This window comes from Paenarthrobacter sp. YAF11_1 (genome assembly GCF_052113445.1).
Classification (GTDB): Bacteria; Actinomycetota; Actinomycetes; order Actinomycetales; family Micrococcaceae; genus Arthrobacter.
On sequence record NZ_JBFRDF010000008.1, the window covers coordinates 112,899 to 166,733 of the forward strand.

The window sequence follows — 53,835 nt, forward strand, 5'->3', positions numbered from 1 at the left end:
TTGGCGATCATTGTTGCCTGGCGGACCAGGAACTCCGTTCGACGCCGCGGGACGAACACTCCGGGTCCCACGGCCATGCGCGTCCCGCAAAACTCTGTCCAGCCCACGATGTGCTCCAGAGGCTGTCCGCTGACCCTCTGTTCCACCATGCGGTTGAGCTCGTCCGGATGATTGGCGGCGTCCAGGAGGAGGCGGGCCTCGTCCTCGGCGAAAACGCAGCCCGCCGCACGAAGAGTGGTGGCGATGTCGGATCCCCGGGTCATGGTGGCCATGGTAGCCGAGGAGGAATGCTGGCGGGTTGGACAGTGAATTGGAAGCAGCTGCAGGTGAGGGGTTCACAAATCTGCCGGGACTTGGTTAGGGTATGAGGCATGGGAACACTGATTTTTGAGTAGACCGGCCTCTGCCCGTAGCGGCACAGCCCGAGTTTCACCTGACAAAAATCCACGCCTGTTGAGGCCCTGCCTCCATGCCGTTCCCGTTCTCGACGCCTTTTTCCCGAACCGCAACGACATGGGATACGTGTCTCTTCAGGACTCAGACTTAAGGAGTCCACGAATGACTGCCAACCCTTCCGAAAACAACACCCCTGAGACCCCGACACCGGAGAGCCCAGCCCAAACGCCAGCGCCCGGCGGCATCAAGTCCAAGCTGACCGACGCCCAGAAGGCCATGCTGGCCAGCAAATCCGGGGGCGGCGCACCGGCCGGCTGGCAGAGCACCGGCAAGGGGCACAAGCCCACCTCCGCCAGCGGCAAGCAGGCAAAGACCGAGAAAAAAGTCCGCTGGTAACACCTGCGGACAGGCACACTGGAAAGGAAGAACCATGACTGCGAATCACGATTCCGAACGCATCAATCCTGAGGTTGCAAGCCACTTGGTGGAGTCCATGGACATGGCCCCGATGCCGGAGCCGACCACCATCGCCGTTGCGCTTGGCGGTGACCAGAGCAGGCAGTGGCCTGACGGTAACGGTAAACGTCGCCACCCGAAGGAGCGCGACCAAGCCCACGGCCGTAGCGGCCAGGGGGCAGCTGTGACGGCGATCCACAGGACCAGCCGCCCGCAGATGCCGCACTCCTCCTAATCGCGTCACCCGAACCGCACCACCCTGCGTAGCCAGCCCAACTGGGGGACAGTAAACGCCCTATTGAACCCTCAATAGAGCGTTTACTGTCCCTCAGTTGGGCTGGCTTACGTCCTCAGGGGACTTGTCCGGGCGCCACCCGCGCCACACGGGATGACGTAAACGGCCGGGCCCCGTCCATTCTCCGAAGGTCACCTCAGCTACCAGATCAGGGCTGACCCACGTGGCTCCCGCTGCATCTTCACGGGGGATGTCTGCGAACGGGGAAACCGCCGCTACCCGGGGCGTCAGGTTGTCCATGATGTCCCGCAGTTGCCAGTCCTTGAATCCGCTGCCGACCCTGCCCACATAGTGCAGTTTGTCGCCGTCCGGGATGCCCAACAACAGGGAACCGAACGTCCCGCTTCGAGCCCCCGCACCGGGACGCCAACCACCCACCACCACTTCCTGGCTTTGCTCGAGTTTGAGCTTGAGCCAGGACCTGCTGCGGCGTCCGATCACGTAACGGCTGTCGGCTTTCTTCGCCATCACGCCCTCCAGGCCCAGCTCGGCGGCGCTGGTCATCAGGTCCTCAACGTCATGGTCCAGCACTGCTGAAAGGTGAAGCGGGCAGCCTTTGGGCAAGCGCTCCGCAAACCCCGAGAGTCTTTCCCGACGCTCTCGGAAAGGCAGACCGCTCAGGTCCGTGCCGTCGTCGTACAGAAGGTCGAACAGCATGAGCTGCACCGGGACCGCTGCCCGTGCCCGTTGGATGTCGGCGGTTTTGACCAGGTTCATCCGGAGTTGCAGCCGGCCAAAATCAGGCCGCGATCCTTTGCCGAGCGCCACAATTTCGCCGTCAGCCACGAAGTCGCCGTCGGGCCAGCAGGCGCGGTCCGTCAGTTCCGGGTACGTGGCAGTGAGGTCATTTCCATTACGGCTCATGAGGCGGATCCTGCCCTCGGTGCCGGTGATGATCGCCCGGATTCCATCCCATTTGAGCTCATACAGCCAGTCGTCGCCGTGGAGGTCAGCGGTGGTGCCCGAGGTAGCCAGCATGGGGGTGTAAGTCGGCATGGGTTGCGGGGCCGCCGTGGATGGAGGGGGCTGCGCCGGCCCGGACCGGGGTGCCGTGGCTTTGGCTGCAGATGCTCCGCCCCGCCGCCCTCCGGGCTGCTCCTTCATCAAATGAATCAGCCAGTTCTGACCCGTATTGATGAGTGCGAACCGTTTGGTCCCGCCAAGCCCGCCGCCCGGCTCGCCTGTGAGGGTGGCGATCACTTCCTTGCCGTCGCGCCACTTCTCGCAAGTGAATTCGCCGCGGTCCCAGATGCTGACCGTCCCCGCGCCGTACTCGCCCTTGGGGATGACGCCCGCGAAGTTGGCGTAGTCCATGGGATGGTCTTCGGTGTGCACGGCCAGGTTGTTCCGGTCCGGAGTTTCCGGCACACCGCGGGGGAGCGCCCATGAAACCAGGACACCGTCGCGTTCCAGTCGGAAATCCAGATGGTAGCGGCGGGCGTGATGCTCCTGGATGACAAAGATGGCGCCCGGCGGCGGCGGGTCGCCGGGTTTCGGTTGCTCCGAGGAAGGGCCCCCGGTTTGCGGGGCGGCGGAAACGGCCGACGACGACGGGAACGGCTCCGGGGTCTTGCCCGGATCGCGCATCCCGACATACTTGGCGAGACGGTTCTCCACCGTCACCACGCGCTCGCGGGAGGTGCCCGAGCTGCTGCCGGTGCCCGCACGGCTTGCGGGAGCACCGTCGTCGTCCTTCTCATTTTCGCCGTGAGGCGGAAGGTGCCGCTCGGAAATTGGTGCGAAGTGGTCCTTGCCGGTCTTGACACGCTTCATCACGGCCGGAAAGTCCAAGTGCTCCAATGAGGCGGAGGTGAGCTCACGCCACGTGCGCGGCGCTGCCACGGTAGGGCGCGCCTTGCCCCGGAGTGAGTAGGGGACGATGGTGGTCTTGTTTCCACTGTTCTGGCTCCAGTCCACCAGCACCTTGCCGTGGCGGAGGGACTTTTTCATGTCGCTGACCACCAGTTCGGGGTGGTCGGACTCCAGAGCGCGGGCAAGCTCTTTGGCGAAGGCCGACACTTGCTCGGACTTCAGGGTCCCATCCAGGCCCGTGTAGAGGTGGATGCCCTTGCTGCCGCTGGTGACAGGGACCGGGTCCATGCCCATGTCCTGCAGGATGGAGCGGGCAAGCTTGGCCACCTCTACGCACTCGGGCAGTCCCGCCCCGGGCCCGGGGTCAAGGTCCAGGACGAAGCGGTCGGGGCGGAGCGGCTTCCCGGAGGGATCCACTTGCCACTGCGGAACGTGGATTTCCAGCGAGGCGATCTGGGCCATCCACGTGAGCGTGGCCAGGTTGTTGACCATGGGATAAACGTTGGTGTGGTCCGAATGCTGAATGGCGGCACGGGGAATCCACCGGGGGGCGGAGTCCTCAAGGTTCTTCTGGAAGAACACCTGCCCGGGATGCTCAGCTGTGCCCACTCCGTTGACCCAACGCTTGCGGGTCACCGGCCTGTTGGCCGCAGCGGGAATGAGGAAAGGAGCGACGGCGGCATAGTACTCCAGCACTTCGGCCTTGGTGGTGCCGGTTTCCGGGTAGATGATTTTCCCCAGGTTGGTGAGGGTGAGCTCGTGGCCTTCCACGTTCACGCGCTCTTGCTGCTTGCCTGCCACCTCTTCTCCTCTGCTGTGTTGTGCTGTTGACTGGGTGCATGAGGGCCATATGGAAGGGATCCATCGCGTTCGGTCTGGTCAACGTACCAGTGAAGCTCTACAGTGCTACGGAGGATCACGATATTAGCCTGCACCAAGTCCACAATAAGGACGGCGGGCGTATTCGGTACCAGCGGAAATGCGAAATTTGCAGCGAAGTCGTGGCGTATGAGGATATCGACAAGGCTTACGAAGAAGAAGGCCGCACCGTTGTCCTGACGTCTGCGGAATTGAAGTCGCTGCCGGAGGAGAACAGCCGCGAAATTGAGGTGGTGGAGTTTATCCCCGCTGAACAGCTGGACCCCATCATGTATGAACGCAGCTATTTCCTGGAGCCGGATTCCAAGTCGCCCAAGGCCTACATGTTGCTGAGGCAGACGTTGGAGGACACGGACAGGATTGCCATTGTCCAGTATGCACTGCGGCAAAAGACCCGGTTGGGTGCGCTGAGGGTGCGCGGTGAAGTACTGCTGTTGCAGGCTTTGCTGTGGGGCGACGAAGTCCGCGAAGCTAAATTTCCCTCCCTGGAGACCGACATCAAGATTTCGGACAAGGAACTGGAGATGTCCTCCGCCTTGGTGGAATCGATGGCTCATGACTTTGACCCCGATGAATACACCGATGACTACCAGGTCCAGTTGAAGACGTTGATCGAGGCCAAACTGGATAAGGGCGAGGCCTTGGACACTGAGGCCACGTTCGGCGTTGTTGAGGGCGAAGGTGAAGGCGGCGACGTCATCGACCTCATGGAGGCGCTCAAGCGCAGCCTGGACAAGAAGCGCGGCAAGGAAAAAGCGGACGACGACGACGCTGCCGCCGGCAAAACTGCCAGCAAGCCAAAGGCGCGGGCCAAGAAAAAGGCCTGAACCGGCGTCGTTATCTGCTTTTATCGGCTTTAGTGATTCCGCAGCATGGAAATGAGCTCGGACTTCTTCTTACCCGGCATGGTGCGGTCCTTTCCCTTAGTTGGCTAGGCACCAGTCTCGTAATGCGGCTCTGCCACTGGCTTCGACTCCGGCGAGCCTCTCTCGCGGAGATATACGGAGGCTCCCACCAGGACGGCGACGGCAAGGAACTCGCTTTGCCAGTTCTGGAAAGATTCGAACCAGAACTGGCTCGATCCGATGTACTCCCAAGTGGAGACTTCCGCCAAGCCGTGACTGCGCTGTTCGTCGTTGTAAGCGGCCGCACCGCCCACCGCGTGCAAGGTGAAGGAGGCCAGGAACAACAGGCCCAGCAGGCCGGAGAGTGAGTGCTCATAGACCTTCAGCACCCAGCCGCCACGCCGTACAGGCCACGGGGTCTTGGCTGTCTTCTTGGCATCACGGGGGTCCTCGTCCTGGGGCGCATCCTTGTCCACCGGCTTTGATTCGGAGGAGCCCCTTTGGAACAGGAACACCGTAAGGACCACGTACATGGCCATCTGAAGGAACTCTGACTCCCAGTTCTCAAAGATCGCTTCCCAAAAGCTGCCTGACGTAAGAAATTCCGGGATGCCGGTGGCCGGCTGGCCGTGGGCCTGTTGTTCCTCGCTGTAAGTGGCCGCTCCTGAGACGATCATTCCGCCGAGGAAGACGACGAACAGGCCCGCGTTGACCAGCAACAAACCGTGGTCCTTCACCCAATGGCGCCTTTTCTCCTCGTCTGGTGTTTGAGGATCTTGAGCAGATCGCAGCATTTCCGTTCACCCCTCTCGTGCGTCGCCGCCATTGCCATTGCCGTTCCGGACGGCGCGGCGATGCAGCCATAGCGGGGTGCCCACTACAAGGAGCAGCAGTACCAGGATGATGAATCCGGCAGCCACAAGCCCGGCGGTCCGTCCAGCAGTGAAGTCGAAGACCAAAGTGGCGGAGCCAACGATCAACAAGGCCACGCCAGCCAACGCCCACTTGGTGACGACGTCGGCGCTGGACACGAGTGTGGCTTTGAGGCCCCTGCGGAACAGTCGGCGATGAACACTGACAGGAAGCACAATGAGGACGGTGGTCAGCGCTGCCACCATCACATTGAACAGGTAGAGATTCCGTTGCCAGTCGTCCAGGAGTTCGAACCGTTCCTGAAAGGGGAGCGTGAGCAGGAAGCCGCCAAGGATCTGTACCCCTGTTTGGAGAACCCGTAATTCCTGGATGAGTTCCATCCAGTTGCGGTCCATGCGTTCCTCGGTGGACTCGTTCCTGCCGATCCTGGGAGCCTGCTCCGGCTCTACCATCTGTGCACCTCCATGGTGGTTTTGGTGGACTGCGACCACGCACGGGACTACCGTCGAACTGTCAGCACTCCTCGGTCTTTTGCATCGGGGGCCTCATCGGATTTCCAAGGAGGACGCTATGAGCCAGGACGAACACCGGGTGGACCCGGAGAGCGAACCCGGGGGTTATGGAACGCCTACCCCCGAACAGGAAATGCCCGGTCAAGGGGATGAACGGGAGACGCCGGAACGGCCCGCGCAGGGTGCGCCTGAAGTTCCCGGCGACGAGTTCCCTACCCCAAAGGACCCTGATGCGGCCCCGCCGCCCTCGGCCACCGGGGATGCGCCGGGCCGGGAGTAGTGCAGGGCGGGGCCACCTCAGCGAGGAGGCGGGCTCGGCGCTGGGACTGGCTCGGCATGGAGAGCAGGAACGCCGGAGGCAAATGCCCCCGGCGATCGGCCCTGGCCGGGTCTATACCGTGTGTCCCCTGCGACCCGACATGAAGCTCAGCAACCAGCCAATGGCTGCGATGACGAGGAGGATGACGCCTACCCACAGCAACCAGTTAAGGGCTTGCGAGAAGCCGCCCACAAGGAGAAGAACAATTGCTACTACACCAGCAATGATCAGAAGCGTATTCATGGTCAGCACATTCCTTTCTGGGGGAATCTTTGACTAATGTCGACGGATCCCAACTATGCATTCCGATTACTTCGATTGAGTTATGCCGGTACTTGGAGGCGTTCCGCCGCCTCAAAGTGCCTTTGTCGTTATTGCCTGCCGGCGGTCCTCCGGAGTGGAGTTCGCCAGTCGTGAACACTAACACTCCTCATTGTACTACTAAGCTTCCTTATGAAAGGCTTATTGGAGTCGTCACCTGATGATTGGGCAGTTGCTGCAGAAGTTTTGCGGCACGGTTTAGGCTCACATGAACGTCTATGAGAGGAACACATGAAAGCGTCACAGCAGCTTGCAGACAACCTTCAGATCGTCCTGACAGACCTTATTGAGCTACAGCTACAAGGAAAGCAGGCGCACTGGAACATTGTGGGGCCGAACTTCCGCGACCTTCACCTCCAGCTGGACGAGCTGGTAGTGGCCACGCGCGAGTTCGCTGACGATACCGCCGAGCGCATGAGGGCCCTCCACGCACTTCCCGATGGCCGCAGTGCGACCATCGCCAAGGGCACCCGCCTGGAGGAATTCCCGGCAGGCCTGGTCAATACCAAGAACGCCGTCAAGCTGGTCACCGACCGCGTGGAACGCGCAGTCCAGACCATGCGCGATGTTCATGACGAAGTGGACGAGGAAGACCCCACGACGGCGGACCTGCTGCACGCGTTCATCTCCCGCCTTGAGCAGCTGGTGTGGATGATCAACGCCGAGATCATGAATGCCGGCGCTGCCGTGACGGACCCGGACGAGGCGTAGCCGGCAGCGGACCGGGCCGATCGCGAAAAGGGCCGAAGAACCGTGCCCAGGCTCAAGCGCACCGACCTGTCCAAGCCCGGCATCATCCGCCGCAAGGTAGGAAAAGGGTTCAGCTACCGGCACCCGGACGGGAGCCTGGTCAGCAAAGAGGATCGCCAGCGCATAAATGCGCTGGCGATCCCGCCTGCGTGGACCGATGTGTGGATCAGTCCTTTCGAGAATGGACACATCCTCGCCACGGGCGTCGACGATGCAGGGCGCAGCCAGTACATCTACCACCCCACGTGGCGGGAGCGGAAGGACACCGAGAAGTTCATCCGGGCAGCCAAGCTGGGACTGGTCCTGCCGGCGATCCGGCGCAACGTCACCGTCCACCTGCAGAACACGGAAGATCCCCGGCAGCAGACCCTCGCCGCTGCAGTACGGCTGATGGACCTTGGCGCGCTTCGGGTTGGCTCCGAGGTCTATATGAAGCAAAACGGTTCTTATGGGCTCACTACGCTTCGATGCCGTCATGCACGGGTGGAAGGGCAGGACGTCTTCCTGAAGTTCCCCGGCAAAAGCGGCCAACTGTGGGACAAATCCATCCACGACCCCGCCCTGGCCGCCTTTTTGGAACCACTGGCCGAGCGCCCGGGCAAGGAACGCCTGCTTGCCTACCTCTCGGAGCGAACGTGGATCTCCGTGGACGCGTCCATGATCAACGAATACCTGCGCGGCGTCGCAGGCGACGCATACTCCTCCAAGGATTTCCGAACGTGGAAGGGCACCGCGGCTGCGGCTCTTTGCCTGATCAAATCCGGTCACAAGGGAACTCCCCGGCAAGCGATTGTGCGGGCAATCAAGGAAGCTTCGGAGCTGCTGGGCAACACCCCGTCCGTGGCCCGCTCCTCCTACGTGGACCCCCGCATCATTGAGGCTTACCTTTCGGAAGAACTGAAAGACGTGAAGCCTACGGAGGCTTCCGTGGCGGGCTTCCTGAACGGCGAAGGCTCCTAGGCGCACCGGCCACAAAAGAGCCTGGCGACCCCCGAATCCGGGAGTCGCCAGGCTCTTTGCGCAGCGCTGAGGGGTTTGGGGCTCCCTACTCGGCGTCGTGGTCCGTTTCGAGGATTTTCACCAGGCTGTCCAGCGCGGCGTCCGCGCCTTCGCCCTCGGCGCGCAGCACTACGACATCACCGTGGGAGGCTCCCAGGCTCATGAGGGACAGGATGCTTGCGGCGTCCATGGCGTCGTCGGCGGGTTCACCTTGGCGGGCGATGGTGACGTCGAGGTCCAGGTCTCCGGCTGCCTCAGCGAAGATGGCTGCCGGGCGTGCGTGGAGGCCGACGCGGCTTGCGATGGTGGCTGTACGTTCTGGCATTGGTGCTCCTTTTGATGAAGGGTGGCGGTTATGGGAGGTGGCTTTGTGGGAAGTCTAGACCGTGTTGATGTTTAGACGCTGACGGTGGCGGGGGCGGCTTCCGCTTCCACCGGTTTCTTGACGGCAAAGCGCTTGAGGGCGATGACGGCCAGAGCGCTGACCACCATTCCGGCCACGATGGCGATGATGAACATTGGCAGGTTGCCGATGGCGAAGAAGACGAAGAAACCGCCGTGGGGGGCCTGGGAAGTTACTCCGGTGGCCATGCAGAGCGCACCGGTCAGTGCGCCGCCCACCATGCTGGCCGGGATGACGCGCAGCGGGTCGGTTGCGGCGAAGGGGATGGCGCCTTCGGAGATGAAGGAGGCACCCAGCAGCCAGGCGGCCTTGCCGTTTTCACGTTCGTTGAGGGTAAAGAGCTTCTTGTTCAGGACCGTGGCAAGGGCCATGGCCAGCGGCGGAACCATTCCTGCTGCCATCACTGTGCCCATGATCAGCCACGGCGCTTGGTTGTCGGCACTGCCCGCGGTCAAGCCGGCAACTGCGAAGGCGTAGGCAACCTTGTTGACCGGACCGCCGAGGTCGAAGCACATCATGAGGCCAAGGATGATGCCCAGAACCACTGCTGAAGCGCCACTCATGCCCGTGAGCCAGTTGTTGAGAGCCAAGGTAAGGCCGGCGATGGGTCCGCCGAGGACAAGGAACATCAAACCTGAAGCAAAGATGGAACCGAGGAGGGGGATGATCACCACGGGCATCAAGCCACGGAGCCAGCGCGGTACCTGCCAGGTGCCGATCAGGTAGGCGATGTAACCGGCCAGCAGACCGCCGATGATGCCGCCGAGGAACCCTGCGTCCATGAAGCTGGCCACGGCTCCGGCAACGAAGCCGGGGGCAATACCCGGCCGGTCGGCGATGGCGTAGGCGATGTAGCCAGCCAATGCCGGGACCAGGAAGCTCATGGACAGGTTGCCGATCTTGAACAGGACCGCACCAAGGTATATGGAGAGCCCCCCTTCAGGCAGGTTGCCGAAGTTGTTCTCCAGCACCACCTTGTCCGCTACTTCAGTAATGTCGTAGCCGCCCAGCAGGAAGCCCAGCGCGATCAGCAGGCCACCACCGGCAACGAACGGAATCATGTAGCTGACGCCGGTGAGGAGGGCACGCTTCAGCTTCTGGCCAATGTGCTCGCCCTTCTCCTCCTCAGCACGCTCGGCCTGCTCTTCGGCGCCGGCATGGGGAACGCGGCGTGCGCGGGGGTCGTCAGCGGCTGCAAGTGCTTCCTCGACCATCTTGGTGGGCTCGTCGATGCCGCGCTTGACGGGAGCGTTGATGACCGGCTTGCCGGCGAAGCGCTCCTTGCCGCGAACATCAACGTCGACGGCAAAGATCACCGCGTCGGCTGCTGCAATCACGGCCGGGTCCAGCGGCTTGGCGCCTGAGGAACCCTGGGTCTCGACCTGCAGGTCCACGCCCATTTCCTTGGCAGCAGCAACGAGCGAGTCAGCAGCCATGTATGTGTGTGCAATACCTGTGGGGCAGGCGGTTACGGCGACGATGCGCTTTGGTGCAGACGAACCGGCCGCTTGGCCGGCAGCAACAGTGCCCGCAGCGGCAGGCGCAGCCTCTGCAGGTGCAGCAGCCGGCTTGTCGGCCAGGGCGCCGTCCACGAGGTCCACAATGTCCTGCTCAGTGGCAGCGGCACGCAGTGCTGCCGTGAAGTCCTTTTTGATGAGGGACCGGGCCAGCTTGGACAGCAGCTTCAAGTGTTCCTGGTCCGCGCCATCCGGGGCGGCGATGAAGAAGATCAGGTCAGCGGGACCGTCCTTGGCGCCGAAGTCCACCTTGTGGGACAGGCGGGCCATGGCCAAGGCAGGCTCCTGGACCGCAGCAGAGCGGCAGTGCGGGATGGCGATGCCGCCGGGGACGCCGGTTGCGGTCTTCTGCTCGCGGGCGAAGGCGTCGGTAAAGAGCCCTTCAACCTCGGAAGCACGGCCGGTGGCGGCAACTTTGCCGGCCAACACGCGGATGACGTCGGCAGGGGAGTCGCCCAGGTTTTGGTCGAGGGTGACCAATTGGGTTGTGATCAGCTGGGTCACTGTGAGTCCTTCTGGAGGGCCGTGATGGTTACGGCATTGGGGGTTGTCTGGTGGACTGCCGGGACAGTGGAGCCTGGCAGGGAGGCAGCAGCGGCACCATGTGCCACGGCCTGACGAAGGCAGTCCTGCGCGGAGCCGCCTTGGGTTGCAGCCAGCAAGTAGCCGGCCAGTGCAGAGTCCCCGGCGCCTACCGTGCTGACGGCTTTGATGGGCGGATGCGTGGCCAGCCACGCTCCGTCCGCCGTCACCAGGATTGCTCCTTTGGACCCGAGTGTTGCGAGAACGGCGCCTACACCGCTGGCGACGACGGCGGCCGCGGCTTCAGCGGCTTTGGCCGGGTCTGCTTCCAGCTCGTCAGCTGTGGAGACGTTGGTGAAACCGGCGGCAGCGGCAAGCTCTGCGAGCTCTTCCGCGTTCGGCTTCAGGAGGTCCGGCTTCCCGGAGGCCTCGCCCACCAAAGCCGCCGCAAGCGGCGCTCCGGAGGAATCAATGGCGATGCTGGGGGCGGCCGTTCCATCCGCATTCGACCGGAGTCGGCGAGCAATTGTGGCGTAGAAATTCGCAGGAACCCCTGGTGGGAGCGAGCCTGCGAGTACCACCCAGCTGGCGCCACGGGAGCGTTCCAGCAGCAGCCCGATCAGGGCTTCCTGCTGCTCATCGCTCAGCTCCGGGCCGGGTTCGTTGATCTTGGTGGTGACGCCGTCCGGCTCGGTAAGCGTGACATTGCTGCGCAACGCCTGGCCGATGGGCAGCGCCGCGAACGGAACGCCGCCGTCGTGCAGTCCGGAAAGGACAGGATCCGAATCCGCGCCCGGAAGCACTGCCAGGGTGTCGAGGCCGGAGGCAACGAGCGCGCGTGAAACGTTGACGCCCTTTCCGCCGGATTCCTGATGGACCGCCACAGCGCGCTGCACCTCACCGCGGGCCAGGGCGCCGGGGAGTTCCACCGTGCGGTCCAGGCTGGGGTTGGCAGTCAGGGTGACGATCATGCGATCACCACGTCAACGCCGGCGTCGGCCAAGGCCGCGGCGAGTTCCGCGGACGGTTCGCTGTCTGTAATCAAGGTGTCAACATCCTTCAATGTGGCGAACTGGACCAGCGTTTCGGAGTCCAGCTTGGAAGAGTCGGCCAGAGCCACAACGCGGCGGGCTGAGGTGACGAACGCAGCTTTGACCGCTGCTTCCTCAGGATCCGGGGTGCTCAGGCCGAAGGTTGCGTGGATGCCGTTGGCGCCCACAAAAGCGATGTCCGGGCGAAGTTTGCAGGCGGCTTCCACGGTGGACTGCCCGACAGCGGCCTGCGTCAGTCCGCGGACCCGGCCGCCAAGGATCTGCAGTGCGATGCCCGGCGTGGAGGAAAGCTTGCCTGCGATGGGAATGGCGTGGGTAATCACCACGAGTTCGTCGTTTCCGTTGGCTGCGGGTGTCCGTTGGGCCAGTAAGTCCGCCAGAATTTCCGTGGTGGATCCTGCGTCCAGCAGGACACTGCCCGTGGTCAGTTCCGGGATGAGCGCGAGGGCTGCGTTGGCGATGCGAAGTTTCTCAATCTGGCGTTGCACTGCGCGCTCGAGGATGCTTTCCTCGCGGGTGCTCAGGCGGTCGGAAGGCACTGCACCGCCATGGACGCGGCGGAGGTTTCCGGAGACTTCGAGCGCCGCGAGGTCGCGGCGGATTGTCTCAGTGGTGATGCTGAAACGGTCGGCAAGGTCAGTGACGCTCACCCGTCCGCGCTCTGCGACGAGTGCGGAGATCAGTTGCTGGCGTTCTTCGGCGAACACTTGCCCTCCATTGCGGTCAACCAGATTTTCAGGACGGCCACTTGCGTGACTGCTGTCACAACGATGTGGAATTTCTTGACTCTATCTTTGTTTATGTTGGTAAGTCAATAGAAACCAACATAAACAAAGATCAACGGCGTACCCCGCTCCCGGGCACACCAGAGGGCATGCCGCGCTCCCTGTAGCGCGACATGCCCTGGTGCGGATCCTGACTGGGGGATTTGCCAGGATCCGGCCTGTGGAGGTGACCGGGAGTTGTGCGCCCGGTGTTTGGGTGTGCTGAATTCCCCGTTACGTCAGGGGAGCAGGCGGTTCCCCTATACCGGGCGGGGACGGCAGCCTGGGTCCCGGCGTGGGGTCAGGAACCGGAGGGGGTCCCGGCTCCGGCAAGGGAACGGGCTCGGGTGTAGGCCCGGGTTCGCGGGTCGGATCCGGGCTGGGGCCGCGGGTGGGGTCGGGGTGCGAAGGGTCCGGCGGGAACCCGCTCATGGTCAAGCACTCCTTCGACGTGGCGAATGGTGTGGTCTGGGGCTCTCCGGGATGGACGAGGGATACCAGTTGGCGTCCCATCCGGCACTCCGGTAGTCGATGGGCAGATTATCCGGATCCGGCGGGTCAGGAAGTTTCCGCCTGGAGGCCGGCTTGAGCTGCGAGCCGGTTGCCGAAGGTTCTTTCCTCTGTGATTCTGTGTGCATGCTATCCCTCCCGGTAGCTCCAGAATTGGTGTTGCGGGCGCTGATCCTCATTCGGGGATCTCCATGCGGAAGCCGCAATGGCATCCAAGGATGCGGGTGTTGATGAGAACCTCGTACATCCTCAATTGACTGCCGGGCCTTAGGACCAAGGGGGCCTGGATCCGACGCAGCTCGCAGCTCTTGGTTTTCATGGGCTCGCCACAGTGCAGGTACTGGCCGCCGAACTGAAGCACCCCCTGGGTCACGCCTGGGCGATTCAGTACCAGCGCCACCCTCTGGACGGATGCAACCTGTTGGTAGGAGTACCTGCAGGCGTGGCACTCGTAGGTGACTTCAACCATGTTGGGCGCGGGTGGATAGTGCGATTGGATGGAATTCACCAGCAGGTTCTTGTCCGAGTCGCAGTGGTGGCACCACAAAGGCTCATCGGGCGGTTGGTGTGCTTCATCCGGAACTCTGGACGCTGGCTGGGCCGGCATGGGTCTGTACCTCGGCATCGAAAAAAATGCGGCACGCCCGTCTGCTTGAGCTAAAAGCCTGGGTCCTGTGATGGGGACTTTAGCTAGATTGTGCACATAGGTGCACCGCAGATGCAAGGATTTTGTGGGCATCCCCAGAGAGGTGACAAGCTGAACCCGGACGACCGTAAACTAAGGCATGAGCGAAATGAACGTTGACTTGGTGCTGCCTGATGCCGCCTCAGCGCCTGACGACGATTCGGTACCTGAGCGGCTCCAAGACCTCGTCATCGACAGCGAGGACGTAGGCGGATTCCTGGCAGAACTAGCCGTTTTTTCGGCAGCGGCTGTGTCCCAGGCTGTTGGCACGGCTGTGCATTGCGGCATCACCCTCAGCCGTCGGCGACGCACGGCAACGGTGGCCGGAAGCACCCCCGAAGCCAGGTTGATCGACGAAATTCAGCAGGCGTACGGGGACGGGCCGTGCCTGGAAGCGATGCGAAGCCGTGCCACCGTGCACGTTCCGGACACCTCCTCCGAAGAGCGGTGGCCGGAATACTGCGCCGTCATCGCCGAGCGAGGTCATCTGTCGGCACTCTGCGTCCCCTTGGAGTTGGACGAAGGCGCCACTGCTGCACTGAACTTCTTCGCACCCCAGGCCGGCGTCTACGACGAAGCCACCATCCGAAACTGCGAGCTGTACGCAAGCCAGGCCGAACGCTCGCTCCGGTTGGCGGTGCGCATCGGAGTGAAGCAGCAGCACGCTGACGATCTCCAGGACGCCATGCAGTCCCGGACTGTCATCGACTTGGCCTGCGGCATCATCATGGGGCAGAACCGCTGCACCCAGGAAGAGGCGTTCCAGATCCTCAAGAAGGCGTCAAGCACCCGGAACCAGAAGCTCCGGGACGTCGCGGAGTCCCTGGTCACCAGTGTGGCCAAGCAAGCGCCCGTGGCCCATTTCGAGGCCTGAAGGCCCTTCAGCGATCGTTGGCTCGCAGTTTCCGGTAGCAGTCCGTGGCCAATCCGTGACTTGTGACCCGCGCCACTGGTGAACTACATTTTAGGTGGGTTAAGCAGATAGCCCTTGGAGCCTCATGTCACCTGGTGCCATCTCGGATGGTCCAAGAACTGCACTTTTAGCCGTGGCCGCTATCGGCCGGCTCTCCGTGCACGCATGCGGGCTCCTTGGAGAAGTAAAAGGAGAATGGCAATGACGCTTGGATCCCTGCCCGTCCCGAAGCCTGCCAGAGGGACGGATCCCGCAACCGATGAGACCGGAGCGCGGCCGTGGTGCACAGTGTGCGGCACTGATTCGTACATTTTTGTTGAAACGGTGGTTGAAGCCCAACCCAACCAGTCCGAGGTAGTAGAAGTCAGCTACACCTGCAGCGAGTGCGACACGTTCTATGCCCACCCTGTCCGCTTGGAGGCCTTGGTGCCTGAGATCCAACGGGAATTTCTTTCCACGTCCGCAGCGGGACTCTGGTTCAGCTGCACCCATTGCGGCGATCCCATGACCTTGGGACGTCCCACCGAGCGGGTGATTGCGGCGCCCCGGACCACAGACGATCCGGACAGCCCCAGCCTCCTGGAGGTCTACTTGCAGACGCAGGTGCTGCACTGCCGTTGCGGTTTCCAAATGGAGGTTCCACGCCACGTTGGATGACCGCCGTCTCTGAATAATCAACAGCGGGAGGGTGGCTATGCGCACGTTTGGTGTTGAAGAGGAACTGTTGATCGCGGATCCCGCGGACGGCACTCCCTTGGCGCTGGCCGCAGACATCCTGGACGTGGCGGCTCCCCTCTACGGGGATGCAACCGGAGTAACTACCGCAGAAACAACTGCAGAGAACGCGACGTTGAAGTCGGAGTTCAAGCAGGAGCAGGTGGAAGTCAACTCGCGTCCTTGCCGGACAGCGGCCGAACTCAAAGCCGAGATCCGCGCCGGGCGGGCATTGTCCGACAAAGCCGCCCGGGCCGTGGGCGCGCGTGTCGCGGCGTTGGCCACCCCACCTGTTTTCCACGCCACGCCCACCATGGGCAACCAGCGGTACGCGGCGATGGGGACGGAATTTGGCTTGATTTCGCGTGAGCAGCTCACCTGTGGTTTCCACGTCCATGTGTCCATCGAATCACCGGAAGAAGGGGTCGCAGTCCTTGACCGGATGAGGCACTGGCTGCCGGTCCTCCTGGCCCTGAGCGCCAATTCTCCTTTCTGGATGGGAGCCGACACCGGCTTCGCCAGCTACCGCACGCAGATCTGGAACAGGTGGCCCACGGCCGGCCCCATGGACGTCTTCGGTTCAGCGGAGGGCTACCAAGCGATACTGTCCGAGCTGCTGGGGACAGGTGTTCCGTTGGATGAGGGCATGATCTACTTCGATGCCCGTCTCTCCAGGGGGCACCCCACCGTTGAGCTGCGGATCGCCGACGTTTGCCTCTACGCCGAAGACGCCCTCACCATCGCCGTCATTGCCCGTGCCCTGGTGGAGACATCAGCGGCTGAATGGCGGCAGGGAAAACCGGCGTCAAGCACGTTGACGCCGGTCATCCGCATGGCGAACTGGAAGGCCAGCCGCTTTGGCATCAACCAGCAGTTGTTGCACCCGATGGAACAGCGGCCCTACCCCGCTGCGGACGTTGTGGGCGCCCTGCTCCGGCACGTTCGTGTGGCCTTGACGGGGGCCGGCGACCTCGCGCTCGCCCGGGCGGGCGTGGCCAACATCCTTCGCCGGGGCACCGGCGAACGGCTGCAACGCCAGGCCTACAGCCAGCGGCGCAGGTTGTCCGACGTCGTGTCCGCCGCCATCGCCTCGACGCATCAGGATGGCGAAAGGTCCGACGCCGGACTGCTGAGTCTGTGACCAACGGCCCGCTGGGTTTTGGCCGGGAAAGCGGTCGTCAGCGGAAACCCACCGCCAGCGGCAGCCACCGCCGCCAGCCCTGGTTGTTCAGCCCTGATTGATGCGGATCATGTTGCCGGAGGGATCGCGGAAGGCGCAGTCGCGCGGACCCCATGGTTGGTCGATCGGCTCCTGGAGAACCTCGGCGCCGGACGCGCGGAGCTTCTCGAAGGTGCCGTCCAGATCATCCGTGGTGAACACCAGCATGGGCATGACGCCTTTGGTCAGCAGTTCCTGGATGGCATCGCCATCGGCTTGTGAGCGGCCGGCGTGCGGCGGGGAAAGAACCAGTTCAAGGTCCGGCTGGGCATCGCTGCCGATGGTGACCCAACGCTGGCCGTCCGAGCCGACGTCGTTCCGGACGTCGAAACCCAATGCGTCGCGGTAGAAGGCGAGCGACTCATCCACATCGTTGACAGTGACATGTGCGTACTTCAAGGAAATGTTCATGAATCACACGCTATTGCAGCTGTGACGTGGGCGCTTCTTCAATCCTGCTCAGTATTTCAGGAGCGGGAGTCCTGCCTTTGCCGGTTCTTTCAGGGCGGGTGTGCTGTTTCGCGATGCAGTTGGGCATGGCCTTGACCGCGTGGTGTTCGCGGGAGCGGTACTCGCTGGGGTTGATGCCCACGATTTCCGTGAAGCGCGTGCTGAAGGATCCCAAGGAAGTACAGCCCACTTCCATGCAGGCGTCCGTGACGCTGGTCCCCGCCCGAAGCAGGGCCATGGCCCGTTCGATCCGCCGGGTCATGAGGTAGTTGTAGGGCGATTCTCCGTAGGCGGCTTTGAACTGGCGGGAGAAATGCGCGGGCGACATGAGGGCGCCGGCGGCCATGGTGGGCACGTCCAACGGACGCGCATACTCGCGGTCAATGAAGTCGCGGGCGCGCCGCAGATGGGCCAGGTTGGCCAGTTCCTGCGGAGTCATGGCGCCAGTCTACTAGGCTCATGCCCATGGATTCAGTGGTGTGGTCAAAACCCGAAAACCAGCGCAAGGGCACTCCATTGCTGGTGATGATGCACGGGTACGGGACCAGCGAACAGCGTATGGTGGACCTCTTTCCGCATTTACCCGGCGAGTTCACGTGCGCTGCGCTTCGCGGCCCCAAGGTGATCGGCGACCATTACGGTTGGTTCCTGCTGGACTATTTCCTGACCAACGACTTCGCTGACGTCATAGCGTCCACCAACTCGGTGTTCAACTGGATCAACTCCGTCAAGGACAACCACAGCAGCGTCAGCCTGCTGGGCTATTCGCAGGGCATGGCCATGGCCAGCACGCTGCTGCGCTTGCGGCCCCACGCCTTCAAGGCCACGGTGGGCCTGTCCGGATTTGTGCTGGACAACGACCTCCTTGCCCTGAGCGAGTCCTTCGACACCCCGCCGCCGTTCTTCTGGGGCCGGGACAAGGCCGATCCCGTGATCAACGAGGACGCCATTGCCCACACTGCGGAGTGGCTGGAGGCCAACGTCGCCCTGACTTCACGGACCTATCCTGGCATGGGCCACAGGATCGAGCCGCCTGAGCTGGTGGATGTCAGCGCGTTCCTGAAGTTCTACGTTCTGGGTTAGCGCTCTGGGGTGGAGCCCCGGATTAGAAGGCATTCGGGCTCCGTAATCAATCCCATGGTGAGATTCGCGTCACAATTTCGCATTCGACTGCACTCTATTGAATGACAAAATTGTAAGCGCTTACACTTTTGGCTGGTGACCCGGTGCGGGTCTCACGTGAAGGCGTCAGGCGAGCAGGGAAAGGGTTGAGGCCGTGTTGCATGGTTAGGACTCACAGGGCGACAATCCAGGACGTAGCAGTCCTCTCCGGGTTGTCCATTTGCACGGTATCCCGGGCACTCAGGAACCTCCCCAATGTTTCTGAAAGGGCGCAACAGCAAGTAGCCGGCGCCGCCGCCAAGCTCGGCTACAAGGCATCGGCCGCAGCGTCCAGGCTGGCGGGCGGGAGCACCGGCCAGGTGGCCATAGTGGCCCCGACTGCCACGGCGTGGTTCTTCGCCCAGGCCGTGGAAGCGGCAGAAGAGGTCTTCGGCGACAGCGGCTACCACACCGTCCTCATCAGCCTGCGCAACAAAGCCAGCGTGCGGAGGGAGTTCTTCGCCGACCTGGCCAACCTGGCGCAGAGAGTGGACGGGCTGCTCTTGCTCAACATTGACTTGGCGCCCGGAGAAGTAGAGGCGCTGGAAGCCTCCGGGCTGGCAACAGCCAGCGTGGGTATGGTAAATGTTCCGTGGGACAATGTAGGTATCGATGACGAACACGCGGCCTGGCAGGCAACCCAACACCTGCTGGGGCTGGGCCATTGGGACTTGGCCGTTCTCTCGAGCAATGAACATCCCGTTGTTACTGAGACTCCACGGTTCCGCGGCTTCAGGCGTGCGCTGGATGAACACCACCTCACCGTCCACCCGGACCTTGTGGTGGGTGCCGGGCCAAGCATCGACGACGGCAGGCGGGCAATGACGGAACTCATCGCCCGTGGTGCCAGGCCCACGGCGGTGTTTGCCCATTGTGATGAAGCAGCGTTCGGTGCGTTGACGGCGCTCCGCGACCATGGTTTGTCCGTGCCCAAGAACGTGTCAGTGATCGGAATCGACAACCACCCCATGAGCGGGTTCCTTGGCTTGAGCACCGTGGCGCAGCCCGTGGCAGACCAAGGCGCCTTCGCCGCAAACCTGCTGTGCGAACGACTCCTGAATACTGAAAACCCCCATCAACCCTCCAACCACCTGCTCGATACCAAGCTCATCGAACGCAAAACCACGCGCCACAAGCGCTGAACGGAATACTGCACATGACTGATCTTCGTAATGCCTGGACGGGCGCTTCGGCGCTGTTGTTCGACCTCGACGGCGTGCTGACGCCCACTGCCGTGGTGCACGAGCATGCGTGGCAGGAACTGTTCGACGGTTACCTGACCCGGACGGGACACCCGCAGGGGTATCAGGCGAGCGATTATTTCGACCACATTGACGGCAAGCCGCGGTTCGATGGGGTCCGGGATTTCCTGGCATCGCGCGGCATTACGTTGCCCGAAGGCCCGGTCCATGACGATCCGGACAACCAGACTGTGCAGGGCCTGGGCAACCGCAAGAATGCCATCTTCAACGAGATCGTGAATTCCCGCGGTGTTGAACCGTACGAAGGCTCGGTCAAATTCATCAATGCAGCGGTGGAGTTGGGCCTGAAGGTGGCGGTGGTCTCTTCCTCCCGGAATGCCCCCGCCGTCCTGAAGGCCGCCGGGCTGGACCACCACTTCGAGGTGGTGGTGGACGGTCAGGTGGCTGCCGCCGTGGGGCTTCCCGGCAAGCCGGACCCTGCCACCTATGTCTACGGTGCGGGCCTGCTGGGCGTGCCTGTGCAGGAATGCATTGTGGTGGAGGATGCGGTGTCCGGTGTGCAGGCCGGCGCAGGCGCCAACTTTTACGCCGTGATCGGCGTGGACCGCGGCGCGGGCCGCCAGACGCTTCTGGACGCCGGCGCCACGCTGGTGGTCGACGACCTCAACGATCTTCTCTGACCCTACTTTTTAGAAGGACTTCAACCGCCCATGGCACTCATCAGCTCCGATCGGCTGCGTTTCCCCTGCGAGCCCTGGAAACTCGTGGAGAATATCCACGTCCCCGGTGACGAGGGAACGCTGGAAACGCTGTTCGCGCTTGGCAACGGCCACCTTGGTATCCGTGGCTCGCACTCAACAGCGGGCGACGGCGAACTTCCCGGCACGTTCATCAACGGTTTCCACGAGATCTGGGACATCAAGCACGCCGAGAATGCCTACGGTTTCGCCCGGACCGGCCAACGGATCGTCTACGTTCCGGATGCCAACAACTTCACGGTGTCCATCGATGGCGAGGCCCTGAGCCTGGCTGAGTCCACCGTGACGGATTACCGCCGCAGCGTGGACTTTTCCACAGGCGTGTACGAAGAGAGCATCACCTGGGCGTGCCGTTCGGGCGCGACCGTCACCACGCTGGAGCGCCGGGCGGTGGGATTCGATTCGCGCGGATGCCTCGGCCTGGAACTGTCCCTGACAGCTGACCGGGACGTGTCCGCGGACATCACCTCCGGCGTCGTGAACCGTCAGGACCAGCCTGTGGAGGACCAGTCGGCCCACGACCCGCGCCGTTCGGGCCGGCACGCCGGCCGGGTCCTGCTGCCGCTGCACCTGCAGGGTTCCGACGGTTCGCTGCGCCTTGCGTGGGAAACCGCCGAATCGCGCCAGCGCGTGGCCATGGCCGTGGATCACTGGATCTCCGCCGAAGGCCAGCCATTCGAGACGTTGGTGGGCGAGGACGACTCATCCGTCCGCTACGTTCTGGCAATCCACGACGGCGACACGTTCCGTTTGGAGAAAACGGTCAGTTACCTGGTGGCAGGCGCCACGGATGCCGAAGACCGTGGCGAAAGCCTCGCCTTGGATGCCGAAGCAAACCTCGTGCCGTTCGCCGATATCCTGGCCCAGAGCAAAGCGCACTATGACGAATACTGGACCACGGCCGACATCCTGATCGGTGGCCAGCCGGAGATGCAGCAGGCAGTTCGGTGGGGACTGTTCCAGCTGGCGCAGGCCACTGCCCGTGCCGGTGTGGCGGGAATCCCCGCGAAGGGCGTGAGCGGTTCCGGCTACGAAGGCCACTACTTCTGGGACCAGGAAATCTACCTCCTGCCGTACCTGACATACACCAATCCTTGTGGTGCCCGGAAGGTCCTGGAATCGCGGCACGCCATGCTGCCCGACGCCCGGGTGCGGGCCAAGGAGCTCAGCGTGGACGGTGCACTGTTCCCATGGCGGACCATCAACGGCCTTGAAGCCAGCGCCTACTACGCCGCCGGCACGGCCCAGTTCCACATTGCCGCGGCCATCGCCTTCGCGGCCAACCGCTATGAATGGGCCAGCGCAGATACCACCTTCCGCGGGGAGCTGGGTGCCGACCTGCTGATCGAGACAGCACGCATGTGGGCCTCGCTGGGCTTCTTCGGCAAGGACGGCATGTTCCACATCCACGGCGTCACCGGCCCGGATGAGTACACGGCCGTGGTCAATGACAACCTGTACACCAACGTGATGGCGCGCTTTAACCTTCGCGCAGCCGCGGCGTTGGAGCACAAGGGCATCGCTGACACCGAGCGTTTGGTGTGGCGCCAGGCAGCAGAGCGGATGTTCCTCCCGTACGATCCGCACCTGCAGCTCCACAGCCAGGACAACGACTTCATGACACTGGAGCCGTGGGACTGGAACACACCAAAGTCCAAGTACCCGCTTCTGCTGAACTTCCACCCGTTGGTGATCTACCGGCACCAGGTCCTCAAGCAGGCCGATACCGTGCTGGCGATGTTCCTTCAATGGCAGGACTTCTCGGCCGAGGAAAAGCAACGCGCTTTCGACTTCTACGATCCCATTACCACGGGCGACTCCACCTTGTCCGCCTGCGTGCAGGGCATCATGGCCGCCGAGGTGGGGTACGGCGACGTCGCGCTCCAGCACTTCACCGAGGCGCTGTTCATCGACCTCGACAACTCGCACGGCAACACGATCGACGGCGTCCACATCGCCTCCACCGGAGGGATCTGGAGCTCCTTGGTCAGTGGTTTCGCCGGCATGCGGGACCAGGGCGAGCTGCTGCGCTTCGACCCGCGCCTGCCTGTGGAGTGGGAAGGCCTGTCCTTCCGGCTCAAGGTCCAGGGACGCCTGCTGGCCGTTGACCTGGCACAGGGTTCCATCGCGCTGACACTCATCTCCGGGCCGGACTACAGCGACGAGCCGCTGCACGTGAACGTGCGGGAAAACGTTGTCATGGTCGGTGCGGATACCGTCCTGGTTTCGCTGGAAACGGTACCGGTGCCACCGCCGTCGATCTTCCCCAGCGTCTTCCCGACGGCGGGACTTCCGATCCTCCGGTAGTCTTCAGGCTGCGCGTGGCTACTGGAGCCGTGAGCTACTTGGACGCAAGGTCCATGGTGGTCAGGCGCAGCCACAACCACAGCCGTTTTTGCGGATCCGCCAGGTCCAGGTTGAAGTCCTCGGCCAGGCGGGTCACGCGGTAGCGGACGGTGTTGTTGTGGACATGGAGTTGGGCGGCCATGGCCGAGATGTTTCCGTTGCTCGCCAGGTAGGCGCGGAGGGTGTCCAGGTAATCCGTTTTCTGCTCGGCGTCCCGGGCCTGGATACTGGCGATTTCGTCTGTGCCGCCCAGCCCGTTCTCCTCAATGAATGCCCCGATCTTCATCAGGTTCAACGGGATCTGGAAGTCCTCATAAAGGGCCACTCCCGGTACCTTCCCGGTGCCGGCCGCCTTTCCGCCGCGCGCCTGCAGGTTCAGCAGGTGGTTCATCGTCTGGACGGCCTCGGACCGGGACCGGGGTAGGTCCTCGATTCCTTGGGCTATGCCCCCCACTGTGGCGATGACCGGGAACGGGCTGATGGTGTGGGAGTACGCCTCAATTTCCTGGATGATCCGCCCATGCACGGCCCGGGGCGAAGTCCCCTTGCAGGGCAGGAGTGCGTAGACCACCGAGCCGAGCAGGGCGCTGTGCCCGGTGCCGAACTGCACGTTGCTGACGGTGGTCACCAACTGCAGCAGCCGGTGGATGTCGCGCACGGATTCCAGGCTTCCGGTCTCAGGGCGGACGATCGAGAAAGCGGCCACGGCCAAACCGTTGGCGGCATCCAGGCCCAGTTGGGCGGCGGCGAACGGGGCATGCGGAGCGTCGTCCATGAGCGTCCGGATGAGGTCCGCATTGCGGCGCTCCCCGAAGTCCGAGGCGGATCGGGCATGCAGCATGTGCAAACCGGCCAACGGCGCCATCCTGTCCAGTGCATTCAGTGCCGCAGCCCGGTTTTCCTGGCCGGGATCGATGATCCAGATGGAACCGAGCAGCTCACCCCCAGCCCGGACGGCCAGCGCAAGGCGGGCCATGCCGTCGTCGGGCGCTGGCACCAGAACCGCTCCCGGGGCGGCGTAGACGATCTTGAAATCCTGGTCGAAAGCCGGCGGTATGGTTTCCTCCAGGGTGAGCGTGGTGATGCGCCGGAGCTCATCGATGGGCTGGCCAGGCAAGGTGGAATAGCCGAGGATCCTGCCAAGCGGATCCACGATGCTCGCGGCGCCGTTGGTGATGGAGGCCGCGGCGTTGGCGAAAGCGTAAAGATCTCCCAGGCGGACCCCGGCCACCGTGTCGGCTGCTGCACCCATGACAGAGGCCCTGGCCAGTGCCACCAGCCGCGTCCAATCCGCGTCATCAGGTGCCACCAGCACGGACAGGCTGTACCCAAGGGCAGCCCCGCGCAGCTGCTCCATCTTGGCGCCATGTGCTTTGACGATCACCGCGGCGGCGTTGCTGTTTGCTGCCCTGTGGAGGAGTTGATCAAAATCCGGTGAGCCGTAGGTGCATCCGACGGCCAGGATGATGCGGTCATCCACGCTGGACCAGTGGTCCAGGGGGTCGTACATCAACACGTCCGAGACGGGGTGTCCCAGGTTCTCCGGCGTGGGGTTGGCATGCACCAGTTCCGCTTGCATCAATTGAATGCAATCGGACAACCGAACCACGGATTGCTGGATTCCTGATTGCTGACCCGTGTCCATATGTGGACGTTATCACAAGGCCTGTCAGCATCTTATAGAGGAATTCACATATAGCACGGGAGAGATCTGCGTCACTATTGGGAAAGGAGCTGGGCGGGTAACCCAGCAGGAACCCAGAGGACCAATTCCATGAAACTCAAGGACATCAAGGCGCTCGCCTCGGTGCAGCGACCAGCCCGTTCCGTCGCAGAACGACTGTCCCGGAAGTGCTACAGCGTGGAAGACATGCGCAAGCTGGCAGCCAAGCGCCTGCCCAAGAGCATCTTCGAATACATCGAAGGTGGAGGCGACGACGAGGTCTCACTGCGCCGCAACCAGTCGTCGTTCCACGACTGGTCCTTCCTCCCCAAATGGGGATCGGTGGAGAACTTCGACCTCACTTCAACCCTCCTGGGCGGACCGGCTTCCATGCCGGTGACCCTCTCGCCCACAGGCGGTACCCGGCTGTTCCACCCGGAGGGAGAGTCCGCGGTGGCCCGGGCGGCGCTCGCTGAGGGAGTTCCCTACGGACTGGCCCACCTCAGCACCACCACCATGGAAGACGTCAGCGCTGCCGCGCCTGGGCTCCGCCGGTGGTTCAACCTGGAACCCACTCCGGACAAGGGCCTCCTGCAAGCCGTCCTGGACCGGGTGTCCAACGCCGGTTACGAAGCACTGCTGGTCAACGTTGATTGCCGGGCCATCGGCCACCGCGAGCGCGACTACCGCAACGGGTTCACCGCACCCCCGTCCATCAAGCCGAAGACGGTGGTGGAGGGCATGTTGCACCCTGCGTGGGCACTGGGATTCCTGGCCAACGACGCCATCGCTTTCCCCAACCTGGATGCAGACGTTCCGGACGGCCCGCTGGCCAGTTCCCCGGACATGTGGCGCACGCTGCTGGCCGGGTCCTATGAGCCCACGGATTGGGACGACATCCAGGATCTGCGGGCCCGCTGGAACGGACCGATCATCCTCAAGGGCGTCGTCAACCCCAACGACGTCGCGCTGGCCGTTGCGCTGGGCATCGACGCCATCCAGGTCAGCAACCACGGAGGACGGCAACTGGACCACATGGCCGCTCCCTTGGATGTCCTTCCGGACATTGTGGACAGGGCAGCCGGCCAGTTGGAAATCATCGTCGACGGCGGCATCCGCCGCGGTTCCGACGTTGTCAAAGCACTGGCGCTCGGCGCGGACGCCTGCTCCATCGGGCGCCCCTACCTTTACGGTTTGGCCGCGGCTGGCGAAGCCGGCGTGGCGCACGTCCTGAAAATGTTCCGATCTGAAATCACCCGCACCATGATGCTCCTCGGAGTCTCCACCATCGAAGAACTGCGGACGGAAGGCCGGGACTTGATCCGGCACCGCAACGAAGCCTTCGCCCGCACCCAACCCACCCGTATCCCCAAGGCCGCCCCCATGGGCCTTGCACCAATGAGGACTCCCTAATGAACAATGTCTTAAGCACCCAGCGAACCAGACGTGCCTTGCCTGCCGTCGTCCTGACAGCAGCGCTCTTGCTGGCGGTGACGGCGTGCAGCCCCACCGGCAACGCATCGGCGTCGGGCCCGTCCGGTGGTTCCGCAGCAGGCGGTACGGGCGTGCCTGCGCTGGAAGTCAACCAAGCCGCCGTCGAGCTTCTGCCGGAGTCCATCAAGGCGTCCAAGGTGCTGCGCGTTGCCATCCCCACCAACGAGCAGCCCACGCAGTTCTACCGTGAAGGTACGCAGGAAATGACCGGAACCAACCCGGACGTGGCCCGTCTCATCGGCGAGGCATTGGGTGTCAAAGTGGACATCCAGGTGGCCAACTTCGACTCCATCATTCCCGGCCTGGCGGCCAACCGCTACGACATGACAGTGTCCTCCATGACCCCCACGGAGAAGCGCATGGAAGTCCTGGACTTTGTTGACTACATGCAGATCGGCAACGCGATCGCCGTACCGAAGGGCAATCCGGCAGGCATCAAGGACGAGAACGCACTCTGCGGCAAGAAGGTAGGGCTGCTGACTGGTTCCTACCAGCTGACCGTGAACGTTCCTTCATACGACGAAGCGTGCGCTGCAGCCGGCAAAGACGCCATCCAGAAGAGCGAATTCCAGGACACCCGGCAGGCCATCTCAGCCTTGACCAGTGGCCGGTTGGACACGGTGCTGGCCGACTCGCCCATCCTGAACTTCGCAGCCACCCAGAACCCGCAGATCGAGATTGCCCGGACGTACGAATTCGCCCCAGTGGGGGTGGGTGTGCCCAAGGATTCCGGCCTGGTGAAATCCGTCTCCGCCGCACTGGATGCCGTGATCAAGAGTGAGTCCTACACCAAGGTCCTCGGGAAGTACGGGCTGGAGACCAGCGCCATCACCGAAGCCCGCGTCAATTTCGCCCAGTAAAGGTGATAACCATGCAAAAGCAACCCTCAGTTCCCGATACCAAGGAGCCGGCCGCAGCGGCTCCGAGTGATTCGATTCCCGTGGTGCCGCTGAAGCATCCAGTCCGTTTGGTGCTGGCTGTGGTCCTCATCCTGGTGGCGCTCAGCGCGGCGTGGGATGTGGCAGTGAACGAACGGTACCGGTGGGACGTGGTGGTGTCCTACCTGTTCGCCCCGCAGATCCTGGCCGGAGCCGGGCTGACCATCCTGCTGACTGTGGTGTCCATGACGGTCGGTATCGCCCTGGGTACGCTGCTCGCGATCATGCGGCTCTCCGAGAACCCCATCCTGAGCACCATCAGCCGCGGCTACATCTGGTTCTTCAGGGGTACGCCCCTGCTGGTCCAGTTGATCTTTTGGTACAACATTGCGGCCCTCTACCCGGTCATTGCCTTCGGGCTTCCGTTCGGTGGACCGTCCATGGTCCTGGGATCGGCCAATGTCCTGATCTCCCCGTTGGGGGCAGCCCTGCTGGGGTTGTCCTTGAACGAGGCCGCCTACATGGCGGAGATCATCCGTGGCGGCATCGGTTCCGTGGACAAGGGCCAGTACGACGCCGCCCGCGCTTTGGGTATGAGCGGCGGGAAGCTCATGAACCGGGTGATCCTGCCACAGGCCATGCGCGTGGTGCTGCCGCCCACCGGCAACCAGGTCATCTCCATGCTGAAGGGCACGTCCCTGGTGAGCGTCCTGGCGATCTCGGACCTGCTCTACTCGGCGCAGATCATCTATGCGAACAACTACCAGACCATTCCGCTGTTGATTGTTGCCAGCGTCTGGTACCTGCTCATGACCACCGTCCTGAGCTTCTTCCAAAACAAACTCGAACGCAGGTACGGGCGCGGTTTCGACTCAGCGCCGCGACGAACCCGCAAGCCCAAGACAAGGACAGCATGATGACTACGGCCATGGTGGAAGCCCGGGGAGTCCGGAAAAACTTTGGTGTTGTCGAAATCCTGAAAGGCATTGACCTCAGGGTTGAAAAGGGATCCGTGACCTGCCTGATTGGCCCGTCCGGTTCCGGCAAGACCACGTTCCTGCGGTGTATCAACCACCTTGAAAAAGTTGACGCCGGCAGGCTCTACGTCGACGAGCACTTGGTGGGCTATACCGAGCGCAACGGGAAGCTCTACGAGATGAAGGAACGCCAAACCGCCCGCTCACGGCTCAACGCGGGCATGGTGTTCCAGCGCTTCAACCTCTTCCCGCACATGACCGTGCTGGAGAACATTATTGAAGCGCCGGTGCACGTTCTTGGCCGGCCCCGCCGTGAGGTGGTGGTGGAAGCGCAGACCTTGCTGGACCGTGTTGGCCTGGGCAACCGGGGACACTCCTATCCGCAGGAACTCTCCGGGGGGCAGCAGCAGCGCATCGCAATTGCCAGGGCGCTGGCCATGAAGCCCAAACTGATGCTCTTCGACGAACCCACATCCGCGCTTGACCCCGAACTGGTGGGCGAAGTCCTGGACGTCATGAAATCCCTCGCCGAGGCCGGGATGACCATGGTGGTGGTCACCCACGAGCTGGGGTTCGCCCGGCAAGTGGCCGATCAAGTGGTGTTCATGGACGGCGGCGTGGTGGTGGAAAGCGGCCCGCCCGAGCAAGTGCTGGGCAGCCCCCGGCACGAACGCACCAAGGCGTTCCTCTCCAAAGTTTTGTAAGCAGCAACGTTCCTTCAGCACCACGAAAGGCATCACCATCATGACCCGTCTCCAAGTGGCAACAGACCTGGCACCAAGCCCGGCCGGCCCTTACTCCCAGGCAATTGTGGCCAACGGGCTCCTGTACACGGCAGGCCAGACGCCGCATGATCCCATCACGGACGAGCGCGTGGGGATCACCATCGAGGAGCAGACCATCCAAGCCATGGAGAACCTGAGGCACGTACTGGGTGCGCATGGCCTGGACTTCTCCCACGTGGTCAAGGCGACCGTCCACTTGCACCATCCGCGCCGGGACTTTGATGGCTTCAATGCCGTCTACGAAAAGTACGTCGTGGCGCCTTACCCGGCGCGGACCACCGTAGGTTCGTTCCTGGGCGACTTCCTGGTGGAGATCGACGTCGTAGCGGCCATCCCGTAACCACCCGCCCCCGGCAGGAACGTCCACCACCTTTCACGCGGCCCCGTCCGATGCATGCCACAGCGCATTGGGCGGGGCCTTCCTTGACTGCGCCCTCAGCCCAGCCGCGTCATGTCAGTCCAGGCAGCTCCATCTTGCTGTTCCATCCCTTGAAAGGCCGCCATGTCAGCCCAAACAATGCCCTACCCAAACCGCGGTGACCCGGCTTCCGCGGAACCGCTGTGCGACCAACAGTTGCTGGCCATGGTGCGTGGAGGTGATGTTGCCGCCTTCGGCGAGCTGTTCATTCGGTACCGGAGGGTGGGAGGGTTCGTGGCCCGCGCGGAGTCAGACAACCCCAGTGACGCCGCAGACATTGTGGGTGAAGCGTTTGCCGCCGTCTTCCAAGCGATCATCGAGGGCAGGGGGCCTGTGGAGTCGTTCCGGCCCTACCTGCTGACTACCATCCGCAGGATGGCCCACCGAAAGAACCAGACGTCGGCCCGACTCGCCCTCACTGAGTCCGGCACGGTGGATGCACTGGCGTTTACCGGTGACGATCACGTCCTGGGCACCCACGAGACCATCATTTTGGTGCAGGCCTTCCGTGAACTTCCCCGGCGCTGGCAGGACGTGCTCTGGTTCGTCGACGTTGAGGGCCTCAAGCCGGCGCAGGCCGGCCCGTTGCTGGGGCTGACCCCGAATGCCCTGTCCGCTTTGGCAATGCGCGCACGCGAGGGGCTCCGGCAGATGTACCTGCAGAAGCATGTGGGCGAGCCCACCATTCAGTCCTGTGCACACTATCTGAGGCATTTCGGCAGGTACGTCCGCAACGGTTTGAGCGGAAATGCGCACGCCAGAATAAAGCAGCACACGGATCACTGCATCCACTGTTCAGCTGTCTTGGCGGAACTCCGGGAGCTTCAGGCTTCCATGCGGACCACGACGAACAACTAGCTGTCCCAGCGCGTACTAGCCGGCCTGGGGGCTGACTTGCTCCTCAACAGGGGCTTGGTTCCCACCCGATGCCTGATTCCCCACCAAACGTCGACGCTCCAGCTCGCAGTTGATCAGATCCAGCAGCGCCTGCGCCGGTTCGGACAAGTGGTGTGTGTCCGGTGACCCGAGTTGGTCGCAATGGACCAGCACGTGGCGGATTCGTTCCAGCTCCCGCGACGGCACCAACGGCCAGCGGTGGAACAACTGCCGGACGGCTATTGCTCCGAGGAGGGCGTCGGGTTTGTTGGCCACGCCGTGATTTCCATGGGTGGCAGCTGCCCTGCGTCTGGCAATGCTGGCTGCGGAGAGCACCACGCCATGGGCCATGAGATTCTCGGCCTTGAGTGAGTTCGGGGCCATGGGGCACCTCCCCGGGGTAGGGCGAAGGAAGCCGGCTGCGTGACTTTGAAATTAGCTTACAGAATGTGACTTATGTCATGTCAATAATTACGCGAGATATCCGCCGTCGTGATCTGAAGTTCAGTTCCGCGGCGCGGAGGCGCCGCCACCCTGGCGGCGTGACGGCGCCGAGGGTTCAGCCCAGGTGAACGTGCGGGGTGTCGCTGGTTCCGCTGAAGGTCTTGCGGTCAATCCTGATCAGGAGGAGTGCGAGCGGGGCTATCAAGACCGCCACCCCGGCCGCCCAAAGGAACACCATCGAATAGCCCGAGGTGAGCGCCGCCAAGGGCTCGCCGCCGGCGGCCGTAGTGGTAGCGGCCGCGGTGGCAGCCGCCGCGATGGCACTGAAGAGTGCGATGCCCAGCGATCCGCCGATCTGCTGCGAAGCGTTGACCAGGGCGCTGGCCACCCCGGCGTCGTCCTTGTCCACGCCGAAGAGAGCCAGGTTCTGCATGGGGACGAAGACCAGGCCCAGCCCGATGCCCATGAGGATCAACGCAGGCAACATGTTCACCGCATACGTGCCGTCGGAGGTGACCTGTGTGAGCCACAGCATGGCTGCGGCCATGAAGACCGGACCAAGTGCGCTGGGTACCTTGGCGCCCAGTCGGGGCAGGTTCTTCGCCACGATGCCCGCCGTGATGATCAGCACCACTGTCATGGGCAGGGACGCGATTCCGGCCGCGAACGGGGCGAAGTGCAGAACGATTTGGAGGTAGAAGTTGATGAACAGGATGCCGCCGATCAGCACTGCCCCGGCAAGGAAAGACGCCAGGAATGCGGCGGCGCGGTTGCGTTCGGTGGCGACGCGCAACGGAAGCAGCGGGTTCTTGACCTTGCGTTCGACGCCGACGAAAAGTACCAGCAACAGCGCGCCTGCTGCGATAAAGCCCCAGGATTCCACCGCACCCCAGCCGTGTTCGGCGTTGGCGAAGCCGTAGACCAGGGAACCCAGGCCCAAAGCGGCAAGAGCGACGCCGGGCCAGTCGTATTTGGTGGAGCCTCCCGCTTTGCTTTCGCCCACCAAAGTCCACACTCCGATCAGCGCGATGACTGCGATGGGTACGTTGACGAAGAAGCACCACCGCCACGAGACGAATTCGGTGAGGAAGCCGCCCAGCAGAACTCCCACTGCTGCGCCGACGCCGCTGATGGAGCCGAAGATGGCGAAGGCGGTGCCGCGGTCCTTGCCGCCGGGAAAGGCCACCGTCAGGAGTGCCAGGGCCGCCGGAGCAAGGAGGGCGGCGAAGATGCCCTGAAGCGCGCGGGCTCCGATGAGTTCCCAGGGCTGCTGGGCCAATCCGCCGATGAGTGATGCCACCGCGAAGCCTGCTGAGGCGGTGATGAAAGTCCGCTTCCGTCCCCAGAAATCGGAAATTCGTCCGCCCAAGAGGAGGAAGGCGCCGAAGACGAGCGCGTACGCAGTGACCACCCAGGATCGGGTGGAATCGCTGATGCCCATTTCCAGTTGGAGGCGGGGGAGTGCCAGGTTCACGATGGTGCCGTCCAGGACCACCATGAACTGGGCGAGGGCCAGGAAGGGCAGTGCCCGCCAGCCGATGTTGCTTTTACCGCCCGGTGGGGCTGGTGTGTTTGCTTGGGCTTGTGCGCCCGATGTCCCCAGTAGTTGTGATGCCACGCGTCACCCATTCTTGAAAGTAGTAATACTTATAAAAGTATAAGTACATTGATGGGAGCGCATAAGTCTGCCGGGCGTGACGTTCGTCCCAGTGGCGCCGTTCCCCTGCGCGTACCTAGGATGGAACAAAACTGCAGGTCGGAGAGGGTCGGTGGCTGTTGTGGGGGAGCAACCCGAAGAGAGGGGCGACGCCCGCAAGGCAAATCGGACTGAGCTTTGGCGGGCCTTTACGCTCCCTGCCGTGATTGGCTTGGCTGTGATTGGCATCGCGGGGGTGAACTTCGCGAACGGCCTCTCGGAGCAGCAAGTGCAATCGGGCTCGAACGTGAAAACCTGCGAAGTCCTGTCGCGGGCCGCCCTCGCCCCTGACGCCCGTGCCCTGTTCGGTGTGAACCTGGACTGGCATTCCAAACCGCTTGCCGCCTTCGCCAGCGACCTTGGCCACAAGCCTGCAGTCAGCGTCTCCTTCACAGGGTTTCCCCTCACAGCCAAGGACGAAGACGACCTCCGGCGGGCAGTGGAGCAGATTCGAGCCGACGGGCACATGATGCTGCTGACCCTGGAACCTCACGACGGACTCTCCACTGTGACTGAAGAAACGGCAACGGCTCTGGCGAAAGACCTCGCCGAATTCAACGACGACGGCGTACCCGTGGTTGTCAGGTTCGCCCACGAAATGAACGGCTCCTGGTACGCCTGGTCCCAGCAGCCACAAAAGTACAAAGAAGCTTTCCAAACGCTGGCCAAGGCGGTGCACTCCACCGCGCCGGGTTCCGCCATGATGTGGGCTCCCAATTACGGCGGCGGATATCCTTTCGCGGGCGGAGAGTTCGAAGCCAAACCAGGCACCCCCGAATTTCTGGCACTGGATACCAGCGGCGACGGCGCCCTGACCATGGACGATGACGCTTACGCCCCCTACTACCCGGGAGACGAGGCTGTGGACTGGGTTGGCATGTCCCTGTATCACTGGGGCAGCACCTACCCTTGGGGCGAAAATGAGCTACCGGAGGCCAACAAATTCGCCGACCAGCTCACCGGAAACTATCGTGGTGCCAACGGGGATGACAGCCTGCTTCCCGACTTCTACGGCGTATACGGCACGCAGCATGGCAAACCGGTCGCCATTCCGGAAACTGCCGCCTTGTTCGCACCGGGCTCTGGTGGCGAGTCGGAAAATGTCATCAAGGAAGCCTGGTGGACCCAGCTCTTCAGCCCCACAACACATCAAGAATTCCCGCAACTGAAGATGATCAACTGGTTCGAATGGGACAAAGACGAGGTGGAAGTCAAAGGCCGGGTGGACTGGACCGTGACCAACACCCCCGAACTGCGGGAAGCCTTCACTACGTCACTGCCGGACTGGTTCCGTTACGGCCCGGAGGAGTCGTGCCAGCCCCGGAAGTGATGCCGGGCCCGGACGCGTGTTCAGGTTCTGAAAGGAACGAAGCCAACCGCTGAAGCGCCGGAAGGCTGGCCGCGATCTGTTCGCGTTCCTCCGGGAGCAGGCGGGCGCTCGCGGCAATGAGCGCTTCCGCCCATTCGCCCTCCAGGAGTGACTTGATCCGCCGGGACTCGTCTGTGGGGTGGAGGGAAACGTAGCGCTTGTCCGAGGCGTCCTTGACACGCGTGACCAAGCCGGCAGCTACGAGCTCGCGCAATTGGGAGCTGACGTTGCTCAGCTGCCGACCGAGCCTGGCCGCCACTTCGGCGACGGTGACTCCGGGATGGCCTTCAACAACGCGGAGGATTTCCAGCACACCATTCGAGATGGGGCGGAGTCCTGTCTCGTTGAGTGACTTGCGGCGAATGTCGGACGAGATATCAATCATGCAGACGGCCAGGGCCTTGTGGTCCACAGTCTCTTCTCCCATCCCCCAAGCATAGGTGGGGCCGCGCCTCTTCAACTCCCTGGCCGTCGGCTGCAATAGTGGCAGGATGATCAACCAGCAACAGCTCTGGGACCACGACGCAGCGGAGCAGTATGACACCCCCGGGGTGGGGATGTTCTCACCTGATGTGCTTGGCCCCACTGTGGAGGTCTTGTCGGAACTCGCGTCGGGAGGTCCCGCCGTCGAGTTTGCGATCGGAACCGGACGCGTGGCCATCCCGCTCCTTGAAGCCGGTGTGCCAGTCAGCGGCATTGAGCTGTCCCATGCCATGATCGCCCGCCTGCGTGAAAAGGTGGGGGAGGACCGGATTCCCGTGGTCCAGGGCGATATGTCCCAGGTTTCAACAGGTTCCCATTACACGCTGGCATTTCTGGTGTTCAACACCATCGCCAACCTCCTGACCCAGGACGAACAAGTCCGGTGCTTCCAGAACGCTGCCCGCCACCTGGCTCCCGGCGGCCGCTTCGTCGTCGAGCTCTGGGTACCGCAACTGCGTTCACTGCCGCCCGGGCATGGCGGAACAGTGGAGGTGAGCCAGCCCGGATACCTCTTGGTGGACACCTATGACGTGCTCCGCCAGCACGTTATCTCGCACCATGTGCAGTTCGGCCCCGACGTTGAGGATGGGCGCGAAGCGCGGATCGGGCGGACACCACACCGGTACATCTGGCCGAGTGAACTCGACCTCATGGCACGCATTGCTGGATTCGAGCTGGAACACAGGTGGGCCGACTGGGACCGCAGCGAATTCACCGCTGAGTCCCGCAGCCACGTGTCGGTATATCGGCTCACGAACGCCAGATGACCTGAATAAGTAGCGGGACAGCTGATAGGGGTAGAGTCGGCCACCACCCGGCCCAGAGAGTCGTCGTACGAAAAGCTCGGCTCTGCTGGTCGATTGCTAGGCTGGACTCATGACCCGTCGACTTGCAGTCCTGTCCGCCGTCCCCGTCCTGCTGCTGCTCGTAGGCTGCGGAGCCGTGGAGGAAGCCGCCGGAAACGCTGCAAGTGAGGCCGCATCAAAGGTCGCCACCGCCGCTGCCGACGAAGTGACCAAGCAAATCTGCGCCGTTGTCCAGGATGGCTTGGTGGGCGTCGAAGACAAGCAGGTACTCGCTGGCCTGGTGACAGCCGCCGATGCCGCAGGCGTCCCCTCCGATATCACTACGCCCCTCCGCCAGATCGCCGACGCAGGTGACCAAGTACCAGCCGAGTCCGTTCAAGCATTGAAGGATGCTTGCCCCGCATAGCAGCTGTTGCGACGCGGGTGTGGACTATGGGCGCCGCTGTGGATTACGTCTGCCGGGCCTGCTGCAGTTGTGGCTCCCGGGGACGTTCAGTTGCGGGTGGCCTGACTGGCGGCGCGGGTGACGTAGCGTCCTCGTGCCCAGGCAGACGTGGCGGTTTGGACCGGTAGCTGTGCCCGGTAGGGGTTCGGACTTCCATGGTGTGCGTTTGGCCATGCGGCACACTGGCGCTCCAACCAGGGATTTCCTTGGTGTGATTGCATGCCTCGCATAGCCCCGCGCCGTTGTTGAGGGTGGTGGTCCCGCCGTTGTGCCATGGGACCACGTGGTCGAGATGCCTGATAGGCGCATCGCAATACGGGGTTCGGCAGGTGTCGTCCCGGGTCTCGATGAAGCGACGTAATCGCTGGGGGAAGATCCTCGCTTTGGAGTCCATGGTCAGGAGTTCGCCGCGTCCCGGAGCGGTGTAAAGCCGCCGGATCATCACCCGGAATTCTTGGCGCTCCTTGGTTTCCGCATCTTGTTGGCTCGGGCTCTCAGCCGTGGAATTGGCGGGCGATGCATGCGCAGGCTCGGTGGGCCCGTCGGCCAAGAGAACTCTGGCCCATTCAGCGGGGACGATTCCGTATCCCTGGATTCGGGCCGGTTCGCTGTCGCCTTGGAAGAGCGTGCGGTCGGTCATGACGAGTTGGAGGTCGACCCCTGCGACCCCGCCAGGTGTTCCAGTGAGCCGTTCTACCAAGGTGTCGGCCATGATCTGTCCACGGTTTCGGCCGTCGCTGGTCGAGCGGGCTGAATCTGCGTGCCGGCTAAGGGCAGCGTAGGCGGCGACACCTTGAGCCACGGGAAGCAGAGCGGTGAGGATTGTCATGGTGTCCGGAGCCGGGCGAAGACTGACCCTGCGTTCTGCGGCCGCGTGACTGGCCCGCTGGGCCGCCGAGCGTGGATCGCGCCGGTAGGCTGCGGCCTTCGCGGCCGCGATGATTATCCTGTCCCCGGACCCGTCGAACGTGCCCGTGTCAGGTGCCAGCTCTTCATCAACGGCGGCGCGGTCTTCAACGCTGAGGCACGCAGTTTCCTTGACCAGCAGGGTGGCACGCCATTCGTTGAGCTGACCTGTTTCGAGGGCGACCATGGTGTGCGGCATCTCGGTGACAAGCGCCCTCGCAAGTCCGAGCAGCCGGGATCCACGGTTCGGCGATTCGCGCCGCGCGAGGGCCACCTGAGCGGCGACACCGCGGCCTTGCTCTGCCGTGGGAACACCTGCTTCGGCCTGCTCCCGGCGCTGAGCCAGATCCAACGCGACAGCGGCCCTGGCCTGACGGGCAGTGATCGCGGATTTCAGGTCTTCCAAGGCGCGAATCTCATTGACCAGCCCGCTACGGCTGGTGCTCGCGGGCAAGGAACCAATAACGGCGGCGAGGCCCGCCAACGTAGAACCGGGCTGAGCCGACTCCCAGGGCATCGAGGCATCGGCCGGTAAGGGCATCGCCTTGCCCGCCTGACTGGTCCGAATCTGCTCCATGTCCCAACTCTTCCAGTCGGGAGAATCGGATATCAGACCCCATTTCGCCTATGTGGAAAACCGCGCACAGTATCCGGTATCGCCTGGACCGGCGGCTGCGCTCGCAGTGGGGCAGGGTTTACCGGCTCCCGGAAGCCCCGGCCCCAGCCAGCACCACCCGTGCCCGCACCGCGATCGCTGCGCCGAGAACCAGCGCTGCAGCGACAGCCGCCGCAACCGCCGTCGGAAATGACTCGGGTGAATCGGCGCTGCGGCCAACAGTGATCCACGCCAGACCCCACGCGATGGCGGCTGCGAGGGCGAGGCGGCCGTGTCCTTTGATGGCCAGTGCGATGCCGACAACGGCCACCACTACCAACACAGCCACTGACCAGACTTCGGGCCGCAACCCCAAGCCTGAGAAGCCGGAAGCCTTCAAAGCGGCGGCAATGTTGGCGCACACGGCCACGCTGGTCCAGCCGAGGTACAACCCCAAAGTCCCGTCCACCACAACAGCCTCAACCCATGAGATGGCACGGCTCTGGCTGTACCGCAGGAACGCCAGGACAAGGGACACCAGCAGGGCCAGGATCACCAGCACACTGACAAAGAGCCAGCCAGCCTGGACGGACACGATCCACGCGGCGTTCAGGACCATGGACACGGCCACGATCCAGCCGAGGGAGCGCTGCCGCGGATGGGCCCGTTGGGACGGCAACCACTGCCACACCGTGTAGGCAACCAGTCCGGTATACACCACGGACCAGATGGAGAAGGCCGGCGTTGCGGGGGCGAGGAGCGTGGAGTCGGCGGCCAGTGCACCGCCTGCTGCCTGGGCGATCGGGGTTCCGCCGAAGACCCCGACGCCGATCATCGAGCCAACGATGCAGATCACCAAGCTCACGGTGACCGTGATCTGCCGGGCGAGGTCCGAGCTTAGTGTTGCCATGTGCAGAGCCTCTTTCCTTGTGGGACGAGTGTGGATGTGCGGGCGGATGTGCGGTGTCATGCATTTCATGAGGTCCGTGACTTACTATCAAATTGCTAGCAAGACAAGCTTTACGTTTATCAAAGGAACATTGGATGGACTCGGAAGGCCACGCAAAGGGCTATTGGTACGGCAAAGATCCAGGTCAGAAGGCCATTGCGATCGATGTGCTGAATGCCCTGCGGGATTACCGCGCCTCCGAGCAGGCGATGCGCCGCCGGACCCGCTCGTCCATGGGAATGGGTGAGAAGGATCTGCTGGCCCTCCGGTATCTGTTCGAAGCCGAGGCCTCGGGCACGGTGATGAAGCCGAAGGATCTTGGCGACAAATTGGGGATAACGTCGGCGTCCATGACCACCCTGATCGACCGTTTGGTGGAGTCCGGCCATATTCGGCGTGAACCCCATCCGACGGACCGGCGTGCCCTGATCCTGAAGGCGACGCCGGGCTCGGACCAGGAAGTACGGCACACCTTGGGCGGAATGCACCGACGGATGCTGGATGCGGCGTGCGCCTTGAACCCGGACGAGTCGCAAATTGTGGTGAACTTCCTGCAGCACATGCGGGAGGCTTTGGACACCATCGATGAAGAGCCTGGAGATCCAGAAGAGGCTGACCACGCTGGGAAACCAACCCTGTCATGACGTGAGGCTCCACTGCAGGATAAAGATGAGCGTCACCAGGAATCCTGACCCATAGTTGAGCCAGATAAACCGCCGCCACGCCACATTGGTGCGCGCCGCCGTCGTATCCGTCACGTTCCACCAAGGCGCGCAGTTGGCGATATACGGGACGGCGATGATTGCCGCGAGCGGCCCGGGCCACGGCGTGGCGAGCATCGCGAGACCGGCAACAAGCCAGAGCACGACGGCGAGCCTCACCGTTCGGCGGGCACCGAACACTGTTGCTATGGAGCCGATGCCGGCCTGCCGGTCGGGTTCGATGTCCTGGACGGCGCCAAAGGCGTGCGCGGCCATGCCCCAGAGGAAGAAGGCCGCCAGCAGGATCACCAGGCCGGGCGTCACCTCCGCACCGGCCAGCGCCAACCCGACGACGGCGGGACTGACGAAGTGCGTACTGGACGTCAACGAGTCCAAGACCGGGCGTTCCTTGAAGCGAAGCCCCGCGACGGAGTAAGCAACCACAGCGAAGGCGCTCACGGTCAGGCTGATCCATGCGGCGGGTCCGCCCGCAAACGCCAACACCAGCAGGAACGGCACGTTGGTGATGGCCGCAAGCCACAGCATGGGGCGGTGCAGGTGGGGCTGGAGGAGTGCACCCTCCATGCCGCCCTTGCGGGGGTTTTTCAGGTCGGATTCGTAATCGAAGACGTCGTTGATCCCGTACATGGCCAGGTTGTAGGGGATGAGGAAGTAGAAGGTGCCCACCACCAGGACCCAGTCGATCTCGCGGGAAGTGAGCAGCATTGCCGCCGCGAACGGGTAGGCGGTGTTGATCCAGCTGACGGGGCGGGACGCGAGGACGGCTTGCGGGACCAAGCCTTTGAGAGGAGTGGGGCCTTTGAGGGTTCCAGGACCTTTGGTGCTGGGGTTGGATTCCCGTTTGCGCGTCAGCCACAGCCACAGCCCGGGAAGCGCCACGACACCTGCCAAGGGGTACGCAAAGTCCTCGATCGGGGCGAGCCCTGCTTTGATGCCGAGGATGTGCGAAGGGTCGTAGTGGAAGAGTTCCATCCCGATCATGACGGAGTCGAACACCGCGGTCAGGACAGCCAGCGCGGCAAAAGCGAGGCCCACAGCTTTCCAGTGCTTGCGCGCCTCCCCGGGATGGGCGCCTTGCCGGGCGAAGACCACGCCGGCGATCACTGCTGCGGTGATGAACGCGAGCGCGAGCCACAAGTACGTCATGCGTTCTCCCGCTCCCGCTGATTCCCACTGCGAGCGGCCGTGCTCCAGCCGAGCAGCCGCCGGGCGCCCGTGTAGAGGACCATGGTGCACAACACCAGGAAAAGCAGGAAGACGGGTTCCTCGATGGGCAGCTCCGGGCCAATCAGCAGTCCCGTGGCGATGGTGCCTTCACCTCGGAGGAAGATTCCCAAACCGATCCCGGCCAGGTCCCAGGCGAGAAGGAACAGGACTCCGACGGCGGTGACGACCGCCGCTGCTTTAGCGTCGCGCCAGAAGAACAACCGGAAGCGGTGGTCGAGCAGGAGCATGCAGATGATGCCCAGCAGCAACGACACCAAGTAGAGGACACCCATCAGCCAATCCTGCTAGCTACGGGCCTCACAGTGGTAGGGCCGGCACTGTGATCGCCGCGGATTCGTTTCAAGACCAGCTCGGCACTGATGAGGCACATGGGCACTCCTACACCGGGGGCTGTGGTGGCGCCGGCGTAGTAGAGGCCCTGGACACGCTTCGAGGCATTCTGTGCCCTGAACATGGCACTCTGTCCCAGCGTGTGCGCCGGCCCCAGCATGCCGCCGCGCCAGGAGTTGTACTCATCAGCGAAGTCGGCGGGTCCGATGGTGTGCCTGACCACCACGCGGTCGCGGAGGTCCGGGATGTTGGCCCACTGTGCGATCTGGTCGATGGCTGCATCGGCGGTCCGCTCGATGAGGACATCGCCGCTGCCGTCGGGGCCGCCTGCTCCAAGCTGCGGATCGGCCGGGACGGGAACCAGGACAAAGAGATTCTCGTGCCCTTGTGGGGCAACCCCGGTGTCGGTGGCGCTGGGTTTGCAGACATAGATGGAAGCAGGGTCCGGAATGCTGGTCTCCGCACCAAAGATGGCTGCGAAATTCGCCTCCCAATCCCTGGTGAAGAACAAGGAATGGTGGGGAAGTTCCGGCAGGGAACCTTTGACGCCCAGCATCACCAGGACGGCGCCGGGTCCGCTGGTGCGGCTCTGCCAGTACTTGTTGTTGTAGCTCCGGTCCCTGACGCCCAGCAGTTGGGTTTCGGTGTGGTGCAGATCGGCGCCGGAGACCACCAGATCCGCAACGCTGTAGTGCTCCGTGCCCGAGGTGTCCCGCCACTTGACCCCGGTGACTTCGCGGCCATCCTTCCCGGACAGGGCAGGAGGGAGTTTGACGCCATCGAAGCGGCCCACCTTCCTGGTCCGGGGTGCCTCGCGGGTGGTGATCTTCAAGGCTTCGGCACCGGTATGGATCCTGACGCCGGCATCCACCGCCAGTGATTCAAGCCGCCTCACGAGCTCCCAGAATCCGCCGATCGGATACTGGACGCCGTCGCCCAGGTCCAGGGCACTCATCAAGTGGTACATGGCGGGAGCATCGGAAGGATTGGTGCCAAGGAACACCGCCGGGTATCCCAGGACCTGCCGGAGCACGGGGTGCTGGAACCGTTGGGACACGTACTTGTCCAGCGGTGTCAGGAGCAGTTGCGCGAGTTTGGGCAGGCTCCGCAGTACTTCCGGATGAAGCAGCCCTTGCAGCCTGGTGAACGGGTTGTAGAGGAAGAACCGCTCAGCCATGTCCGTGGTGTGACGCGCGGACGCGAGATAGGAGGTGAGTTCCCTGGCGCTGCCGGGCTCCACGCCCTCGAAGGTTTCCAGAACCTGGTCGCTGCCCAGCGGGACTGTCAGCGGGTCCGGCCGCACGCCGTCGTGGTTTGGCTCGCTGAAGATGCGGTACGCCGGACTGAGCGTCATCAGGTCCAGCTGTTCCGCCGCGCTGGTGCCGAGCAGCTTGAAGAAGTGGTCGAAGACGCCGGGCATCAGGTACCAGGAAGGACCGGTATCCCAGCGGAAGCCGTCCCGTTCCAAGCTGCCGGCGCGGCCACCCACCCGGTCGCGCTGCTCAAGGAGTTGGACCTCGTGGCCTTCGTGGGCAAGGAGTGCGGCGGTGGCAAGCCCAGCAATGCCACCGCCGATCACTACAGTCCGCGTCATCGGTGCAGCTCCATCCAGGTTGAGGCGACGGCGCGTGCGGCGAGACCGGCTTTCACGGCGTCAGGTACACGGACCCTTGAGCGATACAGCTCGTCCACCGTGGTCTGTTCGATCCTGTCCGTGAGGGCCTGGAACAGCGCCGACGCGCTCCGGACAGCGGCCCTGGCATCGCGGGGCAGCATCGGAATGACGGCGTTGGCGTCGGCCAGCTGGGCCCGGACGGTCATGACCCACTCCACCCGGTCATGCTCCTCGAGGTGGTCCGAGGTGCCGAGGTAGTTGCGGCCCAACCGGGAGGTATCGTCCGCCAGGTCGCGGAGGAAGTTGATGTTCTGGAAAGCAGCGCCCAACCTGCTGGCGCCATACTGCAAGGCTGCGGCGTCGCCGTCGTCGATGTTTTCATCCCGCATGAAGACGCGCAGGCACATCAGCCCCACCACCTCAGCGGAACCATGCACGTAGCCGTCGTGGGCATCCGCGTCGAATCGGAGTGGAGCCGGCTGCTGCGCAGAAGTGCCTGCTGACGTGCGCTCGCCGAGGTCCGTCCGCATGGAAGCGAAGAAGGGATCGATGAGGGTCTCATCAATCCCCGCCGTCCTGGCAGTCTGGGCAAAGGCATGAATAATGAGATCGCTGCTGTAGCCGAGCTTGACCGCGCGGTGGGTTTCATCGATGAAGTGTGCCAGGGCGTCGCACTGTTCCTGGTAGCTGAGGCCGGCTTCCGCGGTGACGCCATCCACGAGCTCGTCCGCCACCCGCACCAGGGCGTAGATATTGCGGACGTGCTGGCGGTGCCGGGACCCCAGCAGCCGGCAGGCGAGGCCGAAGGACGTGGAATAGGCGGCGATGACCTGGTTGGCGGCCCGCTCGGCCGTCCGGGTGAAATGGGTGAAAGAGGTATCGGTGGCGACGCTCATGATTGCCGTCCTTCCAGCTGCCCTGCAAGGTCAAGCAGTACGTTGCGTGCTTCCAACGGAATGGTGCTTGTGAGCTGATGGTTGAAGGCCGCCATCTGTTCCTCGATGAGGCTCTGGACAAATGCTTCTGCTCCGCACTCGGTGAGGTGGCGGCGGACGTGCTCGCCTTCCTCGCCGTTGAGTCCGGGCCTGCCGAAGAGGGGCGCGATGTGCGGCCACGTGCTGGTGGTCCGCGCGTGGGCGATGATGGCGGTTTCCTTGCCTTCGCGCAGGTCCGAAAAAGGATCCTTGCCGTGGCGGCGCGGATCCCCGAACGTGGACAGGAGGTCGTCCTGGAGCTGGAAGGCCAGGCCAAGATGCCGGCCGGCGGTTGCCAGTGCAGTCTCGACGGCGAAGTCCGCGCCGGCCAGCGCTGCGGCGGCGCGCAGCGGCAATTCGAAGGTATAGGTGGCGGTTTTGTACCCACACATCACCAGGATGGTCTCGAGGTCCGGGGCAATGACGCCGTCCCCCAGCCCCACGTCCAGTTGTTCGCCGGCCACCGTCTCGTTGATGGTGTGTTCCAGCAGGTCCAGAAGGCGGAGCCGTAGTTCGTGGGGGAGATCCGCGCGGGCGAATGCTTGGTGGGTTGCTGCGAGCAGCATGTCGCCCATCAGGATTCCGCCGGTCTGGGCCCAATGCAGGCCGCCGTCCGGACGGGGGATCTCGCCGGCTTCTGCGAGGAGTGAGCCGATGAGGTTGGGATGCCCGCGGCGGACGAGGTCGCCGTCGATCACGTCATCATGCAGCAGGAAAGCGTAGTGGAGGAGTTCAATGGCGGCGGCGATGCTGATGGCTGTTTCGCGTTGGCCAGGGCCTTCTTGTTCCGGCCGTGATGAGCCGCGTTGCAGGAGGGCGTCGTACGTTTCCATGAGCAGCAAGGGTCGGACAAACTTGCCGCCCAGCACGTTCTGGCCCGCCAAGCCCCACAGCCTGGCGAAGTTGGGGCCGTAGGCGGTTGCCGCGCTGGCCCTCTTGCCGATCAGCCCGGTCAGCTCGTTTTCGATGGCGCCGCAGAGGTCGGTGCGGCTGCGGAGGGATCCTGAGGTGACGGTCATGATGTGGCTCCCTCGTGTAAGGGCAATGCCCGTGCTTCAAGGAGTTGGGGGAACTGCAGGCCGAGCCAGGGGCTGAAAGCGGACGGCGTGTGTGCCAAGGCGTCCTCGAGCAGGGCCGGGGAGATCCAGGCCCAGTCAGCAACCTCGGCTGGATTCGGCTGCAGGGGGCCGCTGATCCGTGCCATGAACACCGGGCAGACCTCATTTTCGACGATGCCCGTGGGGTCCACCGCCCTGTAGCGGAAGTCCGGGAGGACCAGTTCGATCCTCTTGGCGTCCACCCCGAGTTCGAACTGCGCGCGCCGCATTACAGCGTCCTCGAACTCTTCGCCTGGTGCCGGGTGGCCGCAGAAACTGTTGGTCCACACTCCCGGCCAGGTCTTCTTTTCAGGTGAGCGGCGGGTCAGGAGGACCTCACCGGCGTCGTTGAGCAAATAGCAGGAGAAGGCTAAATGTAGGGGCGTGTCCAGTGTGTGCACTCCCGCTTTTGCGGTCTCCCCGATGGGTGCTCCGGCGTCGTCCAGGAGGACCACCATCTCTGTCGCGTTCATCCTGCGCCTACCTCCTACACCCGGTGCCTTAGAGAAACTTGAATATTGCTAGACAAGCTAGAAGAAAGGCTACCATGTAGGAAGTTAGGTGTAACATACTCAACATGTCCAGTCCTGAAGAGATTCCTGAAGAAGCCGGGACCCCGGTTTCCTCCGGTATTTATCATCTGGACGCCAACGATCCCCATGAAGAACTAGTGGACCGATCCGGTCTTTCCGACGACGACGTGCAGCAGATCAGCGACATCATGGCTGCGCTGGCACGGCTGCGCGAGGCGGAACAACGGCTGGCCGATGCCTCCTTGAGGTACATGAAGCTCAACCAATCAGACATGCGTGCCCTGCACTATTTGATTGTCTGCGCCAACCATGGCGTCATTGCCACCCCCGGTGCAATAGCCTCCCGCCTTAACATCTCGACGGCGTCAACCACCAAGCTGCTCGACCGGCTGGAACGCGCGGGTCATGTCACGCGACGCGCCCACCCTTCCGACCGCAGGGCGCTCGCGATCGCCATCACCCCCGAAACGCACGAGGCCGCGACGCGGACGGTGGGACGGCAGCAAGCCAAGCGGTTCCTGGCGGCAGCCAGGCTCACTCCTGATGAACGGGACACCGTAATGCGCTTCCTGGATGACATGGCGCAGGAGATCGAGGTCTCCGAAGAGGTGTGGGCAGGTTCTGCGGGCTCCTCTGCAGCGGATCAGCGCTAGTACAGGAAGATCGGCAGCCAATCCCGGTTGTGGGCGTGGACCAGTGCCAGGAACAACACGAAGTCGAAGAGCAGGTGCACGGACACCACGTAGGTGAACGACTTGGTCAGTTTGAAGGTGTACCCCTGCAGCAAGGCGAACGGGAACGTCAGCAAAGGACCCCAGGACTGATATCCGATTTCCCACAGGAATGAGGAGAAGACCACGGCTTGCAGGAGGTTGGCCAGCCAGTCCGGGAAGTGTTGCCGCAGCAGAGTGAACGTGGTGCAAATGAAGAACAGTTCGTCCCAGATTCCTACGGCATTAACGCCCAGGAAGAGCCGCCAGAAGATGTCGGGGTCGGAGGCGTCGGGCCAGTTTTGGTAGACGCCGGTGCTGATCAGGTAGACCGGCAGGATGAAATAGCCCAACGCAACGACGCCTATCAAGTACAGCTTCGCTGCCAGAGGCCATTTTCGGCCTGTGTTGACGGGGAACTTGATGATGTCTTCCCGATACACAAAGCGGGAGACCAGCCACGGCACCAGCACTGCCAGCGCGAGCGCCCCACCCATGATGGCCATGTGCTCCGTGCTGAGGTCCGCGTTGAGCGGTACCAGACTGAAGATGGTCATGCCTGCCGCGATCAGCGCGAGGTGCCTCATCAGCCGGCTGTCAATAAAAGCGGCGGTGACAACACTGGCCAGCAGCAAGCCGTAGCCCAGCAGTTCATTTCCCACCGCAAAGAGGGGAATGCCGGACAGGGAAAGCAGCGCCGCCGGTACCAGTTTCCAGCTGATCGCTGTTCGGGGTGCTTCCGTTGAAAGGGGCGTCACCCCCTAAGCATCTCAGGCCGGCAGCCGGCCGACACGGTTTTGGGCGCCCGGAAAAGCGCATCGGCACAACGGTGAAGTGTTCTTCTGTATTATTCGTGACAGGGCCCACAGATGGGTCGGTCGAGTTGTTGTCTGGCTTTGCCAGCGGGGGATACATATAAAGGAATAGCCGATGGCTCAAGAAGAGGGCTCTCTTTCACCGGATGGCCGTGCGGATGCCGCACGCCAGGATGGCACCAACGCGTCACCGCGCGCTGAAACGTCAGCGCCTGCTGAGGCGACCCTGCGCGAGCAAGTGAAGGACATCATCGAATCCATCCTTGCCGATACCGAGCCGCGCAGCGAAGCCGCCAGAGCCAAGCTCGGTGCGTTGTTGGAGGCGCATCCCGAGGACCCTCAGCGCGCCCTGTTGGAGCACCTGCAGGAAACCCGCAAAGATGCCGCTCCGGCATCCGCAGTGCCGGTTCACCTCGAATCCGCCAGCGTGCACCTCGAATCCGTTGACGCAGCGCGGACCGTGTCGGTTCCCGTCAGCCACGAAGTCCGGGAAGGAATCCAGTCCGTCCTGGCGGACAAACTCCTGCTGACGGCCTTCCAGCCCGTCCATGCACTGCCCACCGGCGAGGTCGTAGGCGTTGAAGCGCTCACCCGGTTCGTGGGTGAAGACGGCGCCGGCGCCGATGTCTGGTTCAGCGAGGCTGCTGCCGCAGGGTTGGGAACCGAGTTGGAGATCGCTGCCCTCCACTGCGCTCTCACCGCGGCGCACGACGTCCCGGAAACCATGTCCGTTGCCCTTAACCTCACCCCCGTAACTTCCAGCGACCCCAGGGTCCGGAACCTGCTGGCCGCTGCGGCACTCGCGCCGGACCGGATCATTGTTGAACTCACTGGCAGCCTGGCCGACGTTGGAGGCCAAACCGGCCGCGACGGACTCGGACCCCTGCGCGCTTTGGGTTTGCGGCTTGCCATCAGCGCCTCCGGGGCGGCGTTGGTAGCCTTGGAGCGGGTGGAGCAACTGCGCCCGGACATCATCAAGCTGGACCGCCACCTGATTGAAGGCATCGAAAGCAGCGAAGGCCAAAGGATCCGGGCAAGGGCGATCGTTGAGCTCGCCAGGGAGATCGGGGCCGAAGTCATTGCGGTAGGCATTGAGACGGCCGAAGAACTCGAGGAAGTCACGGCGCTGCAGATCACCGCAGCCCAGGGATACCTCCTCGGACGCCCCTCGGTTCACCCGCTGGACTGGTCGGCGTGGAGCATCCGCGCACAAACAGAAGCCCAGCCTGCCGGCTGACAGCTGTCTCATGCTCGACGGCGGCCCTCACCCCTTAAGGTGAGGGCCGCCGTCGTTCTTGACGGGTCCGTTCTCCGTCGGCTCCGTGACCTAGTCGGCCATGTGCCGCGGATCGTTGCCCACGAAGGTTCCGGGAAGCATTCCGGCGCCGAAGACGGGGCCCGGTTCCGGCCGCTTGGGGTGCCTGACGTCGTCGTCGTTCCGCTGGGTCAGGCGACGCACCACCCAGGGGAAGAGATGATGGCGTGCCCACACAATGTCGCCTGCCCGGGCCTCCCGCCAGCTGCGCTCGGGCAGGGGTTTGGGCGTTAACGGCTCAAGGGAATGGGGAACGTTGAGAGTGTTGAGGACCATGATGGCGATGGTGTGCTGGCCCAACGGCGAAAAATGGAGCCGGTCAGGATCCCACATCCGGGGATCGGTGAGCTGGCGCAAACCCCAGAGATCGGCCACCACGGCGCCATGGCGGGCCGCCACTACCCGGATGTTCTCGTTGTAGATGGCCACCTTGCCACGTGCCAACCCCAGCACCGGGGTGGCGCCCCAGTCCGGCCCGGTGAACAGCAGGATGGTGGCACCGGTGGAGGCCAGCGTTTCCACGCCGGTGTCCAGTTCGAGGGCCAATCTATCGGGATCGCTCCGGTGAAAGAGCAGGTCGTTGCCGCCGGCATTGAGCGTGATCAGATCTGGTTTGAGGTCCAGTGCCGGGCCCACTTGCTCCTCCATGATTTCATGGAGCAACCGTCCACTGATGGCCAGGTTGGCGTAGGCGAAATCCTCGTGGCCGGTGCTTAGCTCTTCCGCAACCCGGTCTGCCCAGCCTCGGAGACCGCCGGGGCTCCGTGGCTCGGGATCGCCCAAACCTTCGGTGAAGGAGTCGCCCAAGGCCACATAACGGCTCCACGGGTGCAGGCCGGCCCCGAAGCTACCGGAACCACCCTGCCCCCATCCGTTGGCACTTTGGGCGTTCATCTCCCCATAGTGCGCCTGCCGGACCCGCGGCGCCATGGCTGGACTGGCTTGGCCTGCAAGGAGTTGCCTGGGGGGTGCCGGGCAAGCTCAGTTCTTGCTGAATATCAGGCTGACATTCTGGCCGCCGAATCCGAAGGAGTTGGAGAGTGCTGCGGGAGGCGTTCCGCGGCGTTGTTCGGTGACAAGGTCAAGCCCGATCGCGGAGTCCACGTTTCCCGGGTGAAGGTTGCGGGTAGGTGGGATGACTTCCTCTGCAACGCTGCGGGCCGCGATGATGGCTTCGACGGCGCCGGCGGCACCGAAAAGGTGGCCCAGGGAGGCCTTGGGGGCAGTCACCGGAATGGTGTCGCCGAAGATGGCCTTAATGGCTTTTGCTTCCGCCAGGTCCCCCAAGGTGGTGCCGGTTGCGTGGGCGTTGACGTGGCCCACGTCAGCCGGGCTCATCCCGGCGTCGCCGAGGGCTTTGGTGATGGCGGTGATCTGGCCTTCGCCGTCGTCCGCTGGTGCCGTCATGTGGAAGGCGTCCGAAGCGATGCCCACGCCGCGCAGCACGGCATGGACAGTGGCGCCGCGGGCTGTGGCGTGCTCGGCACTTTCCAGCACCATGATGCCTGCGCCCTCGCCCAGGACGAAGCCATCGCGGTCCGAGGCAAACGGGCGCGATGCAGAGGCGGGGTCCTCCTTGAGTGTTGAGAGCGCCCTCGTTTGCAGGAAAGCGGCGACGGTGAAGGGCGTAATTGCCGCTTCAGCGCCCCCGGCAATGACCACATCGGCCTCGCCGGAACGGATCAATCTGGCGGCCAGGGCGATTGCTTCGGCGCCCGAGGAGCACGCCGAGACCGGAGTGTACGAGCCGGCCTTGGCGCCGTAGCGGATGCTGACAGCCGCGGCGGGGCCGTTGGCCATGAGCATCGGCACTGCCCGCGGGGAAACGCGGCGCTGACCGCGGTTCTCCAAGGTGTCGTCCTCCCGGAGCAGCGTGCCGATTCCGCCCACGCCCGTTCCTACCGCCACGGCCAGCCGAGTGCCGTCAACCCGGGGCGAGCCGGCGTCTGCCCAGGCTTCTGCCGCGGCAACCAGGGCGGCTTGCTGAACCCGGTCCAATCTTTTGGCTTCGACGGCGTCAAGTCCGGTGGCTGGGTCGACGGCCATGGGCGCGGCGATGGTGACGGGGAGCCCGCTGCCCCGCAACATATCCGGCTCGACATCCCGCACCCCTGAACGGCCCTCAAGGAGGGCGGCCCACATGGTGTCGGCGGTGCCTCCCAAGGGCGTGGTGGCACCTATTCCTGTCACAGCGATATCTCGTACCTTCAAGACAACTCCTTTTCTTGTATGGCATACAAGATAACTCGATAGTTGTATGAAGTACAATTTCTTGCATGGTTACAGGGAGCAAGGGGAAACGACAGCCGGGAGGCCCGTCGCAGGCCCGGGGACACTCGACCAGGGGCCGGATTCTGGACAGCGCGGTAAAGCTCTATCTGGCCAACTCTTCGGGTGAGGTGAGTGTGGCCGCGATTGCTGCAGATGCCGGAGTATTCCCAAACCAAGTGACCTACTACTTTGGTTCCAAAGACTCGCTGTTCATCCATGCAGCTTTCCTGTCACTCCTCCACGATGCGGAGCGTGTTGAGGCGATCGGCCACAGCGCGCGGAACCCTGAGTCATTTCGAAGGAACATGGCCCGCACGGCGCTGATGCTCCCGTCAATGCCGCTGGTGGTGCGTGCCCTGGCGGTGGGAACGTCCCGGCCGGCCCTGGCTTCGGTGGTGGATCAGCATCTGAATCTGCTCTTCCGGCAGTCCGAGCGTTACTTGGTCCGCCTTCTGAAGCAACGGCAATGGGAAGTGGAACGGCCCGTGCCGGTGGAAACCAGGACCTTCTGGAGCGCAGCCTTCGGAGCCACCCTCCTGTCGCAGGCCGGCGTCACGGGATCCGGCAGCGACGTGGACCTGGCCGGCACCTTGACTGTTCGCGCGTGAGTGCGGGGGCCGGGAAGGGCGGTGTGTTTGCGGAATCGAGGTGTGCGGACGCCTGCCTCAGAGTGTAGTTCGCGGGCGCCGTCCCTAGGGCTTCATCAACCGCTGCATCTGCTGCCCGGCGTCGCTCCCGGGCGCGGGCGTGTAGACCACGATGTGCAGGTCCGGCCGGTCCGAAGGAGAGACCTGGTGGTGTTCCAGATGCAGCACGCCAACAGCAGGGTGGTGGAACTGGCGCTCGCGGGATTCGAAGCCCAGGATGTCGTACCGGTCCCAGCTTTCCTGGAATTCGGGGCTGGCCTCCTTGAGTCGTTCCACCTGGTACTCCACATCGGGATCACCGAGTCGTTGTCCTGTCTCGGCCCTGAATTCAGCCAAAAAGCGTTTGCTCGTGACGTCCCAGTCCGGGAGCAGGTCACGGATATAGGGGTCGGTGAAGACGAGCCACAGCAGGTTCCGGTCAGAGGCGTCGAACGTGCCGATGTTGGGATAGAGCGCCTCGTAAGCGCGGTTCCAGCCGGCAATGCCCCAGTCGGGTGACAGCGCGTAGGAAGGGTTGGGATCCAGCGCGTCCAGGAGGCGCTGCACGTGGGCGGGAGCGTCCGCGGCGACCGGACCGGCCGGTGGAGCGGAGGAGTAGCCGCCCAGGGACAGCACGTAGCTCATCCCGGTATCGGACAAATGCAGTGTGCGGGCCACCGCTTCCAGCACCTGGCGCGAGGGGCTGATGTCACGGCCCTGCTCCAGCCAGGTGTACCAGGTGACGCTGACTCCGGAAAGGAAGGCGATCTCTTCCCGGCGCAGGCCGCGCTCGCGGGAGCGACCCACCGGGGGCAATCCGTAGTCGGACCGCAGGGCTTGGTTGCGGCGGGTCCTGAGGAAGAGTCCCAGTTCCTTGCGCCTCTCATCTTTCACGAACTCAACACTATTACTCTGGTACTTTCACTACTAGTAGCAGCACCGTCTTCCACCCGCTGTAGAACAACAGCAGGATGGTACGTATGCCTGCACTTCGCTCCAGAACAGTTACCCACGGCCGCAACATGGCCGGCGCCCGCGCACTGCTGCGCGCTTCCGGCGTCGCCAACACCGACATCGGCAAGCCGATCATCGCCGTGGCCAACTCCTTCACCGAATTCGTCCCCGGCCACACCCACCTGGCCCCGGTGGGCAGGATCGTCTCCGACGCGATCCTCGCCGCGGGCGCTGTGCCGCGCGAATTCAACACCATCGCCGTGGATGACGGCATCGCCATGGGCCACTCCGGCATGCTGTACTCCCTGCCGTCCCGCGACCTGATCGCCGACTCCGTTGAGTACATGGTCAACGCACACTGCGCCGATGCTCTGGTCTGCATCTCCAACTGCGACAAGATCACCCCGGGCATGCTCATGGCCGCCCTGCGCCTGAACATCCCCGTAGTGTTCGTCTCCGGCGGTCCCATGGAGGCCGGTCGGGTAACACTGACCGACGGTTCCGTGCGCTCCCTGGACCTGGTGAACGCGATTGCCGACGCCGTGGACGAGTCCATCTCCGATGAAGACATCAACCTCATTGAAGAGAACGCCTGCCCCACCTGCGGCTCCTGCTCGGGCATGTTCACCGCCAACTCCATGAACTGCCTCGCCGAGGCGATCGGCCTGGCCCTTCCGGGCAACGGCTCCGTGCTCGCGACCCACACCGCCCGCAAGGCGCTGTACGAGAAAGCCGGCGCCACCGTCGTCGAGCTCGTCAAGCGCTATTACGACGGCGACGACGACTCCGTGCTGCCGCGCTCCATCGCCACTGCCGAGGCCTTCGATAACGCCATGGCGCTGGACATCTCCATGGGCGGCTCCACCAACACCATCCTGCACCTGCTGGCTGCTGCGCAGGAAGCGGGCGTTGAGTACGGCCTGGCCGAAATGGACGCCAAGTCCCGCCAAGTGCCGTGCCTGGCCAAGGTGGCCCCGAACGTCGCTGGGGACAAGACCTATTACATGGAGGACGTGCACCGCGCCGGCGGCATCCCCGCCCTGCTGGGTGAGCTGAACCGCGGCGGCCTCCTGCACAAGAACGTCCACTCCGTGCACTCCAACGATCTGGACGGTTGGCTGGACGACTGGGACATCCGCGGCGGCAAGGCCACCGATGAGGCGCAGGCACTGTGGCACGCGGCCCCCGGTGGTGTCCGCTCCTCCACCGCTTTCTCGCAGTCAAACCAGTGGACCTCCCTGGACACCGATGCCGAGGGCGGCTGCATCCGTTCCGTGGAACACGCTTTTTCCAAGGACGGCGGACTGGCTGTGCTGCGCGGCAACGTCGCGCTGGACGGCGCCGTGGTCAAGACCGCAGGCGTGGACGAGTCCATCTGGATCTTCGAAGGCCCCGCAGTTGTGTGCGAATCACAGGACGAAGCGGTGGAAAAGATCCTGAACAAGTCCATCAAGGAAGGCGACGTGGTGGTCATCCGCTACGAGGGCCCCCGAGGCGGCCCGGGGATGCAGGAAATGCTCTACCCAACCTCGTTCCTCAAGGGCCGCGGCCTGGGCAAGAAGTGCGCCCTCATCACGGACGGCCGCTTCTCCGGCGGAACCTCGGGCCTGTCTATCGGGCACATTTCCCCGGAGGCCGCCTCCGGCGGCGCCATCGCCCTGGTGGAGGACGGCGACATCATCAGCATCGACATCACGCAGCGCTCCCTCCAGTTGCAGGTATCCGACGAGATCCTTGCCGAACGCCGCGAAAAACTCGAAGTCAACGGTGGCTACAAGCCGAAGGACCGGGAACGCCACGTGTCTCCCGCGCTGCGCGCCTACGCAGCTATGGCGTTGTCGGCGGACAAGGGCGCCGTCCGCGACGTCTCTTTGGTGGAGAACCTCTAAGTGCTTCCGTGAAGTACGACGGCGGTGCGCCGCCAACAACAACGTCGACCTGCCCGGATGGGCAGGTCGACGTTTGCGGTAGAGAGCTGAACTAGTTGATGGCTGCCTTCAGTTCCTTGGCTGCCAGCTCGGGATCTGCGGCGCTGTAGATGGCGCTGCCTGCGACGGCGACGTCGGCGCCCGCCAGCTGTACTGCTGCAATGGTTCCAGCGTTCACGCCGCCGGCCACTGAGAACGGGACGCGTGCTTCCTCGCCCGCGTTGAGCAGGGTGCGCAGGTTGTATCCAGGCTGTGCCTGCTCATCCAGGCCTGCGTGGAACTCAACGAACTTGGCTCCCAGCGCGCGGGCTTCCTTGGCGCGGGATACCTTGTCTGCCACACCAATCAGGTCCACAACGATGCCCTTGTTGTGGGCCTTTGCGGCCTTGACCGCGCCGGCAATGGTGGAGTCGTCGGCCGTGCCCAGCACGGAAACCAGGTCCGCTCCGGCGTTGAACGCGATGTCGGCTTCAAGCTCGCCGGCGTCCATGGTCTTCATGTCGGCGAAGACGATCTTGGTGGGGTGGGCTTCCTTGATGGCGGTGACGGCGGAGAGGCCGGCAGCCTTGATCAGGGGCGTGCCGAGTTCGATGATGTCCACGTGCTCGGCCACTTTGGCGGCCAGTTCAAGGGCGTCCTCGACGGTGAGGAGATCCAGTGCTACCTGAAGTTTCATGGTGTTCTTCTTTCTGTTGGAGGGTTTCATTCGGAATTTTTTGTTGGAAACGGGTGGTGCGGGTTTCGGGGGTGGTGCGGGTTTTGGCGCGGGCTACTCGAGGTTGGCGTGGCGCAGCCAGAGTTGCTCGGCAGGCTCGTCGGTGTTCTCCCAGAGGGTTTGGAACACTGCCTCGGTTGCGAGGAAAAGGGATTGCTCGAACAGGCTGCCGGAGTACTGGCGGGAAAGGCTGGAGCCGTGATCGGTCTTCTGCGCGGCGGGAATGATCACCAACGCATCGGCCAGGCGAGCCAAGGGCGATCCCGGGTTGGTGGTCACAGCAGCGACGTCCGCGCCGGCGGCGCTGGCTGTTTCGGCCGCCTTGACCACGCCGGAGGTGGTCCCTGAGCCGGAGGCCACCACAAGGAGGTCGCCGGAGGTGATGGCAGGTGTTGTGGTGTCCCCGGCAACGTGGACCGTCAGTCCCAGGTGCATGAGGCGCATGGCTGCCATGCGGAGGACCAGCCCGCTGCGGCCGGCTCCGGCGAGGAAGACCCGTTCCGCCCTGTGGATTCTTCCAGCGAGGACTGCCAACTGACCGACGTC

General features: G+C 63.5%; 56 protein-coding genes and 1 pseudogene (2 of these 57 running past the window's edge). 27 read left to right on the top strand and 30 right to left on the bottom strand.

Going from position 1 to position 53,835, the window contains the following annotated elements:
* Nucleotides 1-263, bottom strand: partial view of a putative protein N(5)-glutamine methyltransferase gene (locus AB4Y77_RS13900; RefSeq protein WP_442014359.1) — the 5' portion only. The gene continues 508 nt to the left of window position 1, outside the view; the window shows 263 of its 771 coding nt (coding positions 1-263); the start codon lies at nucleotides 261-263; its stop codon lies off the left edge, out of view.
* Nucleotides 264-558: 295 nt separating this feature from the next.
* Here AB4Y77_RS13900 and AB4Y77_RS13905 point away from each other — a divergent pair, with 295 nt between their 5' ends.
* Nucleotides 559-792 carry a hypothetical protein gene (locus tag AB4Y77_RS13905; RefSeq protein ID WP_442014360.1) on the top strand — a complete coding sequence of 78 codons (234 nt, stop codon included), beginning with the start codon at nucleotides 559-561 and terminating at the stop codon, nucleotides 790-792.
* Nucleotides 793-826: 34 nt separating this feature from the next.
* Entirely contained in the window at nucleotides 827-1,087 is a 261-nt protein-coding gene (locus tag AB4Y77_RS13910) for a hypothetical protein (RefSeq protein WP_442014361.1), read from the top strand.
* Nucleotides 1,088-1,180: 93 nt separating this feature from the next.
* On the opposite strand, the gene AB4Y77_RS13915 is transcribed toward AB4Y77_RS13910, so the two are convergent.
* The gene (locus tag AB4Y77_RS13915; RefSeq protein ID WP_442014362.1) at nucleotides 1,181-3,760 is read right to left on the bottom strand and encodes an ATP-dependent DNA ligase; all 2,580 of its coding nucleotides are present in this window, start codon (nucleotides 3,758-3,760) and stop codon (nucleotides 1,181-1,183) included.
* A 38-nt stretch (nucleotides 3,761-3,798) separates the two neighbouring features.
* Here AB4Y77_RS13915 and ku point away from each other — a divergent pair.
* Nucleotides 3,799-4,662 (top strand): annotated as a pseudogene (gene ku / locus AB4Y77_RS13920) (non-homologous end joining protein Ku); the annotation flags it as partial.
* A gap of 107 nt (nucleotides 4,663-4,769) precedes the next feature.
* Here ku and AB4Y77_RS13925 read toward each other — a convergent pair.
* Together AB4Y77_RS13925 and AB4Y77_RS13930 are read right to left on the bottom strand one after the other, a co-directional pair.
* On the bottom strand, nucleotides 4,770-5,420 hold the full coding sequence (locus tag AB4Y77_RS13925) for a DUF6766 family protein (protein WP_311211639.1): 651 nt from the start codon (nucleotides 5,418-5,420) through the stop codon (nucleotides 4,770-4,772).
* 63 nt (nucleotides 5,421-5,483) lie between these two features.
* The gene (locus AB4Y77_RS13930; protein ID WP_442014363.1) at nucleotides 5,484-6,008 is read right to left on the bottom strand and encodes a DUF6328 family protein; all 525 of its coding nucleotides are present in this window, start codon (nucleotides 6,006-6,008) and stop codon (nucleotides 5,484-5,486) included.
* Between the two features lie 118 nt (nucleotides 6,009-6,126).
* Between AB4Y77_RS13930 and AB4Y77_RS13935 the strand changes: the two genes are divergently transcribed.
* The gene (locus tag AB4Y77_RS13935) at nucleotides 6,127-6,348 is read left to right on the top strand and encodes a hypothetical protein (protein ID WP_311211637.1); all 222 of its coding nucleotides are present in this window, start codon (nucleotides 6,127-6,129) and stop codon (nucleotides 6,346-6,348) included.
* Nucleotides 6,349-6,459: 111 nt separating this feature from the next.
* Here AB4Y77_RS13935 and AB4Y77_RS13940 read toward each other — a convergent pair whose 3' ends face one another.
* Nucleotides 6,460-6,630, bottom strand: a complete 171-nt coding sequence (locus AB4Y77_RS13940) for a DUF4175 domain-containing protein (protein ID WP_143711595.1) — start codon at nucleotides 6,628-6,630, stop codon at nucleotides 6,460-6,462.
* A 309-nt stretch (nucleotides 6,631-6,939) separates the two neighbouring features.
* Between AB4Y77_RS13940 and AB4Y77_RS13945 the strand changes: the two genes are divergently transcribed.
* Together AB4Y77_RS13945 and AB4Y77_RS13950 are read left to right on the top strand one after the other, a co-directional pair.
* On the top strand, nucleotides 6,940-7,419 hold the full coding sequence (locus AB4Y77_RS13945; RefSeq protein ID WP_024819119.1) for a Dps family protein: 480 nt from the start codon (nucleotides 6,940-6,942) through the stop codon (nucleotides 7,417-7,419).
* A gap of 42 nt (nucleotides 7,420-7,461) precedes the next feature.
* On the top strand, nucleotides 7,462-8,418 hold the full coding sequence (locus tag AB4Y77_RS13950; RefSeq protein WP_442014364.1) for a DNA topoisomerase IB: 957 nt from the start codon (nucleotides 7,462-7,464) through the stop codon (nucleotides 8,416-8,418).
* Nucleotides 8,419-8,503: 85 nt separating this feature from the next.
* On the opposite strand, the gene AB4Y77_RS13955 is transcribed toward AB4Y77_RS13950, so the two are convergent.
* The 5 genes from AB4Y77_RS13955 to AB4Y77_RS13975 form a co-directional block, all read right to left on the bottom strand.
* Entirely contained in the window at nucleotides 8,504-8,782 is a 279-nt protein-coding gene (locus tag AB4Y77_RS13955) for an HPr family phosphocarrier protein (protein WP_017197107.1), read from the bottom strand.
* A 71-nt stretch (nucleotides 8,783-8,853) separates the two neighbouring features.
* A complete protein-coding gene (locus AB4Y77_RS13960) occupies nucleotides 8,854-10,881 on the bottom strand; it encodes a PTS fructose transporter subunit IIABC (RefSeq protein WP_442014365.1) in 2,028 nt (675 codons plus the stop codon).
* The gene (locus tag AB4Y77_RS13965) at nucleotides 10,878-11,870 is read right to left on the bottom strand and encodes a 1-phosphofructokinase family hexose kinase (RefSeq protein WP_442014366.1); all 993 of its coding nucleotides are present in this window, start codon (nucleotides 11,868-11,870) and stop codon (nucleotides 10,878-10,880) included. Before AB4Y77_RS13965 ends, AB4Y77_RS13960 begins: the two co-directional genes overlap by 4 nt.
* Complete coding sequence (locus AB4Y77_RS13970) at nucleotides 11,867-12,658, bottom strand: DeoR/GlpR family DNA-binding transcription regulator (RefSeq protein WP_442014367.1); 792 nt, start codon at nucleotides 12,656-12,658, stop codon at nucleotides 11,867-11,869. Before AB4Y77_RS13970 ends, AB4Y77_RS13965 begins: the two co-directional genes overlap by 4 nt.
* A 742-nt stretch (nucleotides 12,659-13,400) precedes the next feature.
* On the bottom strand, nucleotides 13,401-13,832 hold the full coding sequence (locus AB4Y77_RS13975) for a hypothetical protein (RefSeq protein ID WP_311211631.1): 432 nt from the start codon (nucleotides 13,830-13,832) through the stop codon (nucleotides 13,401-13,403).
* A 178-nt stretch (nucleotides 13,833-14,010) separates the two neighbouring features.
* Between AB4Y77_RS13975 and AB4Y77_RS13980 the strand changes: the two genes are divergently transcribed.
* The 3 genes from AB4Y77_RS13980 to AB4Y77_RS13990 all read left to right on the top strand — a co-directional run bounded on the left by AB4Y77_RS13980 (nucleotide 14,011) and on the right by AB4Y77_RS13990 (nucleotide 16,678).
* Nucleotides 14,011-14,784 (top strand): GAF and ANTAR domain-containing protein, encoded by a 774-nt coding sequence (locus tag AB4Y77_RS13980; protein ID WP_311211630.1) that lies wholly within the window; start codon nucleotides 14,011-14,013, stop codon nucleotides 14,782-14,784.
* 240 nt (nucleotides 14,785-15,024) lie between these two features.
* Entirely contained in the window at nucleotides 15,025-15,480 is a 456-nt protein-coding gene (locus tag AB4Y77_RS13985; RefSeq protein WP_311211629.1) for a hypothetical protein, read from the top strand.
* Nucleotides 15,481-15,517: 37 nt separating this feature from the next.
* Nucleotides 15,518-16,678 (top strand): glutamate--cysteine ligase 2, encoded by a 1,161-nt coding sequence (locus AB4Y77_RS13990; RefSeq protein WP_311211628.1) that lies wholly within the window; start codon nucleotides 15,518-15,520, stop codon nucleotides 16,676-16,678.
* 87 nt (nucleotides 16,679-16,765) lie between these two features.
* Here AB4Y77_RS13990 and AB4Y77_RS13995 read toward each other — a convergent pair whose 3' ends face one another.
* The gene (locus AB4Y77_RS13995) at nucleotides 16,766-17,167 is read right to left on the bottom strand and encodes a VOC family protein (protein WP_207595927.1); all 402 of its coding nucleotides are present in this window, start codon (nucleotides 17,165-17,167) and stop codon (nucleotides 16,766-16,768) included.
* 10 nt (nucleotides 17,168-17,177) lie between these two features.
* Complete coding sequence (locus AB4Y77_RS14000; protein WP_311211627.1) at nucleotides 17,178-17,645, bottom strand: helix-turn-helix transcriptional regulator; 468 nt, start codon at nucleotides 17,643-17,645, stop codon at nucleotides 17,178-17,180.
* Nucleotides 17,646-17,671: 26 nt separating this feature from the next.
* On the opposite strand from AB4Y77_RS14000, the gene AB4Y77_RS14005 reads away from it, so the two are divergent.
* From AB4Y77_RS14005 to AB4Y77_RS14020, 4 genes are all read left to right on the top strand, one after another.
* Complete coding sequence (locus AB4Y77_RS14005) at nucleotides 17,672-18,289, top strand: alpha/beta hydrolase (RefSeq protein WP_442014428.1); 618 nt, start codon at nucleotides 17,672-17,674, stop codon at nucleotides 18,287-18,289.
* Nucleotides 18,290-18,489: 200 nt separating this feature from the next.
* Complete coding sequence (locus AB4Y77_RS14010; RefSeq protein WP_311211625.1) at nucleotides 18,490-19,509, top strand: LacI family DNA-binding transcriptional regulator; 1,020 nt, start codon at nucleotides 18,490-18,492, stop codon at nucleotides 19,507-19,509.
* Between the two features lie 14 nt (nucleotides 19,510-19,523).
* Nucleotides 19,524-20,249, top strand: coding sequence for an HAD family hydrolase (locus AB4Y77_RS14015; RefSeq protein WP_442014368.1), 726 nt, complete (start codon nucleotides 19,524-19,526; stop codon nucleotides 20,247-20,249).
* 30 nt (nucleotides 20,250-20,279) lie between these two features.
* The gene (locus tag AB4Y77_RS14020; protein ID WP_442014369.1) at nucleotides 20,280-22,634 is read left to right on the top strand and encodes a glycoside hydrolase family 65 protein; all 2,355 of its coding nucleotides are present in this window, start codon (nucleotides 20,280-20,282) and stop codon (nucleotides 22,632-22,634) included.
* 34 nt (nucleotides 22,635-22,668) lie between these two features.
* On the opposite strand, the gene AB4Y77_RS14025 is transcribed toward AB4Y77_RS14020, so the two are convergent.
* Nucleotides 22,669-24,318: a PucR family transcriptional regulator gene (locus tag AB4Y77_RS14025; RefSeq protein WP_311211622.1), complete on the bottom strand. Its 1,650-nt coding sequence runs from the start codon at nucleotides 24,316-24,318 to the stop codon at nucleotides 22,669-22,671.
* A gap of 129 nt (nucleotides 24,319-24,447) precedes the next feature.
* Between AB4Y77_RS14025 and AB4Y77_RS14030 the strand changes: the two genes are divergently transcribed.
* The 6 genes from AB4Y77_RS14030 to AB4Y77_RS14055 all read left to right on the top strand — a co-directional run bounded on the left by AB4Y77_RS14030 (nucleotide 24,448) and on the right by AB4Y77_RS14055 (nucleotide 29,746).
* Entirely contained in the window at nucleotides 24,448-25,749 is a 1,302-nt protein-coding gene (locus AB4Y77_RS14030; protein WP_442014370.1) for an alpha-hydroxy acid oxidase, read from the top strand.
* Nucleotides 25,749-26,690, top strand: a complete 942-nt coding sequence (locus tag AB4Y77_RS14035; RefSeq protein WP_442014371.1) for an ABC transporter substrate-binding protein — start codon at nucleotides 25,749-25,751, stop codon at nucleotides 26,688-26,690. The genes AB4Y77_RS14030 and AB4Y77_RS14035 overlap by 1 nt, the downstream gene beginning before the upstream one ends.
* 11 nt (nucleotides 26,691-26,701) lie before the next feature.
* Nucleotides 26,702-27,625, top strand: coding sequence for an amino acid ABC transporter permease (locus tag AB4Y77_RS14040; RefSeq protein WP_442014372.1), 924 nt, complete (start codon nucleotides 26,702-26,704; stop codon nucleotides 27,623-27,625).
* Nucleotides 27,625-28,389, top strand: coding sequence for an amino acid ABC transporter ATP-binding protein (locus tag AB4Y77_RS14045; RefSeq protein ID WP_311211785.1), 765 nt, complete (start codon nucleotides 27,625-27,627; stop codon nucleotides 28,387-28,389). The genes AB4Y77_RS14040 and AB4Y77_RS14045 overlap by 1 nt, the downstream gene beginning before the upstream one ends.
* A gap of 40 nt (nucleotides 28,390-28,429) precedes the next feature.
* A complete protein-coding gene (locus tag AB4Y77_RS14050; protein WP_311211618.1) occupies nucleotides 28,430-28,810 on the top strand; it encodes a RidA family protein in 381 nt (126 codons plus the stop codon).
* A gap of 162 nt (nucleotides 28,811-28,972) precedes the next feature.
* Nucleotides 28,973-29,746, top strand: coding sequence for an RNA polymerase sigma factor (locus AB4Y77_RS14055; RefSeq protein WP_311211617.1), 774 nt, complete (start codon nucleotides 28,973-28,975; stop codon nucleotides 29,744-29,746).
* A 15-nt stretch (nucleotides 29,747-29,761) separates the two neighbouring features.
* Here the strand turns inward: AB4Y77_RS14055 and AB4Y77_RS14060 are convergent, their stop codons facing one another.
* Nucleotides 29,762-30,148, bottom strand: a complete 387-nt coding sequence (locus AB4Y77_RS14060; protein ID WP_442014373.1) for a hypothetical protein — start codon at nucleotides 30,146-30,148, stop codon at nucleotides 29,762-29,764.
* Nucleotides 30,149-30,323: 175 nt separating this feature from the next.
* Nucleotides 30,324-31,826 carry an MFS transporter gene (locus tag AB4Y77_RS14065; protein WP_442014374.1) on the bottom strand — a complete coding sequence of 501 codons (1,503 nt, stop codon included), beginning with the start codon at nucleotides 31,824-31,826 and terminating at the stop codon, nucleotides 30,324-30,326.
* Between the two features lie 241 nt (nucleotides 31,827-32,067).
* On the opposite strand from AB4Y77_RS14065, the gene AB4Y77_RS14070 reads away from it, so the two are divergent.
* Entirely contained in the window at nucleotides 32,068-33,234 is a 1,167-nt protein-coding gene (locus AB4Y77_RS14070) for a glycoside hydrolase family 26 protein (protein WP_442014375.1), read from the top strand.
* Here AB4Y77_RS14070 and AB4Y77_RS14075 read toward each other — a convergent pair.
* Nucleotides 33,173-33,700, bottom strand: a complete 528-nt coding sequence (locus tag AB4Y77_RS14075; RefSeq protein WP_311211613.1) for a MarR family winged helix-turn-helix transcriptional regulator — start codon at nucleotides 33,698-33,700, stop codon at nucleotides 33,173-33,175. The genes AB4Y77_RS14070 and AB4Y77_RS14075 overlap by 62 nt on opposite strands.
* A 64-nt stretch (nucleotides 33,701-33,764) precedes the next feature.
* Here AB4Y77_RS14075 and AB4Y77_RS14080 point away from each other — a divergent pair, with 64 nt between their 5' ends.
* Nucleotides 33,765-34,523: a class I SAM-dependent DNA methyltransferase gene (locus AB4Y77_RS14080; protein WP_311211612.1), complete on the top strand. Its 759-nt coding sequence runs from the start codon at nucleotides 33,765-33,767 to the stop codon at nucleotides 34,521-34,523.
* Nucleotides 34,524-34,632: 109 nt separating this feature from the next.
* Nucleotides 34,633-34,968, top strand: a complete 336-nt coding sequence (locus AB4Y77_RS14085) for a hypothetical protein (protein WP_442014376.1) — start codon at nucleotides 34,633-34,635, stop codon at nucleotides 34,966-34,968.
* A gap of 43 nt (nucleotides 34,969-35,011) precedes the next feature.
* On the opposite strand, the gene AB4Y77_RS14090 is transcribed toward AB4Y77_RS14085, so the two are convergent.
* Together AB4Y77_RS14090 and AB4Y77_RS14095 are read right to left on the bottom strand one after the other, a co-directional pair.
* Nucleotides 35,012-36,490 (bottom strand): HNH endonuclease, encoded by a 1,479-nt coding sequence (locus AB4Y77_RS14090; RefSeq protein ID WP_442014377.1) that lies wholly within the window; start codon nucleotides 36,488-36,490, stop codon nucleotides 35,012-35,014.
* A gap of 118 nt (nucleotides 36,491-36,608) precedes the next feature.
* Nucleotides 36,609-37,418: a tryptophan-rich sensory protein gene (locus AB4Y77_RS14095; RefSeq protein WP_442014378.1), complete on the bottom strand. Its 810-nt coding sequence runs from the start codon at nucleotides 37,416-37,418 to the stop codon at nucleotides 36,609-36,611.
* A gap of 134 nt (nucleotides 37,419-37,552) precedes the next feature.
* On the opposite strand from AB4Y77_RS14095, the gene AB4Y77_RS14100 reads away from it, so the two are divergent.
* The gene (locus AB4Y77_RS14100) at nucleotides 37,553-38,101 is read left to right on the top strand and encodes a MarR family winged helix-turn-helix transcriptional regulator (protein WP_311211608.1); all 549 of its coding nucleotides are present in this window, start codon (nucleotides 37,553-37,555) and stop codon (nucleotides 38,099-38,101) included.
* Here AB4Y77_RS14100 and AB4Y77_RS14105 read toward each other — a convergent pair.
* The 6 genes from AB4Y77_RS14105 to idi are packed head-to-tail and all read right to left on the bottom strand — an operon-like array spanning nucleotide 38,096 to nucleotide 43,895.
* The gene (locus tag AB4Y77_RS14105; RefSeq protein ID WP_442014379.1) at nucleotides 38,096-39,325 is read right to left on the bottom strand and encodes a prenyltransferase; all 1,230 of its coding nucleotides are present in this window, start codon (nucleotides 39,323-39,325) and stop codon (nucleotides 38,096-38,098) included. The two genes, AB4Y77_RS14100 and AB4Y77_RS14105, sit on opposite strands and share 6 nt — an antisense overlap.
* Nucleotides 39,322-39,678: a lycopene cyclase domain-containing protein gene (locus AB4Y77_RS14110; RefSeq protein ID WP_442014380.1), complete on the bottom strand. Its 357-nt coding sequence runs from the start codon at nucleotides 39,676-39,678 to the stop codon at nucleotides 39,322-39,324. Before AB4Y77_RS14110 ends, AB4Y77_RS14105 begins: the two co-directional genes overlap by 4 nt.
* Entirely contained in the window at nucleotides 39,678-41,330 is a 1,653-nt protein-coding gene (gene crtI / locus AB4Y77_RS14115; RefSeq protein ID WP_442014381.1) for a phytoene desaturase family protein, read from the bottom strand. The genes AB4Y77_RS14110 and crtI overlap by 1 nt, the downstream gene beginning before the upstream one ends.
* Nucleotides 41,327-42,247: a phytoene/squalene synthase family protein gene (locus tag AB4Y77_RS14120; protein ID WP_442014382.1), complete on the bottom strand. Its 921-nt coding sequence runs from the start codon at nucleotides 42,245-42,247 to the stop codon at nucleotides 41,327-41,329. The genes crtI and AB4Y77_RS14120 overlap by 4 nt, the downstream gene beginning before the upstream one ends.
* Nucleotides 42,244-43,344 carry a polyprenyl synthetase family protein gene (locus AB4Y77_RS14125; RefSeq protein ID WP_442014383.1) on the bottom strand — a complete coding sequence of 367 codons (1,101 nt, stop codon included), beginning with the start codon at nucleotides 43,342-43,344 and terminating at the stop codon, nucleotides 42,244-42,246. The genes AB4Y77_RS14120 and AB4Y77_RS14125 overlap by 4 nt, the downstream gene beginning before the upstream one ends.
* Nucleotides 43,341-43,895: an isopentenyl-diphosphate Delta-isomerase gene (gene idi, locus AB4Y77_RS14130; RefSeq protein WP_311211602.1), complete on the bottom strand. Its 555-nt coding sequence runs from the start codon at nucleotides 43,893-43,895 to the stop codon at nucleotides 43,341-43,343. The genes AB4Y77_RS14125 and idi overlap by 4 nt, the downstream gene beginning before the upstream one ends.
* Nucleotides 43,896-43,999: 104 nt before the next feature.
* Between idi and AB4Y77_RS14135 the strand changes: the two genes are divergently transcribed.
* Nucleotides 44,000-44,608 carry a MarR family winged helix-turn-helix transcriptional regulator gene (locus AB4Y77_RS14135; RefSeq protein WP_442014384.1) on the top strand — a complete coding sequence of 203 codons (609 nt, stop codon included), beginning with the start codon at nucleotides 44,000-44,002 and terminating at the stop codon, nucleotides 44,606-44,608.
* Here AB4Y77_RS14135 and AB4Y77_RS14140 read toward each other — a convergent pair.
* Nucleotides 44,605-45,423 carry a CPBP family intramembrane glutamic endopeptidase gene (locus tag AB4Y77_RS14140; protein ID WP_442014385.1) on the bottom strand — a complete coding sequence of 273 codons (819 nt, stop codon included), beginning with the start codon at nucleotides 45,421-45,423 and terminating at the stop codon, nucleotides 44,605-44,607. The genes AB4Y77_RS14135 and AB4Y77_RS14140 overlap by 4 nt on opposite strands.
* Before the next feature lie 172 nt (nucleotides 45,424-45,595).
* On the opposite strand from AB4Y77_RS14140, the gene AB4Y77_RS14145 reads away from it, so the two are divergent.
* A complete protein-coding gene (locus tag AB4Y77_RS14145; RefSeq protein WP_442014386.1) occupies nucleotides 45,596-46,717 on the top strand; it encodes an EAL domain-containing protein in 1,122 nt (373 codons plus the stop codon).
* Between the two features lie 90 nt (nucleotides 46,718-46,807).
* On the opposite strand, the gene AB4Y77_RS14150 is transcribed toward AB4Y77_RS14145, so the two are convergent.
* Nucleotides 46,808-47,689 carry an SGNH/GDSL hydrolase family protein gene (locus AB4Y77_RS14150; RefSeq protein ID WP_442014387.1) on the bottom strand — a complete coding sequence of 294 codons (882 nt, stop codon included), beginning with the start codon at nucleotides 47,687-47,689 and terminating at the stop codon, nucleotides 46,808-46,810.
* 87 nt (nucleotides 47,690-47,776) lie between these two features.
* The gene (locus AB4Y77_RS14155) at nucleotides 47,777-49,006 is read right to left on the bottom strand and encodes a beta-ketoacyl-[acyl-carrier-protein] synthase family protein (protein WP_442014388.1); all 1,230 of its coding nucleotides are present in this window, start codon (nucleotides 49,004-49,006) and stop codon (nucleotides 47,777-47,779) included.
* A gap of 65 nt (nucleotides 49,007-49,071) precedes the next feature.
* Between AB4Y77_RS14155 and AB4Y77_RS14160 the strand changes: the two genes are divergently transcribed.
* The gene (locus tag AB4Y77_RS14160; RefSeq protein ID WP_442014389.1) at nucleotides 49,072-49,674 is read left to right on the top strand and encodes a TetR/AcrR family transcriptional regulator C-terminal domain-containing protein; all 603 of its coding nucleotides are present in this window, start codon (nucleotides 49,072-49,074) and stop codon (nucleotides 49,672-49,674) included.
* A gap of 84 nt (nucleotides 49,675-49,758) precedes the next feature.
* Here AB4Y77_RS14160 and AB4Y77_RS14165 read toward each other — a convergent pair whose 3' ends face one another.
* Nucleotides 49,759-50,586 (bottom strand): helix-turn-helix transcriptional regulator, encoded by an 828-nt coding sequence (locus AB4Y77_RS14165; RefSeq protein WP_311211595.1) that lies wholly within the window; start codon nucleotides 50,584-50,586, stop codon nucleotides 49,759-49,761.
* Nucleotides 50,587-50,672: 86 nt separating this feature from the next.
* Between AB4Y77_RS14165 and ilvD the strand changes: the two genes are divergently transcribed.
* Nucleotides 50,673-52,535, top strand: coding sequence for a dihydroxy-acid dehydratase (gene ilvD / locus AB4Y77_RS14170; protein ID WP_311211594.1), 1,863 nt, complete (start codon nucleotides 50,673-50,675; stop codon nucleotides 52,533-52,535).
* Nucleotides 52,536-52,626: 91 nt separating this feature from the next.
* On the opposite strand, the gene hxlA is transcribed toward ilvD, so the two are convergent.
* On the bottom strand, nucleotides 52,627-53,250 hold the full coding sequence (gene hxlA, locus AB4Y77_RS14175; protein ID WP_442014390.1) for a 3-hexulose-6-phosphate synthase: 624 nt from the start codon (nucleotides 53,248-53,250) through the stop codon (nucleotides 52,627-52,629).
* A gap of 93 nt (nucleotides 53,251-53,343) precedes the next feature.
* Nucleotides 53,344-53,835 carry the 3' portion of a 6-phospho-3-hexuloisomerase gene (gene hxlB, locus AB4Y77_RS14180; RefSeq protein WP_442014391.1) on the bottom strand. It continues 105 nt past the right edge of the window, so 492 of the gene's 597 nt are visible here — the last part of the coding sequence; the start codon falls outside the window, past its right edge; it ends in the stop codon at nucleotides 53,344-53,346.

Excerpts from the sequence above, each read along its gene's own strand:
- AB4Y77_RS13905 (WP_442014360.1), top strand. The coding sequence starts at position 559 with ATGACTGCCAACCCTTCCGAAAACAACACCCCTGAGACCCCGACACCG.
- AB4Y77_RS13910 (WP_442014361.1), top strand. The coding sequence starts at position 827 with ATGACTGCGAATCACGATTCCGAACGCATCAATCCTGAGGTTGCAAGC.
- AB4Y77_RS13930 (WP_442014363.1), bottom strand. The coding sequence starts at position 6,008 with ATGGTAGAGCCGGAGCAGGCTCCCAGGATCGGCAGGAACGAGTCCACC.
- AB4Y77_RS13935 (WP_311211637.1), top strand. The coding sequence starts at position 6,127 with ATGAGCCAGGACGAACACCGGGTGGACCCGGAGAGCGAACCCGGGGGT.
- AB4Y77_RS13940 (WP_143711595.1), bottom strand. The coding sequence starts at position 6,630 with ATGAATACGCTTCTGATCATTGCTGGTGTAGTAGCAATTGTTCTTCTC.
- AB4Y77_RS13945 (WP_024819119.1), top strand. The coding sequence starts at position 6,940 with ATGAAAGCGTCACAGCAGCTTGCAGACAACCTTCAGATCGTCCTGACA.
- AB4Y77_RS13955 (WP_017197107.1), bottom strand. The coding sequence starts at position 8,782 with ATGCCAGAACGTACAGCCACCATCGCAAGCCGCGTCGGCCTCCACGCA.
- AB4Y77_RS13965 (WP_442014366.1), bottom strand. The coding sequence starts at position 11,870 with ATGATCGTCACCCTGACTGCCAACCCCAGCCTGGACCGCACGGTGGAA.
- AB4Y77_RS13975 (WP_311211631.1), bottom strand. The coding sequence starts at position 13,832 with ATGCCGGCCCAGCCAGCGTCCAGAGTTCCGGATGAAGCACACCAACCG.
- AB4Y77_RS13980 (WP_311211630.1), top strand. The coding sequence starts at position 14,011 with ATGAGCGAAATGAACGTTGACTTGGTGCTGCCTGATGCCGCCTCAGCG.
- AB4Y77_RS13985 (WP_311211629.1), top strand. The coding sequence starts at position 15,025 with ATGACGCTTGGATCCCTGCCCGTCCCGAAGCCTGCCAGAGGGACGGAT.
- AB4Y77_RS13990 (WP_311211628.1), top strand. The coding sequence starts at position 15,518 with ATGCGCACGTTTGGTGTTGAAGAGGAACTGTTGATCGCGGATCCCGCG.
- AB4Y77_RS13995 (WP_207595927.1), bottom strand. The coding sequence starts at position 17,167 with ATGAACATTTCCTTGAAGTACGCACATGTCACTGTCAACGATGTGGAT.
- AB4Y77_RS14000 (WP_311211627.1), bottom strand. The coding sequence starts at position 17,645 with ATGACTCCGCAGGAACTGGCCAACCTGGCCCATCTGCGGCGCGCCCGC.
- AB4Y77_RS14005 (WP_442014428.1), top strand. The coding sequence starts at position 17,672 with ATGGATTCAGTGGTGTGGTCAAAACCCGAAAACCAGCGCAAGGGCACT.
- AB4Y77_RS14010 (WP_311211625.1), top strand. The coding sequence starts at position 18,490 with ATGGTTAGGACTCACAGGGCGACAATCCAGGACGTAGCAGTCCTCTCC.
- AB4Y77_RS14015 (WP_442014368.1), top strand. The coding sequence starts at position 19,524 with ATGACTGATCTTCGTAATGCCTGGACGGGCGCTTCGGCGCTGTTGTTC.
- AB4Y77_RS14020 (WP_442014369.1), top strand. The coding sequence starts at position 20,280 with ATGGCACTCATCAGCTCCGATCGGCTGCGTTTCCCCTGCGAGCCCTGG.
- AB4Y77_RS14025 (WP_311211622.1), bottom strand. The coding sequence starts at position 24,318 with ATGGACACGGGTCAGCAATCAGGAATCCAGCAATCCGTGGTTCGGTTG.
- AB4Y77_RS14030 (WP_442014370.1), top strand. The coding sequence starts at position 24,448 with ATGAAACTCAAGGACATCAAGGCGCTCGCCTCGGTGCAGCGACCAGCC.
- AB4Y77_RS14035 (WP_442014371.1), top strand. The coding sequence starts at position 25,749 with ATGAACAATGTCTTAAGCACCCAGCGAACCAGACGTGCCTTGCCTGCC.
- AB4Y77_RS14040 (WP_442014372.1), top strand. The coding sequence starts at position 26,702 with ATGCAAAAGCAACCCTCAGTTCCCGATACCAAGGAGCCGGCCGCAGCG.
- AB4Y77_RS14045 (WP_311211785.1), top strand. The coding sequence starts at position 27,625 with ATGACTACGGCCATGGTGGAAGCCCGGGGAGTCCGGAAAAACTTTGGT.
- AB4Y77_RS14050 (WP_311211618.1), top strand. The coding sequence starts at position 28,430 with ATGACCCGTCTCCAAGTGGCAACAGACCTGGCACCAAGCCCGGCCGGC.
- AB4Y77_RS14055 (WP_311211617.1), top strand. The coding sequence starts at position 28,973 with ATGTCAGCCCAAACAATGCCCTACCCAAACCGCGGTGACCCGGCTTCC.
- AB4Y77_RS14060 (WP_442014373.1), bottom strand. The coding sequence starts at position 30,148 with ATGGCCCCGAACTCACTCAAGGCCGAGAATCTCATGGCCCATGGCGTG.
- AB4Y77_RS14075 (WP_311211613.1), bottom strand. The coding sequence starts at position 33,700 with ATGGGAGAAGAGACTGTGGACCACAAGGCCCTGGCCGTCTGCATGATT.
- AB4Y77_RS14080 (WP_311211612.1), top strand. The coding sequence starts at position 33,765 with ATGATCAACCAGCAACAGCTCTGGGACCACGACGCAGCGGAGCAGTAT.
- AB4Y77_RS14085 (WP_442014376.1), top strand. The coding sequence starts at position 34,633 with ATGACCCGTCGACTTGCAGTCCTGTCCGCCGTCCCCGTCCTGCTGCTG.
- AB4Y77_RS14090 (WP_442014377.1), bottom strand. The coding sequence starts at position 36,490 with ATGGAGCAGATTCGGACCAGTCAGGCGGGCAAGGCGATGCCCTTACCG.
- AB4Y77_RS14095 (WP_442014378.1), bottom strand. The coding sequence starts at position 37,418 with ATGGCAACACTAAGCTCGGACCTCGCCCGGCAGATCACGGTCACCGTG.
- AB4Y77_RS14100 (WP_311211608.1), top strand. The coding sequence starts at position 37,553 with ATGGACTCGGAAGGCCACGCAAAGGGCTATTGGTACGGCAAAGATCCA.
- AB4Y77_RS14105 (WP_442014379.1), bottom strand. The coding sequence starts at position 39,325 with ATGACGTACTTGTGGCTCGCGCTCGCGTTCATCACCGCAGCAGTGATC.
- AB4Y77_RS14110 (WP_442014380.1), bottom strand. The coding sequence starts at position 39,678 with ATGGGTGTCCTCTACTTGGTGTCGTTGCTGCTGGGCATCATCTGCATG.
- crtI (WP_442014381.1), bottom strand. The coding sequence starts at position 41,330 with ATGACGCGGACTGTAGTGATCGGCGGTGGCATTGCTGGGCTTGCCACC.
- AB4Y77_RS14120 (WP_442014382.1), bottom strand. The coding sequence starts at position 42,247 with ATGAGCGTCGCCACCGATACCTCTTTCACCCATTTCACCCGGACGGCC.
- AB4Y77_RS14125 (WP_442014383.1), bottom strand. The coding sequence starts at position 43,344 with ATGACCGTCACCTCAGGATCCCTCCGCAGCCGCACCGACCTCTGCGGC.
- idi (WP_311211602.1), bottom strand. The coding sequence starts at position 43,895 with ATGAACGCGACAGAGATGGTGGTCCTCCTGGACGACGCCGGAGCACCC.
- AB4Y77_RS14135 (WP_442014384.1), top strand. The coding sequence starts at position 44,000 with ATGTCCAGTCCTGAAGAGATTCCTGAAGAAGCCGGGACCCCGGTTTCC.
- AB4Y77_RS14145 (WP_442014386.1), top strand. The coding sequence starts at position 45,596 with ATGGCTCAAGAAGAGGGCTCTCTTTCACCGGATGGCCGTGCGGATGCC.
- AB4Y77_RS14150 (WP_442014387.1), bottom strand. The coding sequence starts at position 47,689 with ATGAACGCCCAAAGTGCCAACGGATGGGGGCAGGGTGGTTCCGGTAGC.
- AB4Y77_RS14160 (WP_442014389.1), top strand. The coding sequence starts at position 49,072 with ATGGTTACAGGGAGCAAGGGGAAACGACAGCCGGGAGGCCCGTCGCAG.
- ilvD (WP_311211594.1), top strand. The coding sequence starts at position 50,673 with ATGCCTGCACTTCGCTCCAGAACAGTTACCCACGGCCGCAACATGGCC.
- hxlA (WP_442014390.1), bottom strand. The coding sequence starts at position 53,250 with ATGAAACTTCAGGTAGCACTGGATCTCCTCACCGTCGAGGACGCCCTT.